The following is a 56,961-nucleotide window of genomic DNA, read 5'->3' on the forward strand; positions in this document are numbered from 1 at the left end:
CCCCCCCCCCCCCCCCCCCCCGCGGTCTGCGCGGGGCGCCCCCCCCCCCCCCCCGCCCGCCCCCCCCCCCCCCCCCCCCCAACGCCGGGTCGAAGATGGTGGTCAGCGCCGAACAGCTGTTCGACACCATCGGTGGCGGGCACCTGGAATACAAGGCCATGAAAATCGCCCGGCAAATGCTTGCCGAGCGCCGCGAGTCCCCGCACCTGGAACGCTTCAGCCTTGGCGCCAGCCTCGGTCAGTGCTGCGGCGGCGCCACGGTACTGCTGTTCGAGCCCATGGGTCAGGTTCAGGCGCAGATCGCCGTGTTCGGTGCAGGCCATGTCGGCCGCGCTCTGGTACCCTTGCTCGCCGCGCTACCCTGCAAGGTGCGCTGGATCGACTCGCGCGAACAGGAGTTCCCCGAAAGCATTCCCGCCGGGGTCAGCAAGATTGTCAGTGAAGAGCCGGTCGATGAAGTCGACGACCTGCCCGCCGGCAGCTATTGCATTGTCATGACCCACAACCATCAGCTGGACCTTGAGCTGACGGCCGCGATCCTCAAACGCAACGATTTCACCTGGTTCGGCCTGATCGGCTCGAAAACCAAACGCGTCAAGTTCGAGCATCGCCTGCGCGAACGCGGCTACAGCGACGAACGCCTGCAACGCATGCGTTGCCCGATGGGCCTGGCCGAGGTCAAGGGCAAGCTGCCGATCGAGATCGCCGTGTCCATCGCCGCGGAAATCATTGCCACCTACAACGCCAGCTTTGGCCAGCACGACAATGCTACCAACGCCGGCCCCATTGCCCAATTGCTGCCGCCTTCACGGCGCAGCCAAGCCATATGACGAGAGCCCTATGAGCGCAACCCGCAAAGCCTACCGTGCCGCCATCCTGCACAGCATCGCCGACCCTGCCGAAGTGGGCATCGAAGCGTCGTACCAGTATTTCGAAGACGGCCTGCTGGTGGTCGACAACGGCAAGATCAGCGCCCTGGGGCATGCCAGCGAACTGTTGCCGACCCTGCCCGCCGACATTGAAGTGCAGCACCATCAGGACGCACTGATCACCCCGGGCTTTATCGACACCCATATCCACTTTCCGCAGACCGGCATGATCGGTTCCTACGGCGAGCAACTGCTGGACTGGCTCAACACCTACACCTTCCCGTGCGAGAAGCAGTTTGCCGACAAGTCACACGCCGACAAGGTGGCGAAGATCTTCGTCGAAGAACTGCTGCGCAACGGCACCACCACTGCCCTGGTGTTTGGCAGCGTGCACCCCGAGTCGGTCAACGCCTTCTTCGAAGAGGCAGAGCGCCTGGACCTGCGCATGATCGCCGGCAAGGTGATGATGGACCGCAATGCCCCGGACTACCTGACCGACACCGCCGAGTCCGGCTACACCGAAAGCAAGGCGCTGATCGAGCGCTGGCACGGCAAAGGCCGTCTGCACTACGCAGTCACCCCGCGCTTTGCGCCGACCAGCACCCCGGAACAGCTGGCGCTGGCCGGTCAATTGCTGGGCGAATTCCCCGACCTGTACATGCACACGCACCTGAGCGAAAACCTCAAGGAAATCGGCTGGGTCAAAGAGCTGTTCCCGGAGCGCAAGGCCTACCTCGACGTCTACGACCACTTCAAGCTGCTCGGCGAGCGCTCGGTGTTCGCCCACGGCGTGCACCTGTGCGACGAGGAATGTCAGCGCCTGGCCGAAACCGGTTCGGCCGTGGCGTTCTGCCCGACCTCCAACCTGTTTCTGGGCAGCGGTTTGTTCAACCTGCCTCAGGCTGAGCGTTTCAAGGTCAAGGTCGGTCTGGGGACGGATGTCGGCGCAGGCACCAGCTTCTCGCTGCTCAACACCCTGAATGAGGCATACAAGGTAATGCAACTTCAGGGCGCACGCCTGAGTCCGTTCAAGTCACTGTACCTGGCGACACTGGGCGGTGCCCAGGCGCTGTACCTGGATGACCGAATCGGCAGCCTAAAACCGGGCAACGATGCCGACTTCGTGGTCCTCGACTACAAAGCGACACCGTTGATGGACTACCGCATCCAGCAATCGAACAGCATCGACGAGACACTGTTCGTGCTGATGACCCTGGGCGACGACCGTACCGTCAAACAGACGTTCGCCGCCGGGCGCTGCGTGCACCAGCGCTAAGGCTCACGAGCCAGGCCGCGGTACAGCGCGCCGCCGATCACTGCCCCGATCAGCGGCGCCACCCAGAACAGCCACAGCTGCTGCAGTGCCCAGCCACCGACGAACAGCGCCGGTCCGGTGCTGCGCGCCGGGTTGACCGAGGTGTTGGTCACCGGAATCGAGATCAAGTGGATCAGGGTCAGCGCCAGGCCAATGGCAATCGGCGCAAAGCCTGCCGGTGCACGGCTGTCGGTGGCGCCCATGATGATCAGGATGAACATCGCAGTCATCACCACCTCACTGGCAAAGCCTGCCGCCAATGAATAGCCCGCCGGCGAATGCTCGGCATAGCCGTTGGAGGCCAGCCCCGACGACAATTCGAAGCCCGCTTTGCCGCTGGCGATGAAGTAGATCACGCCCGCAGCAATGATGGCCCCGATCACCTGGGCAACGACGTAAGGAATGAGTTCTTTGGCCGGGAAACGCCCGCCGACTACCAGGCCCAGCGAGACGGCCGGGTTCAGGTGACACCCCGAGATATGGCCAATGGCAAAGGCCATTGTCAGCACAGTGAGGCCAAAGGCCAACGCCACCCCGACCAGCCCGATCCCCGCCGGCAGCGAGGCGGCCAACACCGCGCTGCCGCAACCACCCAACACCAACCAGAAGGTTCCGATCAGCTCCGCACCCATGCGTTTGCCTAGTGGCATCGACATATTCCATTCCTCACCGAGTTGAAGTTACACGCTTAACGCGCAAGCCCAACTGCTGGATGAAGGTTTGCGGTAGTGAACAGGTGAGAATCTAGCAGAGGATGGTCGAAGTGCCAGTTGGCCTGGAACGCAACGAAAAACAGCGTAGGAGCCAGGCTTGCCGGCGAAGCAGGCGCGGCAGTCTATCTGCTGCACCGCATCACCGTTCTTCGCGGGCAAGCCTCGCTCCTACCAGCGATTGGGCCTTAGCCCTTGAGGGGGGCAGCACCGCGTTTTTTGGTTTGCAGCAGGTGCGAGAACACCGCGTGCAGGTCATCCGAGGCGCTGTCTTCGTCGAGGTTGAGCTTGCTGTCGATATGGTCCATGTGGTGCATCATCAGGCTGACCGCCAGGTTGGCATCACGCGCTTCGATGGCATCGATCAACTGCATGTGCTCGTCGTAGGAGCAGTGCGAACGGTTGCCGCTTTCGTACTGGGCAATGATCAGCGAAGTTTGCGACACCAGGCTGCGCTGGAAGCTGATCAAGGGCGCGTTGCCTGCCGCTTCGGCCAGCTTGAGGTGGAATTCGCCGGACAGACGAATGCCTGCACCGCGGTCACCACGGGAGAAGCTGTCGCGCTCGTCGCGGACCATCTGGCGCAGTTCGTTGAGCTGCTCCGCGGTTGCGTGCTCGACTGCAAGCTCGGTGATCGCACGTTCAACCATGCGCCGCGAGAAGAACACCTGACGCGCCTCTTCGACCGTCGGGCTGGCCACCACGGCACCGCGATTGGGCCGCAACAGCACCACGCTTTCATGCGCCAGGCGCGACAGCGCTCGACGAATGATGGTGCGGCTGACACCAAAGATTTCCCCCAGCGCTTCCTCGCTCAATTTGGTACCCGGCGCCAGGCGCTGTTCGAGAATGGCCTCGAAAATGTGCGCGTAGACGATATCGTCCTGGGTTCCACTGCGTCCGGCCTTGCCGGTACGTACAGGTTTCTTGAGGGGTTGCAGCTGTTCGTTCATGGGCGCTCGTGCACGGAAATCCGCCAATCGGACCCTGACTTTAATAGCAGTCAGCGGGGCGAAGGCAAGTCCTGGTAAGAAAATTAAACGATTAAGGTATGGACGCATTGTACACAGCCGCAGCGATTTCTGCAGGGGATGATGGCCTTTATAGCTAGACGCAGAAATTATTTGAGCACAACACCAAAAACATTATTTGCATTCTTTGTATACAAACGCATAATCCATGCGTGCAACTTCCTGACTCAGAAGTCAACAAACGGTCCGGTCGCCTGCCATCCCATCCGCCTCACAGAGCTCCCCAGTGCGTGCGCAGGACTGGCTCTGAAAAACAAGAAAAGACTTGAGGAGTACACGCTGTGGAAAGCCGCAAATCCGAAGCCCCTACGCTGGATCTTGCCCCACCGCTCGAAACGAGCTGGCTGGAGCGGATTTTCAAACTCAAGCTACATGGCACCACCGTCAAAACCGAAATGATCGCCGGGTTGACCACCTTTATCACCATGGCGTACATCATTTTCGTCAACCCCAACATCATGGCCGACGCCGGTATCGATCACGGGGCGGCATTCGTCGCCACCTGTATTGCCGCCGCACTGGGCTGTCTGTTGATGGGCCTGTATGCCAACTGGCCGGTCGGCCTGGCACCCGGCATGGGGCTCAACGCCTTCTTCACCTACACCGTGGTCGGGACCATGGGCTACACCTGGGAAGCTGCGCTGGGCGCAGTGTTCGTCTCCGGGGTGCTGTTCATGCTGCTGACCCTGTCGCGCGTGCGTGAATGGCTGCTCAACAGCATTCCCGTGAGCTTGCGTCATGCAATGGGTGCCGGCGTCGGATTGTTTCTCGGACTGATCGGTCTTAAAACTGCCGGAATTGTCGTCGACAGCCCGGCCACCCTGATCAAGCTCGGATCCCTGCACGAACCTGGCCCGCTGCTGGCGGCGATCTGCTTCCTGATGATCGCGGTACTCAGCTATCACCGCGTGTTTGGTGCGATCCTGATCAGCATCATCAGCGTCACCCTCGCCGGCTGGGGCCTGGGCCTGGTCGAATATGGCGGTTTGTTCTCGCTGCCGCCGAGTCTGGCACCGACCTGGATGGCCATGGACGTCGCCGGCGTGTTCAACGTCAGCATGATCGCCGTGGTGTTTGCCTTCCTCTTCGTGCACATGTTCGACACTGCCGGCACCCTGATGGGCGTCGCCCAGCGGGCCAACCTGGTGAATGCTGACGGCCGTATCGAAAACCTTTCTCGGGCCTTGAAGGCTGACAGCGCATCCAGCGTATTCGGTGCCGTGGTCGGCGTACCGCCGGTCACCAGCTACGTGGAGAGTGCTGCCGGTGTGGCCGCGGGGGGGCGTACCGGCCTGACGGCTGTGGTGGTCGGCCTGTTCTTTATTGCCGCGATGTTCTTCGCACCACTGGCCGGGATGATTCCCGCCTACGCCACGGCAGGTGCGTTGATCTACGTCGCCATGCTGATGATGGGCAGCATGGCCCACATCAACTGGGATGAAGCCACCGACAGCATTCCGGCGATCGTCACCGCGATTATGATGCCGCTGACCTTCTCGGTTGCCGACGGCATTGCCCTGGGCTTTATCACCTATGTCGTGCTCAAGGCCGGTACCGGGCGTTTCAGCGAGATCTCCGCGAGCCTGTGGGTGCTGACCGCAATCTTCATTGCCAAGTTCGTATTCCTGTAACCACACCCCTGGGGTACACAAAGCCTCACCTTCGGGTGGGGCTTTTTTATTCATAGCGCACAGGTCTGCGGCGTACCCCAACCTGTAGGAGCGTGGCTTGCCCGCGAAAAGCGATGACGCGGTGCATCAGGGGCACCGTGGTGCCTGGTTCGCCGGCAAGCCTGGCTCCTACGTCGATGGCCTGCAGGTGGGATTGTTGTCCCGACACCAACCACTTGCGACTCCCTCAAAGGCAGTTGCGCCCACGAAAACCCGGGCAAAAAAAAGCCCGCCAGTGTGATAGCGGGCAAGGACCTACGAAGATTCTTCTAGCGACCAACTAGCTTCCACGATAGGTCGAGTAACTGTACGGCGAGATCAACAGAGGCACGTGGTAGTGATCCTGCTCGGCGCTGATGCCAAAACGCAGGACCACGACGTCCAGGAATGCATGCTCGGGCAACTGCACACCACGGGCACGGTAGTAATCGCCGGCATTGAACTGCAGCTGGTAAACGCCACTGCGATAGTCATCGCCCTGCAGCAGCGGCGCATCGCAACGGCCGTCGCTGTTGGTAAGCGCGGTGTTTACCAGTTCCAGCTGCTGGCCTTCGACCCGGTACAGCTCGACCTTGATCGAACTGCCAGGGCAGCCATGTGCGGCATCCAGTACATGCGTGGTCAATCGTCCCATTGCTTGCTCGCCTCTGTTCTGTCTGTGGGCAAAAAATCCCGCACGGCACCGGCAGGGGGCACGGCAACGTACGACTGTCGGATTATTAAGACATTTTTCTGTAAAATTGTACACAATAATTAGGTATTCTTTCCGGGCAACGCCTTACCCCCCTGTAAATACGCCATCAGTCGCAAAACCAGACGGCTGGCCATTGATCGCGTCATAAGCTGACCAATCAGGCAGATTTCTTGCAGAGGGTTTTCGGGGGCTGACTGCAAAGAAATACGAAAAAACAGGCTTACAAACCGCAAACAAAGTTGTATACAATCATCTCATCGACGTGGGCGATACCCTACCCGGGCGCCACGCCATCCGTTTACACGTATAAGAAGGAAGACTGCAGTGAGCGCTGATTATCCTCGCGACCTGATCGGTTACGGCAATACCCCACCCCATCCGCGCTGGCCGGGGAATGCCCGCATCGCTTTGTCTTTCGTGCTCAATTACGAAGAAGGTGGTGAACGCAACATTCTTCACGGAGACAAGGAATCAGAAGCCTTTCTCTCGGAAATGGTCGCCGCCCAGCCCCTGCAGGGCGCTCGTAACATGAGCATGGAATCGCTCTACGAGTACGGTAGCCGTGCCGGCGTCTGGCGCCTGCTCAAGCTGTTCAAGGACACCGGCGTGCCGATGACCATCTTCGCCGTCGCCATGGCCGCCCAGCGCCACCCGGACGTGATCCGCGCCATGGTCGAAGCCGGCCACGAAATCTGCAGCCACGGCTACCGCTGGATCGACTACCAGAACATGGATGAGGCGCAGGAGCGTGAGCACATGCTCGAAGCCATCCGCATCCTCACCGAGCTGACCGGCGAACGTCCGCTGGGCTGGTACACCGGCCGCACCGGGCCGAACACCCGCCGCCTGGTGATGGAGGAAGGTGGCTTCCTCTACGACAGCGACACCTATGACGATGACCTGCCCTACTGGGAACCGAACAACCCGACCGGCAAAGCGCACCTGGTGATCCCCTACACCCTGGACACCAACGACATGCGTTTCACCCAGGTCCAAGGTTTCAACTGTGGCGAGCAGTTCTTCCAGTACCTCAAAGACGCCTTCGACGTGCTCTACGAAGAAGGCGCCGAAGCGCCAAAAATGCTCTCCATCGGCCTGCACTGCCGCCTGGTCGGCCGTCCGGCACGCCTGGCCGCACTCAAGCGCTTCATCGAATACGCCAAGAGCCATGATCAAGTCTGGTTCACCCGGCGCGTGGACATCGCCCGTCACTGGCATGCCACCCACCCTTACAAAGCCGAGACTGTCTAATGACCGCGTTCAAAACCCTCACGCCTTCGACCCTGGAACGCCAGGCGTTCGTCGAAGCGTTTGCCGACATCTACGAACACTCGCCGTGGGTTGCCGAAAAAGCCTACGACCTGGGCCAACTGCAGGAAATCGACCAGATCGAAGCCCTGCACCAGCGCATGAGCGACATTCTCCTGAGTGCCGATCACGCCGCCCAGCTGGCACTGATCAACGCTCACCCGGACCTCGCCGGCAAGGCCGCGATCCAGGGCGAACTGACCGAATCGAGCACCAATGAACAGGCCGGCGCCGGCATTCACCAGTGCACCGCCGAAGAGTTCGAACGCTTCACCGAGCTTAACGACGCCTACAAGGCCAAGTTCCAGTTTCCGTTCATCATGGCGGTAAAAGGCAGCAATCGGCACCAGATCCTCGCCTCCTTCGAGAAGCGCATCCACAACTCGGTCGAAGCCGAGTTCAAGGAAGCGCTGGCGCAGATCAACCTGATTGCCCTGTTCCGCCTGCTGCAACTTTAAGGGCAAGGCCAGCCTTACCCTCCACAACACAGAATAAAGAGATACCGCATGCGCACTTTAGTGATTGAGCCCTTGACCAAAGAAGCCTTCGCCCCTTTCGGTGACGTGATCGAAACCGACGGCAGCGACCACTTCATGATCAACAACGGTTCGACCATGCGCTTCCACAAGCTGGCCACGGTACAAACCGCCCAGCCCGAGGACAACGCGATCATCAGCATCTTCCGTGCCGACGCACAGGACATGCCACTGACCGTACGCATGCTGGAGCGCCATCCGCTGGGCAGCCAGGCGTTTATTCCGCTGCTCGGCAATCCCTTTCTGATCGTGGTCGCGCCCGTTGGCGATGCACCTGTATCAGGTTTGGTCCGTGCTTTTGTCAGCAATGGCAAGCAGGGCATTAATTACCATCGCGGCGTCTGGCACCACCCGGTGCTGACGATCGAAAAGCGGGATGACTTCCTGGTGGTTGATCGCAGTGGCACTGGCAACAACTGCGATGAGCATTTTTTCAATGAGGATGAGCAACTGATCCTCGCCCCCCACCAATAAGAGAAGACCTGAGCACCCGGATACAGGGTGCCAGGGTAGAGGTAAAGACTGTGGAAGCACATCTGTTGGAATGGCTGAACCTGAGCGTGCGTTGGGTTCACATGATCACTGGCGTGGCATGGATTGGCGCGTCGTTCTACTTCGTCTGGCTGGAAAACAACCTCAACCGGGCCAACCCGCGCGACGGTCTGTCCGGCGATCTCTGGGCGATTCACGGTGGCGGGATCTACCACCTGGAGAAGTACAAGCTGGCTCCGCCAAAAATGCCGGAGAACCTGCACTGGTTCAAATGGGAAGCCTACTTCACCTGGATGTCGGGTATTGCCCTGCTGTGCCTGGTGTTCTACTGGAACCCGACGCTGTACCTGCTGGCACCTGGCAGCACCCTGAGCGGCGCTGAAGGTATCGCCATCGGTGTCGGCTCGCTGATCGCTGGCTGGTTCATCTACGACTTCCTTTGCGACTCGCCACTGGGCAAGCGCCCTGGCCTGCTCGGCCTGGTGCTGTTCGTGCTGGTCATTGCCGCCTGCTACGGTTTCAGCCAGGTGTTCAGCGGTCGTGGTGCGTACCTGCACACCGGCGCGATCATCGGCACCATCATGGTCGGTAACGTATTCCGCATCATCATGCCGGCCCAGCGTCAGCTGGTCGCTGCCATCGAAGCCAACCAGACCCCGGATCCGCTCCTGCCGGCCAAGGGCCTGCTGCGCTCGCGTCACAACAACTACTTCACCCTGCCGGTGCTGTTCATCATGATCAGCAACCACTTCCCGAGCACCTACGGCAGCCAGTACAACTGGTTGATCCTGGGCGGCATCGCGGTGGCTGCAGTGTTGGTACGTCATTACTTCAACACCCGTCACGACAGCAACAAATACGCCTGGACCCTGCCAGTCGGTGCCCTGTCGATGATCTGCCTGGCGTACGTCACCGGCCCTGCGCCGATGCCGACCGCACCTGAACAGGCCGCTGCCAAGATCGAGTACCAGCCGCTGCCGGAAACGGCGCTGGGCGGCAAGACTGCTGCCGAGAAAGCTGCAGAGAAAGCCGCCGAACCTGCCCAGGCAGCTGCCCCGGCTGAAGAACCGGCGGCACCTGTGGCGAAACTGGACGATGCCGGCTTCGACAAGATCCACAGCGTCATCCAGGAACGTTGCGCCGTGTGCCATTCGGCCAAGCCGACCAGCCCGCTGTTCAGCGCAGCCCCTGCCGGGGTCATGCTCGACACCCCGCAACAGATCCAGCAACAGGCCTCGCGCATTCAGGCGCAAGCCGTCACCAGCCAGATCATGCCCCTGGGCAACATCACTCAGATGACCCAGCAGGAACGTGAACTGATTGGCGCGTGGATCGCCAAAGGTGCTCCAACGAACTAAGCAACAGGCTTCAAGCGGCAAGCTACAAGCTGCAAGCCAAGCACCACCACCTGCTCTCCTTGAGGCGTGGTGCTTGAAGCTTGCAGCTCAAAGAATAAAAACAAAACCGAGGTGTTGCATGTCCGAGTCACGCAAGGCGTACATCCCCGTTGCGCCCCCACGACAGCCACTGCCAATGCTCCAACTGTTCCTGGTGGGTCTTCAACATGTCTTGCTGATGTACGGAGGCGCGATTGCCGTGCCACTGATCATCGGCCAGGCCGCCGGCCTTTCTCGTGAAGAAGTCGCTTTCCTGATCAATGCCGACCTGCTGGTCGCTGGTGTCGCCACCATCGTCCAGTCGTTCGGCATTGGCGCAGTCGGCATCCGTATGCCGGTGATGATGGGCGCAAGCTTTGCTGCTGTCGGCAGCATGGTGGCCATGGCCGGAATGCCCGGTGTCGGCCTGCAAGGCATCTTTGGTGCGACCATCGCCGCCGGTTTCTTCGGCATGCTGATCGCCCCGTTCATGTCCAAGGTGGTGCGTTTCTTCCCACCGCTGGTGACCGGCACGGTCATCACCTCGATTGGTCTTTCGCTGTTTCCGGTTGCGGTCAACTGGGCCGGCGGCGGTGCCAGCGCCGAAACCTTCGGCTCCCCCATCTACCTGATTGTTGCTGGCCTGGTGCTGGCGACCATCCTCCTGGTCAACCGCTTCATGCGCGGTTTCTGGGTCAATGTCTCGGTGCTCATCGGCATGGGCCTGGGCTATATCCTGGCCGGCTCGATCGGCATGGTCGACCTCTCCGGCCTCGACGAGGCACCCTGGGTGCAAGTGGTAACGCCGCTGCACTTCGGCATGCCGACCTTCAGCCTGGCGCCGATCCTGTCGATGTGCCTGGTGGTGGTAATCATCTTCGTCGAATCCACCGGGATGTTCCTGGCCCTGGGCAAGGTCACTGACCGCGAAGTCACCCCGGGCATGCTGCGCCGCGGGCTGATGTGCGACGCCGGTGCCTCCTTCGTTGCCGGCTTCTTCAACACCTTCACCCACTCCTCCTTCGCCCAGAATATCGGCCTGGTGCAGATGACCGGCGTACGTTGCCGATACGTCACAGTGGTTGCCGGTGGTTTCCTGATCCTGCTCAGCCTGCTGCCCAAGGCCGCCTTCCTGATCGCCTCGATTCCGCCAGCGGTACTGGGCGGCGCGTCCATCGCCATGTTCGGCATGGTCGCCGCCACCGGGATCAAGATCCTCCAGGAAGCCGATATCGCCGACCGCCGCAACCAGTTGCTGGTCGCCGTCAGCGTCGGCATGGGCCTGATTCCCGTGGTGCGCCCTGAGTTCTTCGCGCAAATGCCGCAATGGATGGAGCCCATCACCCACAGCGGTATTGCCATGGCCACGGTCAGCGCGCTGATCCTCAACCTGCTGTTCAACATTCTTGGCGGCGCCGAGCGCGCAGCGCACAACGAAGCAGCCCACCAGCACTGAGTCTGCGGGCGGCGCTTGCCGCCCGGTTCCACCCGAGCACTACGCAGGACCGTCGACCCGTGGGAGCGGGTCGGCCGGGGCGTCTCGCGCCGAATACCCAAACCAACAATAACAAAGCCGGGAATCACAACATGAAGGGCATCACCACCTCACTCCTGTTGGGTAGCAGTCTGCTGGCCGCATTGCCAGCCACCGCAGGAGACCTGCTGCTTTGGCAGACCAACAGCCTCTCCTACCTGTACGGCACCAAATTCGAGGTCAACCCTGCGATCCAGCAGACTGTGACCTTTGAGCACGCCGACAAATGGAAATACGGCGATAACTTCCTGTTTATCGACAAGATCTTTTACAACGGCGGCACAGACCGCAACAAAGGCAACAACACCTATTACGGTGAGTTCAGCCCACGCTTGTCGTTCGGCAAGATCTTCGACCGCAAATTCGAATTCGGCCCCATCAAAGACGTGTTGATCGCCATGACCTACGAGTCTGGCGAAGGTGACAACGAAGCCTACCTGATCGGTCCAGGCTTCGACCTGGCGATTCCCGGTTTCAACTACTTCACCCTCAACATCATGCAGCGCAACACCGAAGGCAGCCGCCCGGGTGATGGCGTCTGGCAGATCACACCAACATTCTCCTACACCATTCCTGCGGGCAAATCGGACATTCTCGTCGATGGCTACATGGACTGGGTCGTCGACAACGACGAGACCCGCCGCGGTACCTATCACGCCAACCTGCACTTCAACCCTCAGGTCAAATATGACCTGGGCAAGGCGCTGAACTACGGCGCCAAGCAGCTGTACGTAGGTTTTGAGTACAGCTACTGGAAGGACAAATACGGCATCGAAGACAGCGATCGGCTGGACACCCGGCAAAGCGTTGCCAGTGCCCTGGTCAAGTTTCACTTTTGATTCCTGACCATTCGCTCAGCTTTAGTTCCACCACTCCAGGACGGAGTACTTGAGGAGCAACGCGCAAGTCAGTAATCTGCGCGGCCCCTCGATCAGGGCAGGACGGATCCTGCCTGCGTTTGCTGACCGCTCAGTCAATGAATTCGGGCGGTTGGCAGGCGTAACGCCAACCTGAAAGACCCTTTTTCAGCTGTTCAGAGAGACGTCGAGCAGGATTGTTGTGCCGTACCCGGAAAGTTGGCGCAGCACTTGCCAATTAGCTGTGGCCAATCGAAAAAAACTGACTCGAAAGACAAGTATTACAACGTAACGGTGCCACCCAGAGTACCGACAACAGAATCAATCAAGGGAGCAACACAGCGATGCGCATGACCACTAGCCTGATTCTCGCCGGCAGCCTGCTGGCGGCCAGCACGGCCGCCACCGCCGACGACCTGCTGCAATGGCAGAACAACAGCCTGACCTACCTGTGGGGCAAGAACTTCGCCGTCAACCCGGAAATCCAGCAGACCGTGACCTTCGAGCACGCCGATGCCTGGAAGTACGGTGACAACTTCTTCTTCGTCGACAAGATCTTCTACAACGGCGATAAAGACTTCAACAACGGCGACAACACCTACTACGGTGAATTCAGCCCGCGCCTGTCGTTCGGCAAGATCTTTGACCAGAAGCTGGAGTTCGGCCCGGTCAAGGACGTGCTGCTGGCCATGACCTACGAGTTCGGCGAAGGCGACACCGAGTCCTACCTGATCGGCCCGGGCTTTGACCTGGCGATTCCGGGCTTCGACTACTTCCAGTTGAACTTCTACCAGCGCAACACCGAAGGCAGCCGCGCCGGTGACAACGTCTGGCAGATCACCCCGGTGTGGGCCTACACCATCCCTGTGGGTAACTCGGACATTCTCATCGACGGCTTCATGGACTGGGTTGTGGATAACGACGCCACCAGCCGCCGTGGTACTTACCACGCGAACCTGCACTTTAACCCGCAGGTCAAGTATGACCTGGGTAAAGCGCTGAACTGGGGCGAGAAGCAACTGTACGTCGGTTTCGAATACGACTACTGGAAGAACAAGTACGGGATCAAGGACAGCGACGCGTTTGATACCGACCAGAACACTGCCAGCTTCCTGGTCAAAGTGCACTTCTGATCACGTCCGCTTCGAAGACCGTGCCTGAACAGGCACGGTCTTAAATTCCAAATCGAGATTTACAGAGTTTTCCTAATAAAAATAAAGAAACTTCCTACAAAAAAGTTAGTAGGGATTTTTCTTTTGAACGCTCAAGCAAAAATAAAGAACACAGGCAGTCAAACTCGGGACGATGACACCGACCACGATCAGCCCGAACAAGACCACATGCCCCTCGACGAGCCTGAGCACGTCGGCAAGTAAAAGCCCAAGGCAGACCACCGCGCCAAGTACGCCGGCCCCCAGGCAGCTGGCATTCGACACACCGGGCATATGTCTGCGCGCGTTAAGCAGCACCAACACACACAAGGTCGTCCAGGCCAAAGCGGCGACCATGTACAAGCCAAGATGGAAGACATCATAAGTTAGCGCTTTAAAGGGCATAACGTTCTCCCTGGACAAACGACAAGAGCGGCCTGTGCGACTGGCTCTTATCCAACCCTCTACGTTTATGATCTGCCACTATAAACCGGTATAAATTCTCCGACTGCATTTCTTTAACAAATTTTTCTCATCCACTTCGCTAGTTTGCACGGCCTCCTGTTTCGCCCACATACCAAAACACCTACAAAAAAGGCAAACACTATGCTCGCAACACGCACAGCGCCGATGCGCTACTTACTGCTATTAACATCGCTATGGCTTATAACTTTTTTACTGACACGAGGCGTCCTGTACTTCACCCACCTGAGTGAAGCCGGCGAGCATTTTTTCTCGATCTTTTTTACCGGCCTGATCTACGACCTGAGCTTTTTGCTCTACGCCGCACTGCCTTTGGGCCTTTACCTGTTGATATGCCCTGCCCGGCTGTGGCGCTTACGCCTGCACCGTGGGTTGCTGCGCTTCGTACTCTTTGCCAGCCTGTTCATCATGCTGTTTGTCGCAGTGGCCGAATGGCTGTTCTGGGATGAATTCGGGGTGCGCTTCAACTTCATCGCCGTGGACTACCTGGTGTACTCGGACGAAGTGCTGAACAACATTCTCGAGTCTTACCCGATCGGCCTGATCCTGAGCGTGATAGCACTGGCGGCGCTGGTGCTGACCCTGGCCCTGAGTAAACCCCTGCGCCAGGCGCTGGATGCCCCGTTGCCCTCTGCACGCCAACGCCTGGGCAGCCTGGGTGCACTGGCGCTACTGGCAGTGGGCAGCGTGCTGGTGATCAACCAGGATATGCCCCGTGGAGAAGGCGGCAACGCCTATGCCCGCGAGCTGGCAAGCAATGGCCCCTATCAGTTCTTTGCCGCGTTTCGCAACAACGAACTGGATTACCCGCAGTTTTACGGCAGCCTCGACGAAAACGATTCCACCCGGTTGATCCGCGCCGAACTGCAAGAGCCCAATGCCCGCTTCACCGGCGAGGAGCCGATGAACATCCGCCGAACCATCACCAACCCGGGGACACCGCGCACGCCCAATATCGTCCTGGTAACCATCGAAAGCTTCAGCGCCAAGTACATGGGCAGCAACGGCGACACGCGCAACCTCACGCCCAACCTCGATGTGTTGCGCAAACAAAGCCTGTACTTCAACAACTTCTATGCCACCGGCACCCGCACTGACCGTGGCCTGGAGGCGATCACCCTGTCAATGCCGCCAACACCGGGCCGTTCGATCGTCAAACGCATCGGCCGTGAAAGTGGTTTCGCCAGCCTTGGCCAGCAGCTCTCGGACGTCGGTTACGACAGCGTGTACGTCTACGGTGGCCGCGGCTACTTCGACAACATGAACGCTTTTTTCAGCGGCAACGGTTACCGGATCGTCGACCAGAGCAGCGTGGCCGAAGCGGACATCAGCTTCAAAAATGCCTGGGGCATGTCTGATGAAGACCTGTACAAACAGGCAATCAAGCTCGCCGACGCCGACCACGCCAACCAGGTTCCGTTTTTCCTGCAGTTGATGACCACGTCCAACCATCGACCCTATACCTACCCCGACGGCCGTATCGACATCCCCTCGGGCAACGGTCGTGATGGTGCTGTGAAGTACACCGACCATGCCATCGGACAGTTTCTCGATCAGGCACGCAGCAAACCCTGGTTCGACAACACCCTGTTCATCTTTGTTGCCGATCACACCGCAGGCAGTGCCGGCAAGGAAGACCTGCCGGTCAGCAACTACCAGATACCCTTGTTCATCTATGCCCCCAAGCTGATCGAAGCACGAGAGGAGTCAAAACTGGCGAGCCAGATCGACCTCGCGCCGACTCTGCTCGGCCTGCTGAACATGAGCTATACCTCGACCTTCTTCGGCCGCGACCTGATGCAGCAAGACAACCTGCCGCCGCGGGTGCTGATCGGCAACTATCAGCACCTGGGCCTGTTTGATGGCCAGGACCTGGCGATCCTCAGCCCGCAAAACGGTCTGCGCCGACACGACCAGGCCCTGGGCGAAAGCCGGGAGAGGACCGTTGATAGGCGTGACCCATTGATCCAGCGGGCGATCGCCTACTATCAGGTGGCGAGTTACGGGTTTACCCACCACCTGCTCGACTGGCAACCAGAGCCGGCAGCACAGACTGCGCTGAAGAACTGACAGCGCAGCCCTTCGAACTCAAGCTCTGGCAGCGCGCCAGAGCTTGCCGACGAGGGTAACCACCGCCAGCACCGCCGCACCCGCCACAATACCGACCCCGCCGTTGAGCAAAGCCCCGGTCAACGCCCCGCCCCGCCCTTCGCTGAACGCTTCAATGGCGTGATGCAGCGGCGCCACGCCGTGCACCAGGATGCCGCCGCCGACCAGGAACATGGCCGCGGTGCCAATCACCGACAGGCTTTTCATCATGTACGGCGCCGCACGCAGGATGCCGTTGCCCAGCGCCTGTGCTGCCCGTGAGGTCTTCTGGGTCAACCACAACCCCAGGTCATCGAGTTTGACGATACCGGCAACCAGGCCGTACACACCGATGGTCATGACAATGGCAATGCCCGACAGCACGATGATTTGCTGGGTCAGCGGCGCATCGGCGACCGTGCCCAGGGTAATCGCAATGATTTCTGCCGAAAGAATGAAGTCGGTACGGATAGCGCCCTTGATCTTGGTTTGCTCATACGCCACCAGATCAACCGCAGGATCGGCCACCGCCTCGACGTGCGCCGTGTGCTCGGCCTGCTCTTCTTCCTTGTTGTGAAGAAACTTGTGCGCCAGCTTCTCGAAGCCCTCGAAACACAGAAACGCACCGCCCACCATCAACAGCGGGGTAACCGCCCAGGGGATGAAGGCACTGATCAACAACGCTGCCGGCACCAGGATCAGCTTGTTCAGGAACGAACCCTTGGCCACCGCCCAGACCACCGGGATCTCCCGCTCGGCACGTACGCCGGTGACCTGCTGCGCATTGAGCGCCAGGTCGTCGCCCAGCACACCGGCGGTCTTTTTTGCCGCGACTTTGGTCATCACCGACACATCGTCGAGTACGGTGGCGATATCGTCGATCAATACCAGAAGACTGCTTCCTGCCATGTTGACCTGATTCCAGCGGGTTGAGAGGTGCTCAGTCTAGCCCAAAGTCGCCACCTTGAGCCCCTTGCGAACGCGGTGCTACCATGCGCAACCGCCTGTCCAGGCCGGTGCCGCCTGCGGCCAGTCACGAGGAACAGCGTCAACCATGAGCAGCATTCGCGAGCGCAACAAAGAACTGATCCTGCGCGCGGCCAGTGAAGAATTCGCCGACAAGGGCTTCGCTGCCACCAAGACCAGCGACATCGCGGCCAAGGCCGGGCTGCCCAAGCCGAACGTCTACTACTATTTCAAGTCCAAGGAAAACCTCTACCGCGAGGTCCTGGAAAGCATCATCGAGCCGATCATGCAGGCATCCACCCCGTTCAATGCCGAGGGTGACCCCAAAGAAGTGCTCAGCGCCTATATCCGCTCGAAAGTGCGCATCTCCCGTGACCTGCCCTTTGCCTCCAAGGTGTTTGCCAGCGAGATCATGCACGGCGCCCCGCACCTGAGCCCGAACCAGGTCGAGCAACTCAACGACCAGGCCCGCCACAACATTGAATGCATCCAGGCCTGGATCGACCGCGGCCAGATCGCCAAGGTCGACCCGCACCACCTGATGTTCAGCATCTGGGCGGCGACGCAGACCTACGCCGACTTCGATTGGCAGATCTCGGTGGTTACCGGCAAAGCCAAGCTCGAAGACAGCGACTACGAAGCGGCGACGCAGACCATCATTCGCCTGGTGCTCAAAGGGTGTGAGCCAGACGCCTGACAGGTAGCGCCTGGATCCGTAGGAGCCAGGCTTGCCGGCGAAGGGCTGCGCAGCAGCCCCAAATGCGTCAGGCCGCTACACCAGCATCTGCAGTCAACCCTGCCTCTTCGATCGCACTGATCGCGCACTGCTCATCGATATCCGACGTATCACCACTGATACCGATCGCCCCCAGTACCACGCCCTGCTGATTGCGGATCAGCACGCCGCCAGGCGCCGGCACCACCGGGCTTTGCCCCAGACCATTGAGCGCGGCAAAAAATGCCGGGCGTTGCTGCGCATCCAGCGCCAGCAAGCGCGAACCCTTGCCCAGCGCAATTGCACCCCACGCCTTGCCCATCGCCACTTGCGGACGCAGCAGGCTGGCACCGTCCTCACGCTGTAGCGCCAGCAGGTGACCGCCGTTATCGAGCACCGCCACCGTCAAGGGTGCGGAGGAAATCTTGCGGCCTGCGGCCAGCGCGGCGTTCACCAGGCTGACAGCGACTTTCAGAGTCAAAGCGTTCATGGAAAGGTCCTCTTGTTGTTAGAAGCCCTGAGGGCAGGTGTGAAATCAATAGAACAAATAGAACACAATGGCGAATATTTTTGTATACAATATTTTCAGCGCGACAAACCAATTCTGACGAAACGCCTTTCTTAAGGCCTTCCCGACGAATGCCCCCATCGCCGATGAAAATGGATTGACCAGAGTCGCCTGGCGTGAATACACTCTGACGAAAAGCCATTTGTATACAATTACAAAATCAAAGAGGCACAAAACCATGAGCAAAATGAGAGCAATCGATGCAGCCGTTCTGGTGATGCGCCGCGAAGGTGTTGAAACCGCGTTTGGTATTCCGGGTGCTGCAATCAACCCGCTGTACTCGGCCCTGAAGAAAGTCGGCGGTATCGATCACGTCCTCGCTCGCCACGTTGAAGGCGCCTCGCACATGGCCGAGGGCTACACCCGCACCAAAGCCGGCAACATCGGCGTGTGCATCGGCACCTCCGGCCCTGCCGGTACCGACATGGTCACCGGTCTGTACAGTGCTTCCGCCGACTCCATCCCGATCCTGTGCATCACCGGCCAGGCGCCGCGCGCCCGTATGCACAAGGAAGATTTCCAGGCCGTCGACATCACCAGCATCGTCAAGCCGGTGACCAAGTGGGCGACCACCGTTCTGGAACCAGGCCAGGTGCCTTACGCGTTCCAGAAAGCCTTCTATGAAATGCGCTCCGGCCGTCCAGGCCCTGTGCTGATCGACCTGCCGTTCGACGTGCAGATGGCCGAGATCGAATTCGACATCGACGCCTACCAGCCGCTGCCGGTGCAAAAGCCAGCCGCCAACCGCATCCAGGTCGAAAAAGCCCTGGCCATGCTCGACAGCTCCGAGCGCCCGCTGCTGGTCGCCGGTGGTGGCATCATCAACGCCGATGCCTGCGACAAACTGGTCGAGTTCGCCGAACTGACCGGCATCCCGGTCATCCCGACCCTGATGGGCTGGGGCATCATCCCGGACGATCACCCGCTGATGGTCGGCATGGTCGGCCTGCAGACCTCGCACCGCTACGGCAACGCCACCATGCTCAAGTCGGACGTGGTGCTGGGTATCGGTAACCGTTGGGCCAACCGTCACACCGGTTCGGTCGACGTCTACACCGAAGGTCGTCGCTTCATTCACGTCGACATCGAACCGACCCAGATCGGTCGCGTATTCACCCCGGACCTGGGTATCGTTTCCGATGCTGGCGCTGCCCTGGACGTATTCCTCGAAGTGGCCCGCGAGTGGAAAGCCGCCGGCAAACTCAAGGACCGCAGCGCCTGGCTGGAAGACTGCCAGCAGCGCAAATCGAGCCTGCAGCGCAAAACCCACTTCGACAACGTGCCGGTCAAGCCACAGCGCGTGTACCAGGAAATGAACCAGGTGTTCGGCAAAGACACCTGCTACGTCAGCACCATCGGTCTGTCGCAGATCGCCGGCGCGCAGTTCCTGCACGTGTACAAGCCACGTCACTGGATCAACTGCGGCCAGGCCGGCCCTCTGGGCTGGACCATCCCTGCTGCCCTGGGTGTGGTCAAGGCAGACCCGACCCGCAAGGTCGTCGCGCTGTCGGGCGACTATGACTTCCAGTTCATGATCGAAGAACTGGCCGTGGGTGCGCAGTTCAACCTGCCGTACGTACACGTACTGGTGAACAACTCCTACCTGGGGCTGATTCGTCAGGCCCAACGCGGCTTCGAGATGGATTACTGTGTGCAGCTGGCGTTCGAAAACGTCAACGCACCGGAACTCAACGGCTACGGCGTCGATCACGTCGCCGTGGTCGAAGGCCTGGGCTGCAAGGCCTTGCGCGTGACCGAGCCTGGCGAAATCGCCCCGGCCCTGATCAAGGCGCAAAAGCTGGCTGAAGAGTTCAAGGTTCCGGTGGTGGTCGAGGTTATCCTCGAGCGCGTCACCAACATTTCCATGGGCACCGAAATCAACGCGGTCAACGAATTCGAAGACCTGGCACTGGTCGGCAACGACGCGCCAACCGCGATTTCCCTGCTCGACTGATCGCAGACCGGCCCCGGTGCGTGATGCCCGGGGCCCACCTTTGCAAGGAGACATCCATGCCACGTTTTGCCGCCAACCTGTCCATGCTGTTCACCGAGCAGGACTTTCTCGCCCGTTTCAAAGCTGCAGCCGACGCCGGCTTCAGCGGCGTCGAATACCTGTTCCCCTATGACTTCAGCTCGGCTGAAATCAAGCAGCAGCTCGATGCCCACGGCCTGACCCAGGTGCTGTTCAACCTGCCCGCCGGTGACTGGGCCAACGGTGATCGCGGCATCGCCTGCGACCCGGCCCGCGTCGAGCAGTTCCGCGCCGGTGTCGACCTGGCCATTGCCTACGCCAAGGTGCTGGGCAACACCCAGGTCAACTGCCTGGCCGGTATCCGTCCACAAGGTCCGGACTGCGCCACCGTGCGCAAGACCTTCGTCGACAACCTCAAGTACGCCGCCGACAAACTCGAGGCTGCCGGGATCAAGCTGGTCATGGAAATGATCAACACCCGCGACATTCCGGGCTTCTACCTGAACACCACCAAACAGGCGCTGGAAATCCAGGCCGAAGTCGGCAGCAGCAACCTGTTCCTGCAGTACGACATCTACCACATGCAGATCATGGAGGGCGACCTGGCCCGCACCATGGAAAGCAACCTGGCCAAGATCAACCACATCCAGCTGGCCGACAACCCGGGCCGCAACGAGCCGGGTACGGGCGAAATCAACTACCGCTTCCTCTTCGAACACCTGGACCGTATTGGCTACCAGGGCTGGGTGGGCTGTGAATACAAGCCGCTGACCACCACCGAAGCTGGCCTGGGCTGGTTGAAAACCCATAACGCGATCTGACCTGCAAACAATTACAAGAGGCATCTCTCATGGCTAAAATCGGATTTATCGGCACCGGCATCATGGGCCGCCCAATGGCGCAGAACCTGCAAAAAGCCGGTCACAGCCTGTTCCTCTCCACCCATCACGATGCCGCCCCGGCCGACCTGGTCGCCGCTGGCGCCGTCGCCCTGGCCAACCCGAAGGAAGTGGCCCAGGAAGCCGAGTTCATCATCGTCATGGTGCCGGATACCCCACAGGTCGAAGCGGTCCTGTTCGGTGACAACGGTGTCGCCCAGGGTGTAGGCCCGAACAAGGTAGTGATCGACATGAGCTCGATCTCCCCTACCGCCACCAAAGCCTTCGCCGAGAAAATCAAGGCCACTGGCGCTGCGTACCTCGACGCACCGGTTTCCGGCGGTGAAGTCGGCGCCAAAGCAGCGACCCTGAGCATCATGGTCGGTGGTTGCCCGAACGCGTTCGAACGCACCCTGCCGCTGTTCCAGGCCATGGGCAAGAACATCACCCGCGTCGGTGGCAACGGTGATGGCCAGACGGCCAAAGTTGCCAACCAGATCATCGTCGCCCTGAACATTCAGGCCGTCGCCGAAGCGCTGCTGTTTGCTGCCAAGAACGGTGCCGACCCGGCCAAGGTCCGTGAAGCACTGATGGGCGGCTTCGCTTCTTCGAAAATCCTCGAAGTACACGGCGAGCGCATGATCAAAGGCACCTTCGACCCAGGTTTCCGTATCAGCCTGCACCAGAAAGACCTGAACCTGGCCCTGCAAGGCGCCAAAGAGCTGAACATCAACCTGCCAAACACCTCCAACGCCCAGCAAGTGTTCAGCACTTGCGCGGCCATCGGTGGTGCCAACTGGGACCATTCAGCGCTGATCAAAGGCCTTGAGCACATGGCCAACTTCTCGATCCGCGGCGACGAGTAAGCAGCAAGCTTCACGCCGTAAGAAACGCCGGATCGCGCATCGATCCGCATGTTCTTGAGGCTTGCCGCTCAAAGAGCACCACCGCCCCTGGGTCGGCCTGCACGGAGGCAGATCCAGGGGCGTTTTCGATTCTGAAGAATAATAAGATTGGAGCCTGCCATGTCGCTCGATCCGCAACACTTTCTGCGCGACCTGTTCGCTACGGCCATCGATGCCGCGCACCCGCGTCAGGTTCTTGAAGCACACCTGCCCAGCGACCGCAGCGGTCGCGTTATTGTCATCGGCGCCGGCAAGGCTGCCGCCGCCATGGCCGAAGTCGTCGAACGCAACTGGCAAGGCCCGGTTTCCGGCCTGGTGGTGACCCGCTACGGTCACGGCGCCAGCTGCTCGAAAATCGAAGTGGTCGAAGCCGCCCACCCGGTTCCCGATGCCGCCGGTCTGGCCGTGGCCAAACGCGTGCTGGAGATGGTCAGCAACCTCAGCGAGAACGACCGGGTGATCTTCCTGCTTTCCGGCGGTGGCTCGGCGCTGCTGGCCTTGCCTGCCGAAGGCCTGACCCTGGCCGACAAGCAACAGATCAACAAGGCGCTGCTCAAGTCCGGCGCCTCCATCGGCGAGATGAACTGCGTACGCAAGCACCTCTCGGCGATCAAGGGCGGCCGCCTGGCCAAGGCCTGCTGGCCAGCCACCGTTTACACCTATGCAATTTCCGATGTACCGGGCGACCTGGCCACGGTCATCGCCTCCGGCCCGACCGTGGCAGACCCGAGTACCTCGGCTGAAGCCCTGGCGATCCTCAAGCGCTACAACATCGACGCTCCGGCGGCGGTGACGGCCTGGCTGAACAACCCGGCCTCCGAAACCGTCAAGGCTGGCGACCCGGCCCTGGCACGCAGTCACTTCCAGCTGATTGCCAAGCCCCAGCAGTCGCTGGAAGCGGCGGCAGTAAAAGCCCGTCAGGCCGGTTTCAGCCCGCTGATCCTGGGCGACCTGGAAGGTGAATCGCGGGAAGTGGCCAAGGTGCATGCCGGTATCGCCCGGCAGATCGTCCTGCACGGTCAGCCACTCTCGCCGCCCTGCGTGATCCTCTCCGGTGGCGAGACCACCGTGACCGTGCGCGGCAACGGCCGTGGCGGACGCAACGCCGAATTCCTCCTGAGCCTGACCGAAAGCCTCAAGGGCTTGCCCGGGGTCTACGCCCTGGCCGGTGACACCGACGGCATCGACGGCTCCGAAGACAACGCCGGCGCCCTGATGACCCCGGACAGCTACACCCGCGCAGCCGCCCTGGGCCTGTCGGCCAGCGACGAACTGGACAACAACAATGGCTATGGCTACTTCGCCGCTCTGGATGCCTTGATCGTCACCGAGCCGACGCGGACCAACGTCAACGATTTTCGCGCGATTCTGATTCTCGAGAGTGCCAAACCATGACGCCTGATAAAAAAGTCAAAATCCTCGCCACCCTGGGGCCTGCCATCAAGGGTATCGACGACATCCGCCAGCTGGTCGAAGCCGGGGTGAACATCTTTCGCCTCAACTTCAGCCACGGCGAACACGAAGACCACGCCCTGCGCTACCAGTGGATCCGTGAAGTAGAAAGCCAGCTCAATTATCCGCTGGGTATCCTCATGGACCTGCAGGGCCCCAAGCTGCGCGTCGGCCGCTTTGCCGAAGGCAAGGTCCAGCTGCAACGCGGCCAGGCTTTGCGCCTGGACCTGGACAGCACCCCGGGCACCGTCGAGCGGGTCAACCTGCCGCACCCGGAAATCATCGCTGCACTGGAGCCGGGCATGGACCTGCTGCTCGATGACGGCAAACTGCGCCTGCGGGTGACCGCCAAGCACAGCGACGCCATCGAGACCGAAGTGCTCAACGGTGGTGAGCTGTCCGACCGCAAAGGCGTCAACGTCCCGCAAGCGGTGCTGGACCTCAGCCCGCTGACCGCCAAGGACCGCCGCGACCTGACTTTCGGCCTGGAGCTGGGCGTGGACTGGGTGGCGCTGTCGTTCGTGCAGCGCCCTGAGGACATCGTCGAAGCCCGCCAGCTGATCGGTGACCGTGCCTACCTGATGGCCAAGATCGAGAAGCCCTCGGCCGTTACCCAACTGCGCGCCATCGCCGAACTCAGCGACGCGATCATGGTCGCCCGTGGTGACCTGGGTGTTGAGGTTCCCGCCGAGAGCGTGCCGCAAATCCAGAAGAGCATCATCAACACCTGCCGCGAACTGGGCAAACCGGTGGTGGTTGCCACCCAGATGCTGGAATCGATGCGTTTCTCCCCGGCACCGACCCGCGCAGAAGTCACCGACGTTGCCAATGCCGTGGCAGAAGGCGCCGATGCGGTGATGCTGTCGGCCGAAACCGCCTCCGGCGACTACCCGCTGGAAGCCGTGCAGATGATGAGCAAGATCATCCGCCAGGTGGAGAACGGCCCGGATTACCAGGTGCAACTGGACGTCGGCCGTCCGAAAGCCGAAGCGACGGTTTCCGACGCCATCAGCTGCGCGATCCGCCGCATCAGCGGCATTCTGCCGGTGGCGGTGCTGGTCAACTACAGCGAGTCGGGTGCCTCGACGCTGCGCGCTGCTCGCGAGCGGCCACGGGCACCGATCCTTAACCTGACCCCCAACCTGTCCACGGCTCGCCGTCTGAGCGTGGCCTGGGGTGTGCACTCGGTGGTCAATGATCGCCTGCGCCAGGTCGACGAGATCTGCTCCACCGCACTGGAAATCGCCCAGGCCCAAGGCATGGCCAGCCGTGGTGATACCCTGTTGATCACCGCCGGTGTGCCTTTTGGCAAGCCTGGGTCGACTAACACGCTGCGGATCGAGACATTGATCTGAGTTGATCCCCATCGCCGGCAAGCCGGCTCCTACCTTGTGGGAGCCGGCTTGCCGGCGATGGGGCCAGACCGGCAAACAGACATTCACGTGGGAAAACCCGGCCCAAAGAGGCTCCCCCACTCCACATCAACCCAGACTGCCCCCATGTACACCAAAAATTTCGTCAACCCGTGCCCCGACTGGGCCACGGCGCTACTCAATGGCTTCAGCCAGGTGCTGCTGCAGCGCAACCCGCTGTGCGGCCTGTTCTGCCTGCTGGCCATCACCCTGACCGCCCCCGACCTGGTAGGCGGCGCCCTGCTCGGCGCACTGGCCGGGCTGCTTACCGCGCAGCGCCGCGGCTACAACCGCACTGACCGCCAGGCCGGCCTGTACAGCTACAACGGCGTGCTGATCGGCCTGCTGCTCAGCTATGCCCTGCCGTGGTCGGCCATCCTGCCGCCGTTGATCATCGCCGCCGGCGGCCTGAGCAGCATGTTCGTGCACCAATGGCTGAAACGGGCCAGCTCCAACCTGCTGCTGCCGGCCTATACCGCGCCGTTTGTGCTGATCGGCTGGGCCGTGTTGCTGGCAAGCAGTCCAGGCGCCAGCGCCACCAGCCCGGTCGAGCACAATGCGCTTTTCGCCCTGGCCCGTGGCCTGGGTCAGATCTTCCTGCTGGACAATCCGCTTGCCGGCCTGCTGATCGCCATCGGCTTGCTCATTGCCAACCGCTACGCTGCCGCCTGGGCCCTGCTCGGCGCCGCGCTGGGCGGTAGTGTCGCGCTGCTCGGCGGCGACGCCAATGCGGCGTATGCCGGGCTTTACGGCTTCAATGCCGCGCTCGCTGCCCTGGCTTTCAGCCAGACCCGCAAGCAGCCCTGGCTGCCATTGCTGGCGATGCTCCTGGCGATCATTCTGCAACCGATAGTGGCGCACCTGCCGGTTCCCGGCCTGACTGCACCGTTCATCCTTGCCTGCTGGCTGGTGCTGATCGGCCAGCGCCTGATGCGTCAGCCCCTGGCTCGCCGTGCCGGTCGCTTGCATAGCTGAGAGGCTGCCCCTAGGCTCAGCTCCATTGTGCAATGGAGCTGAATATGGACACCCCTTCGAGCTGTCGCGAGCGGCTCTACGTCATCGTCTTCCAGACCGACACCGTCGCCGGCAGGCGCTTCGACAAAACCCTGCTGCTGATCATCCTCGCCAGCCTGGTGACAGTGATCCTCGACAGTATCGACGAGGTTCACCAGAACTACGCCAGGGTACTGGCGATTATCGAGTGGGTGTTCACCGCGATCTTTCTGGTCGAGTACCTGACGCGGCTGTATTGCTCACCCAAGCCGTTGCGCTATGCCTTCAGCTTTTACGGGCTGGTCGACTTGCTGGCGATCCTGCCGGGGATCATTGCCATCTACTACAGCGATGCCCAGTACCTGCTGATCATCCGGGTTATCCGGATGCTGCGGATCTTTCGCGTGCTCAAGCTCAGCCCCTACCTCAAGCAGGCGCATTACCTGCTCGAGGCGCTGCGCGGCAGCAAGCAGAAGATCATCGTGTTTCTGGTCAGTGTCTCGACCCTGGTCACGGTGTTCGGCACCCTGATGTATGTGGTCGAAGGGCCCGAACACGGCTTTACCAGCATTCCCAAAGGCATCTACTGGGCAATCGTCACCCTGACCACGGTCGGCTTCGGCGACATCGTGCCAAAGACACCGCTCGGCCAGGTGATCTCCTCAATGGTGATGATCACCGGCTACTCGATCATTGCCGTACCCACCGGGATCTTCACCGCCGAACTGGCCAATGCCATGCGCGGTGAACAGCTCAAGCACGACTGCCCGGTCTGCAACAAAAACCATCATGAACATGGCGCAGCCTTCTGTTCACGCTGTGGCAACGCACTATTCAAGAAAATGGAATAAGCAAAGTACTTTTTAATCTTTTAGCGCCTAAGCGCCACCCGCTATAGTCGCTGGCATAATGCCTTTAACGCTCATTCGAACAAGGAAAGCGCAGTGAAAAAACTCTTCAGTGCCTCGCTTCTGGCCGCAGGTCTGGCCTTCGGCTCCCTGGCCCAGGCCGCTCCGGCGCCGCTGCTGAACGTCTCGTATGACGTGATGCGCGACTTCTACAAAGACTACAACGCCGCGTTCCAGAAACACTGGGAAGCCGAGCACAAAGAGAAGATCACCGTGCAGATGTCCTTTGGTGGCTCGAGCAAGCAAGCGCGCTCGGTCATCGACGGCCTGCCTGCCGATGTCATCACCATGAACATGGCCACCGACATCAACGCCCTGGCCGACAACGGCAAGCTGGTCCCGGACAACTGGGTCACCCGCCTGCCGAACAACAGCGCGCCGTTCACCTCGGCCACTGTGTTCATCGTACGCAAGGGCAACCCCAAGGCCCTGAAAGACTGGCCGGACCTGCTCAAAGACGGCGTCCAGGTCATTGTCCCCAACCCAAAAACCTCGGGTAACGGCCGCTACACCTACCTCTCTGCCTGGGGCTATGTCCTGAAGAACGGCGGCGACGAAAACAAAGCCAAGGACTTCGTCGGCAAGCTGTTCAAGCAGGCGCCTGTGCTCGATACCGGCGGCCGTGCTGCCACCACTACGTTCATGACCAACCAGATTGGCGATGTACTGGTGACCTTCGAGAACGAAGCCGAAATGATCGCCCGCGAGTTTGGCCGTGATCAGTTCGAAGTCATTTACCCAAGCGTCTCTGCCGAAGCCGAGCCGCCAGTGAGCGTGGTCGACAAGGTCGTCGACAAGAAAGGCAGCCGTGCCACCGCCGAGGCCTACCTGAAGTACCTGTGGTCGCCTGAAGCGCAGGAAATCGCCGCCAACAACTACCTGCGTCCACGTGACCCGGCGGTACTGGCCAAGTACACCGACCGCTTCCCGAAAGTCGACTTCCTGTCGGTAGAGAAAACCTTCGGTGACTGGCGCACCGTGCAGAAAACCCACTTCAATGACGGTGGCGTGTTCGACCAGATCTACACCGGGCAGTAAATAGCCTGCGCCCACAGGACTGGTGCATTCCATGAGACCTGCACCACTCCTGTAGGAGCGAGGCTTGCCCGCGAACACGGGCCAGGCCCGTGCCATTCACCTCACTTCCTCCCCTGCCCCTCGCGTTCATTGACTACCCTTTCCGTCATCCACGGCTCAAGGAGTACCCAGTGATCCGATCCCTCATCGCCGCCCTGCTCGGTTGCCTGCTCAGCCTGCAGTTGGCGTACGCCGCAGCATTGCTGCCCACGGCAAAGCCGGCCGAACCTGCAGAGCCCGTGGTTCAAGGTGGCCTGCTCGGGGCGATTGCCGATGGCCTGGACGATGTCAGCCAGGAACTGGAGGTCGACAATCACCTGATCGACAACTGGCGCCTGCGCGCCGATCGCGCCGCCGATGAAGTCGACCAACTGGTCAGCCAGCCCGCGGGCTTCAGCTCTCTGGAGCTGTGGACCGACTTCGCCCTGTTGACGATCACCTGGCTACTCGCCTATGCCCTGCTCACCCACGGCGGCCGCCTGCTGGCGCGCAAGTCCAGCCAGTCCCGTGTGCTGCGCGAACGACCGCGCGCCAGCCATGTGCTCAAATACCTGCTGGTGTTCACCCTGCCGGCCGTGGCCAGCCTGATCATTACCCTCTACGTCAGTCATTTCCTCGTGTTTTCTGCCGGTCGTGCGCTGGGCATGAGCCTGGCCTATGCCACCAGTGCCGGTATTTTCTCGACCTCGATCATCCTCTGCCTGATCACCCTGTTCGACGCCGGGCACAAGCGCACCGCCGTGCGCATCATTCGCCGGGTAGCGCCGCGACCGCTGTTCCTGATCGGCTTTCTTGCCGCCTGGAGCGATGCCCTGACCAGCCCGCAGATCGCCCGCTACCTGGGCGGCAACATCACCAGCAGCGTCGCCGCCGTCACCGGTCTGCTGGCGACCCTGGCGTTTGCCGTACTGGTCCTCAAGCTGCGCCGCCCGGTTGCGCACCTGATCCGCAACCGGGCCTTGCCCGATCGCCTGCAGCACCGTGCCGTGCAGGAAACCTTGAGAATATTCTCGGCACTGTGGTTCCTGCCGATCCTGATGATGATTCTGGTGTCGGCCATCCACTTGATTGGCGCCGGCGAAGAGAGCCAGCGCGCCCTGCAAAAAGCCTTGCTGACCTCGATCCTGCTGATCGGCACGGTGTTTCTCAGCACCGTGTTCCAACACATGTTCAAACATCAGGAAGAAGTCGATGCCAGGCAGCGCCTGCGCCCCTACAAGGAACTGGTGCGCAACCTGGCCCGTGCCCTGCTGCGCATTTCCATCGCCGTGGCGTTTATCGTGTTGCTGGGGCGAATCTGGGGTTTCTCGGTGCTCGACTTCGCCATGCGCAACAGCCTGGGCCGCGCCATCAGCGACTCGCTGAGCAGCATCGGCCTGATCCTGCTGGTCACCTGGCTGCTCTGGGTAGTGATCGACACGGCGATCCAGGAAGCGATGAAGCCCACCGTCGGACGTCGCAACAGCCGCCAGCCCAGCACGCGGGTGCGGACCATCCTGCCGCTGCTGCGCAATGCGATCAAAATCATGCTGGTAGTAATCTGCACCATCACCACCATGGCCAACCTGGGCATCAACGTTGCACCGTTCCTGGCCGGTGCCGGGGTGATCGGCCTGGCCATCGGTTTTGGCTCGCAACAACTGGTTCAGGATGTGATCACCGGCCTGTTCATCATCATCGAAGACACCATCTCCATCGGCGACTGGGTGGTGCTCGACACCAACCACGCCGGTACGGTGGAAAGCCTGACCATTCGCACCCTGCGCCTGCGCGACAGCAAAGGCTTTGTGCACTCGGTACCGTTCGGCCAGATCAAGGCGGTCACCAACCAGTCCAGGCAGTTCGCCTATGCCTTCTTCTCGGTGCAGTTCAGCTACCAGACCAACGTCGACAGTGCCTTGGAACTGATCCGTGAAGTCGGCCATTCGATCAGCGAAGACCCCCTGCTGCGCCACAGCCTGCAGGGCCCGCTGCAGGTGTTCGGGGTCGACAGCATGAACCTCAACGGCATCACCCTCACCGCCCAGTTCCGCACCACCTCGGGCGGCCAGTACGCGGTCAATCGCGCCTTCAATGAACGCCTGAAAAAGCGCGTGGACGAGACCGACGATGTGAGCTTTGCCCAGTACAATCCACCCCCCGCGCGCCTGGGTGACGGCAAGGCCTGATTCGGCTTTCTCGCCCCTGGACAACGATGATAAAGTCGCGCCCATGACGCCATCCATAGCCAACCGCCCGCTGATTGCCTGGACCCTGTACTTTTGTGTCCTGTTCAATCTGCTCGCCTGCGGAATCGGCCATGGACAGATGATGGGCCTCAAGCTCAACGGCATCGGTGGCGCCTTCTGCTCGGCCATGGGCAGCGCCGGGCCGACGCTCAAAAGTGATTTTGGCGAACAGAACGTTGCCGGCTGGGACAGCCTGCAAACCTGTCCGGTCTGCGCCGCTGCCGTGGTCTGCCTGGCCCTGACCCTGGTTATCGGCTGGCTGCTGGCCGCCAGCCGCGTGCGTCGTTACCACCGCGAATTACGCAGCAAGGCGCCACCGCGCTACTGCTGGCCCTCCGCCAATCCCCGCGCGTCCCCATTTCTGGCTTGATCCCTCTGGCAGCTCACCGGGCTGCCTGTACCCGGCCCTACCGTGCTGCGCCTGCCTGACAGGTGCAGCGGGCCGCTGGCTCAATTTCCAGAGTGTGCTTCATGCCCTACACCTATCGCTTCTCCGGCTGCGCGGCCCTGCTCTGCGCGCTGTCGTTCAATGCCTCGGCCGAGGCGCCATTGACCCTGCCTGACCTGCGTATCGAAGGTCGCGCCGAATCCGAAGACGGCGTGCTCCTCGACACGCCGTCACAAACCGGTTCACGCCTGAGCCTGACCCCGCGGGAAACACCGGCGTCGGTGAACATCGTCAACCGCCAGCAAATCGAACAACGTGGTGCCAGAACCACCCAGGACGTGCTTGCCGGCGTTCCCGGCATGACTGCGGCCTCACCGCCCGGCTCGGCAGGTTCGGTGGCCTACCGGGGCTTTTCCGGGGCACAGATCACCCAGTTGTTCAACGGCATCAGCGTCCAGTACGACGCGGTTGCCGCACGGCCGGTGGACAGCTGGATCTACGACCGCGTCGAAGCCATTGGCGGGCCGTCGAGCTTTCTGTTCGGTGCCGGTGCAGTGGGCGGCTCGGTCAATTACATCACCAAGCTGGCCAGCCGTGACGAAGACTTCAACGAAGGACGCATCAGCTACGGCTCCTACGACAGCAGCGAAACCTCCTTCGGTTTCAATCACGCCCTGAACGACGGCGACGGCATCCGTAACTACGCACGCCTGGACTTCAGCCATACCCACAGCAACGGCTACGTCGACCGCGAAGAGCGCGATGCCTGGAGCGTGGCGTTCTCGCTGCTGACCGACATCAACGACCAGCTCTCGCATACCCTGGCCCTGGAATACCAGAACGAAACGCTCGACAGCCCCTACTGGGGCACACCGGTGCTCAACCCCCTGGGTGGCGAGATGAAGGTCGACGAGAGCCGGCGCTTCGAGAACTACAACGTCGAGGACGGTCGCTACGAACAGCGCGTGCGCTGGCTGCGCTCGATCACCGAGTACCGCTTCAACGATGCCACCTCCGTGCGCAACACCCTTTATCACTACAACACCGAGCGTAACTTCCGGAACCTCGAAACCTATGCCTACAACGCCGACAACAGCCAGGTAAGGCGCTCCAACGCGCTGCTGCAGCGCCATGACCAGGAGCTCAATGGCAACCGTTTCGAGCTACTGCATCAAGGTCAGTTGCTGGGCATGAACAGCCAGTGGTCGAGCGGCATCGACTATAGCCACAACGTGCAGATGAACTACCCACGTTCCATCACCGGGGTATTTGACAGCGTTGACCCGGAGCACTTCGACCCGGGCCATTTCTACGACCTCAAGGGCATGGTGCCGGGCTATCAGAAAAACCGCCAGAACACCGTCGACACCTGGGCGGCGTTCCTCGAAAACCGTCTGCAGCTGACCGATCGCCTGTCGCTGCTGACCGGCTTGCGCTATGACCACATCGACCTTCAGGTGCATAACTACCGTACGGTCGATGCTAACAATCCACGCGACTTCAAGCGCATCTACGAACCCACTACCGGGCGGATCGGCCTGGTCTACGAACTGACCCCGGCAGCCAACGTCTACGTCCAGTACAGCACCGCTGCCGATCCACCCGCCGGTATCCTCACCACCGCCAGTTTTGCCCAGGTGCGTGATTTCGACCTGAGCACCGGCAAGCAGGTGGAAGTCGGCAGCAAATTCAGCTTCCTTGATGGCCGTGGCGCGGCCACCCTCGCCGCTTACCACATCGAACGCAAAAACCTCGCTACCGCCGACCCGGCCAACCCCGGCACCACCCAGCCTGTGGGCAAGCAATCGTCACGCGGCATCGAACTGGCGGCATCGTTGCACGTCACGCCGAAACTGCTGGCCGAGGGTAACCTTGCCTACGTCGATGCCCAGTACGACGAGTTCAATGAAAACGTTTCCGGCACCAGCGTATCGCGCAAGGGCAACACCCCGACCAACATCCCCGAACGGGTGGCCAACCTGTGGCTGACCTACGACATCGACCCCACCTGGCAGGTCGGCGCCGACAGCCGCTACGTGTCGTCGGTGTATGCCGATGCGGCCAATACCCGCCATGCACCGGCCTACACGATCTTGGGTGCGTTTGCCGCCTACAAGGTCGATGCCGACACCCGCATCACCGCCCGGGTACGCAACCTGACCGACGAGGTGTATGCCCAGTGGACTTCATCCAGCATGCTTTATCTCGGTGCACCGCGCACCGTCGAGCTGGCCGTGCAGACGCGCTTCTAGGACGCCGCTGATGAAACGCTACCTGTACTTGTGGCACCGCTGGCTGGGTATCGGCCTGTGTCTGTTCATGGCCCTGTGGTTTTTCTCGGGCGTGGTCATGCTGTATGTCGGCTACCCCAAGCTGACACCCCGCGAGCACTTCGCGCACTTGCCGGTGCTGAACCTGCAGGACTGCTGCGTCGACCTCGCCGCTGCTGTGGACGCTGCCGATCCGCAACGGGCACCGGCCAGCATCCGCCTGAGTACGGTAGCGGGAGAGCCGCGCTACCTGTTCAGCTACCCGGGGCGCAGCAACGTAGCGGTTGATGCGCGCACCGGTCTGCGCGTGCCGTTGACCGGGCGCGAACAGGCCCTGGCCGCTGCGCACCAGTACGCCCCGTTGGCAACAGCCCGCTATCAGGGTGCGGTGCAGGAAGACCTGTGGAGCCATTCCCGCGCCCTCGATGCCGACAGACCCTTGCAACGGGTGCAGCTTGCCGACGCCGACGGCACGCTGTTGTATCTTTCGGGGCAAACGGGCGAGGTGGTCCGCGATGCCAGCGCCCTGGAGCGTGGCTGGAACCTGGTCGGCGCCTGGCTGCACTGGCTGTACCCGCTGCGCGGCATCGGCATGGATGGGCTGTGGAGCAACCTGGTGATCTACCTGTCGCTGACGGCCACGGTCATGGCCGTACTCGGGGCGGTGATCGGCGTGCTGCGCTGGCGCTTCAACCGCCCCTACCGCAGCGGCTCACGTTCGCCCTACCAGGGCTTCGCCCGTTGGCACCATGTCGGTGGCTTGCTGTTCGGCGTGCTGGCGATTACCTGGATCTTCAGTGGCTTGATGTCGATGAACCCCTGGCGGATTTTCAGCAGCTCAGCGCCATTGGATACCGCTGCGTATCAGGGTGGACCGCTGACGGCCAAAGCCTTTCCGGTATCTGCCGCGCACGCACTTTCACGCTTTGCCGATGACGGGCTGGTTGCGCGGCAGCTGGAATGGCGGCTGATCGGCGGCGAGGGGTATGTGATCGGCTACGACGGCGGCGGCCGTACGCGAGTGCTGTCGATGGCCGACGGGCAGGTGCTCAGACGCTTGCCGCGGGAAGCGCTGGAACGCGCTGCACAGGCGATTCAGCCGCAAGGGAAGATGCGCAGCGAGCAACTCGACGCCTACGACTTTTACTACTACGCACGGGCAGAGCAAAGCATGCTCGGGCACCTGGAAAAACGCCTGCCGGCATTGCGCGTGCGCTTTGACGATCCTCAGCAGACATGGCTGCATCTGGACCTGTACACGGGTGAAGTGTCGGGGGTGCTGGATCAGCCGAAACGGGTGTCGCGATGGTTGTTCGCGTTGTTGCATAGCTGGGACTGGTTGCCATTGCTACAGCGGCGACCGCTTTGGGATATCTGGATGATCGCATTCAGCATTGGCGGGCTGATACTCAGCGTCAGCGGTGTGGTGTTGGGATGGCGGCGACTGTCGCGCGGTAAAACTTCGCGGGTAAACCCGCGCCCACAGGGGAAGTGCACTGATTGAGGTCGGCACCGTACCTGCAGGAGCGGATTTATCCGCGATCCTAGCGGAACACCAGCGCTTTGAGACCACCCGCCGGATCGTTATCGGGAAACTCCGGCGGGTTGGCCAAACGCTCGACGAACGTCAGGTCCGGCGCCTCTTCGGCCATCCCCTCAATCAGGAACTCAGGCCCGATGGCCGGATCATTGACACACGCCAGCACCGTTCCGCCTTCGGTCAACAGCTCCGGCAAGCGGCGCAAAATCTTGCGGTAATCCTGCGTCAGCACAAAGCTGCCTTTCTGAAAGGTCGGCGGATCGATGATGATCAGGTCATAAGGTCCCGACTTGCGTACCTTGCCCCACGACTTGAACAGTTCATGGCCGAGAAAACTCACCCGCCCCAGGTCGTGGCCATTGAGCCGATGATTGTCCCGCCCGCGACTCAGCGCCGAACGGGCCATGTCCAGGTTGACCACCTGCTCGGCGCCGCCGGCAATCGCCGCCACGGAAAAGCCGCAGGTGTACGCGAACAGATTGAGCACGCGCTTGCCGGCTGCCTGCTCACGTACCCAGCGTCGACCGTAACGCATGTCGAGAAACAGCCCGGTGTTCTGCTTCAACCCCAGATCAAGCTGATAGCGCAGCCCGTCTTCATCGATCAGCCAGTGCTCGCTCGGCTCACCCAGCAGCCACTGCCCCGGGCTCTCGGGCAGGTAACGGTGCTGGATCAGCATCGCCTGCCCGCTCCAGCACGGCGCCTGCGCCAGGCCCAGCAACATCTGCTCAAGCGCGGCCCGCTGGCCGCCCGGTGGCTCGCGAAACAACGACACCAGCAGCACACCTTGCAACCAGTCCACGGTGATTTGCTCAAGCCCTGGCCAGCAGCGCCCACGCCCATGGAACAGCCGGCGGGTTTGCGTCGGGGCCGGGTCAAGGGCCGCAAGCAGGTGGTGCTGGAGGGTGTCGATCACAGAGGTCATGGGCAAATTCAACGGGCGTAAAGCGGCCTATTCTACCCTGACCACCGACAGACGACAGGCGTGCCCGCAGAAAACCTTGGCAGCCTCTACACTGACAATCCCCTCTCACTGGCTGGACAACCATCATGAGCGAAAAACCTGGCATCGTACTGGTCCACGGCTTCTGGGGCGGCGCCGCCCACTGGAGCAAGGTGATCCTCGAATTGTCGCGCCTGGGCTACCAGGACCTGCATGCCGTGGAGATGCCCCTGACATCGCTGGCCGATGACGCTGAACGCACGCGCAAAATGGTTGCTTCCCAGCCTGGCAAGGTGCTATTGGTCGGCCACTCTTATGGCGGCGCGGTGATTACGCAGATGGGCAACCAGGCCAATGTCGCCGGCCTGGTCTACATTGCCGCATTTGCCCCGGATGATGGCGAAAGCCCCGGTGGCATTACCGCACAAAATCCGCCCGAAGCTGCCGCCAACCTGCAACCCGATGCCGATGGCTATCTGTGGATCAAACCGGACAAACTCCACGAAAGTTTCTGCCAGGACTTGAGCAGGGACGAAGGCCTGATCATGAGCGTGACCCAGAAGGCCCCGCTGGCCAGCACCTTCGGCGACACCATCAGCGACCCGGCGTGGAAGCACAAGCCCACCTGGTATCAGCTGTCCACCCAAGACCGGATGATCGCCCCGGCCAATCAGGAGATGATGTCGCAACGCATGAACCCCAAGGAAGTGCTGCGCCTGGATGCCAGCCATGCCTCGCTGGCCTCGCGGGCTGCTGAAGTTGCAGCCCTGATCGATCGCGCTGCGCTCAGTCTGGCTTGACCGCTACAGACTTGGCCGCTGGCCTGAACCACCAGCCTTGCTGCATACCGGCCGCGGCCAGCAGGATCGCGGCCACGCCCAGCCATTGCAGCGGCGCCAGGCGGTGACCAAAGGCAAACCAGTCAACGAAGATCGCCGCAATCGGGTAAATGAACGACAAGGCCCCGGTCAACGCCGTCGGCAGCTTCTGGATCGCACCGTAGAGCAGCACATACATTACCCCGGTGTGAACAATCCCCAGCGTCACCAGCGAGGCCAGCGCACCGGCCTCGCCGGGCAGGCCCGAGGTATTGGCCCAGGGCGCCAGCAACAGAATCCCGGTGCACACCTGGATCAGCGCGATCAGGTGCGGTGGCGTGCCGCTCAGGCGCTTGATGATCAACGCCGCCAAGGCATAGAGAAACGCCGCACCCAGGGCCAGGCCAATACCCAACAGGTAGTCACTGCCACTGCCGCCCGTGCTGCCATGGGCACTGACAATCGCTAACATGCCGAGAAACGCCAGCGCCAGCCAGAACAGCTTCGGCACGGTGATTTTCTCACCGAGAAACACCGCGGCCAGGCCCACCAGCATGAACGGCTGGACGTTGTATACCGCCGTACCGATAGCAATCGAGGCGCGCGAATAGGAGGCAAACAACAGTACCCAGTTACCAACGATGGCCACGCCGCTGAGCACCGCGAGGGCGAAGGTGGCCAGGGTCAGGATGCCGGGCTTGAGAAAGCCCATGGCCAGGCAGATCAGCAGCAAGGTCGTGGCACCGAACACGCAGCGCCAGAACACCACATCCAGCACCGGTTGCCCGGACACCAGCACGAACCAGCCAATGGTTCCCGATATCAACATCGCGGCGACCATCTCCAACGAACCACGGCGTATTGAACTGTCCATCACTCACCTCCTGAACGATGGCTAAATTATGCGAGCGTGGCCCTGGCCACTCCAGTGGATAAAGCAGGCTAAACTGCCAATTCACCTTTACTATCAAGGCAGAATTTGCCAACTGCCTAACGAGGCCGCGATGACCGACGATATCGACCAGTTATTGATCAAGGCCCTGATGGACGACTCGCGACGCTCGCTCAAGGCGCTTGCCCAGCTCAGCGGGTTGTCGGCCCCGAGTGTCAGCGAGCGCCTGCGACGCCTCGAAGAGCGCGGTGTGCTCAAGGGCTACACCGTTGAAGTCGACCCGCGTTGCTTTGGCTACCAGTTGCAGGCCATTGTCCGCGTGCGCCCCCTGCCAGGCCAGTTGCAGGAAGTGGAACGGCAGATCATGGCGATCCCCGAGTTCACCGAATGTGACAAGGTGACCGGGGACGACTGCTTCATCGCCCGCCTGCATGTGCGTTCGATGGAACAGCTCGACACCGTGCTGGACAAGCTCAACAGCCATGCCGAAACCAACACCGCCATCGTCAAGAAAACCCCGGTCAAGCGACGCTTGCCGCCGATGGAATAAGCGCTGTTCAACCTGCGCTAGGGCTAAACCCGTGCAGGTCGATCGAAGGCGCACGCCCGGCAATCAGTTCGGCGAGGAGCTGGCCGCTGGCGCAGGCCAGGGTGAAGCCGAGCGCACCGTGACCCAGGTTGAGCCACAGGTTGCGATAACGGGTGGGGCCCAACAGCGGCACGCCATTGGGGGTCGCCGGACGCATCCCCGCCCACTCCCGGGCATGGGCGTAATCGGCTGCGTTGGGCAAGGTGCTTGCCGCCAGCCGACGCATGCTCGCCAGCCGTGCAGGGTCGAGCGACTCGTCAAAGCCGACGATGTCGACCATCGCCGCCACCCGCAATTGATCGTCCAGCCGGGCATAGACAATCTTGCGGTCGTAATCGGTGATGCTCACATAGGGCGCCTGGTGTCCGGCCCCGATTGGTGCGGTCAGGCTGTAGCCCTTGAGCGGATAGATCGGCAGGTGCAGGCCCGGCAAGCCCAGGCTGGCGCTGCGGTGCCCGGCGCACAGCACCAGGCGCTCCACCGGCAGGTGTTGATCGTTCAGTTCCACAGCCTGCACCACACCGTCGGCGTGCAGGATTCGCGTGACCGTCTGCCCCAGCAAGAACCGGCATTGCCCGGAGTTTTGCAAGCGCTGCGCCAGCGCCAGGCAAAAGCGCTGGCAGTCAGCAACCTCTTCATCCGCGGTGAACACGCCGCCAATGAAAGGCGCATCGGCCAAGGTCGGCTCCAGCGCCGCGATCTCGCGGGCGTCCAGCACCTGCTGACCGTTGGGGTCAAGCAGGTGTGCGCGGGCCTGGGCAAAGCTCGACGCGCTGCGAAAGGTCACCAGCTTGCCATTGCGCCGCCAGGCGAAATCTTCCAGGGCGTCGTCAGTGCGCCATTGCGCGAGGGTAGCCTGACTGTGCAACGCCAGACGCAGCAGGTGCGCCGCATTGGTCCGATTGACCGAGCTTCGGCACGCCGCCATGAATGCGCCAAGCCAGCGCCACTGCGCCAGGTCCAGGCGTAGTCGCAGCTTGAGCGGCGAATCGCTGCGCAGCAACCAGCCCAATGCCTGCAGCGGTACGCCGGCATCGGCCAACGGCGACACATAGCGATACGACAGTTGCCCGCCGTTGGCGAAGCTGGTACCGCCAGCAAAGCTGTCCCGCGCCTCGATCAAGTCGACCGCAAAGCCTTCACGCACCAGGGCATAGGCTGTCGCCAGGCCAATCACGCCACCACCGATCACCGCTACCCGCTGAGCCATGTGCAACCACCGATAAGTCCGAAGACCTTCAGACTAGGGCCGGTGACAGCGGCTGGATAATGAATAAGAATGGGTCATCCATAAACAAAGGTTATGGGCCAGACCATGCGTTTGCGTCACATCGAAGTGTTCCAGGCCATCCGTCAGACCGGCTCGATCAGCGCTGCCGCGCAATTGCTGCATGTCACTCAGCCGGCGGTGTCGAAGATTCTCCAGCACGCCGAAGCCCAGCTGGGTTTTCCGCTGTTCCTGCGCGTGCGAGGCAAGCTGCAGATCACCCCCGAGGCCCTGGCCTTGGAGCGTGAGGTCGACAAGGTCGCCGACAGCGTCGAAGGTGTGCGCCGCCTGGCTGCCAGCTTGCGGCGTCAACCCGGCCTGCAGCTGCGCATCGGCGCTACCCCGGCCTTGGCACTGTCGTTGCTGCCACCGGTCATCAGCCAATGGTCCGAACGTCACCCGCAGTCCGAATGCGAGCTCTCAAGCTTGCACAGCCGTGAGCTGGTGCAGCAACTGCTGATGCGTGAAATCGACGTCGCGCTAACCTTGCGCCACCCGGACCACCCTGGCCTTGACGTACACGCACTGGCCCATGGCGTGCTGGTGGCGATGGCACCCAAGGGTTACTGGAGCGAAAGCAGTCAGGGGCTACCGCTGGGCGTCGACGCCCTGGCCGGTGCACCGTTGATTGGCCTGAGCAGCAGCGATCCGTTGGCCGCGCAGGTGGGGAGTTACCTGAAAAACCTGGAACCGGCGCCGCAGATCGCCATTCGCGTGCAGACCTATTCGCTGGCGCGGGCCATGGTCGAATCCGGCGCCGGGCTGGCATTGATCGACCCCTTCACCGCCCTCGGCTCGCAGCACACGCTGGTGCGCCCGCTCGATCCGCCATTGCCGATTACCTTGTACGCCCTGACCCGGGCTAACGAGAGCCATCCGCACACGCTGGACGACCTGTTGCAGCTGTTTGGCAGGCATGCGCGCGATCAGATTGCCCGGGTACCCGCCCTGCCCGGCCAATGAACCCGGGCAGCAATCAACTCGGGCAGCTCTGCTCACCGTTGTTCAAGCCCTGCTTGTAGTTACGGCTGAGCAGGCTGGCCTTGCCGTCGTGCCAGGTCAGCGTCAGCACATACATTGAGTCGAAATCACCGCCATCCCAATCCTCGGTGATCACCTGTTTCTTGCCCAACGCCTTGCCGGCCACCGTGTTGATCAGCTCGGGCAGATAGCCGTGGGACCAGGCGGTGTAGACGGTGGCGTTGCGGTATTTGTTCTGCAGCAGCTCGTCTGCAAGGGCGGCGGTGTCATTCGCACCGAAGTCGATGTTCACCGGCAAGCCCAGCTTGATGGCGCTCGGGCTGATAGTCATCAGCGGGCGTATGTAACTGTAGGCGTCGTCCTTGCTGCCTTCTTCGACGTGGCGCGATGGGTTGGCGGCAAACACATAGTCGGCCTTGCCGAATTTTTCCGGCAGCAGCGTGGCGAGGTCCAGGGCGCGATTCAGGCCTTGGCAATTGAGTTGCCCCAACCCCTCTCCCGGCTTTTCGGCATGGCGCAGAAAAACCAGTGTCTGCACACCGTCCACTGGTGCGGCGCGGCTTTCGACAGCCTCGAGGGCTAGCAGGGTGACACCACCGAGCAGGGCCAGCGAACACAGGGCATGGCGGTGGCGTTTAAACAGGGTAGACAACGTCATGAAGCGGGCTCATTCGGCAAAAAGGGATACGGCTGACCCGCCTGTGACACGCCGCGGCCGAGGCCGCGGGTGATCCCTGTCTGTCGTTCCATCCGTGGAGCGGGGTTAACTGAGAGTGCGTCAAGCCCGTTTGGTTCGATCCCTGAGTGCTCAACCCTGAGCAGAGGTGAATGTATCAAGCGAATGTTGCTGAATTAATTCACCGACCGGTCATTCGTCGCGTGTGAGCACTTCCAGCAGTTCGATCTCGAACGTCAGGTTCGAATGCGGCGTGATTGCGCCCATGCTGCGCTCGCCATAGGCCAGGTGCGAGGGCACCACCAGCTTGCGCTTGCCGCCTACCTTCATGCCCATCAGGCCCTGATCCCAGCCCTTGATCACCCGGCCGGTGCCGATCACACACTGAAACGGTTTGCCACGATCGTGGGAGGAATCGAATTTGGTGCCGTCCTCCAGCCAGCCGGTGTACTGGGTGGTAATCAGCGCGCCCTTGACCGCCTCTTTGCCTTCACCCAGCTGGATATCGGTGATTTGCAGTTCGCTGCTCATGCTTGACCTCGTTGAAGCGTAAAAAGTGTTTCGTGGCAGCCTTTTCTCAGGAATGCAGAGGTTTGGCAAGCGTTGCCGGGGTGCCGTGCTGGCGCATCGACCAGCACACCCCGCCGATTACCAGGATGATCGCCGCAGCCTCCAGCACACTCGGCCCGCTCTGCCGCCAGATAAAGGCGTAGAGCAAGGCAAACAGCGTTTCAAAGACGATCAGTTGACCGCTCAGGGTCAGCGGCATGCGTTTGGACGCGGCATTCCACAGCAGCGCTGCCAGCCACGAACCAAAAATCGCGCAGCCCAGGCTGTACAGCCAGAACAACCGCCAACGCTCAGGCGCCGCCTCCACCTGCAGCTGCGCCGGTTGCCACAGCGCCAGCGCCGCAACCAGCAGCAGGCTGAACACACCCGTCATCACACCAACCAGCACCGACCACTGATGACTGTCGAAATGCCCGCACTGCTTGAGGTAATGGCTGTTGTTGACCGCATACCAGGTCCAGCAGGCCAATGCTGCCAGCGCATAGAGCACACCTGCGAGCTTATCGCCGACCGTGCCCGCTTCGACGGCAAAGGTCTGCACGTTGATGCAGAGCATGCCGGCGAGAATCAGCAGCAGCGGCGCGAACAACTGCTTGAGGGCCACGCCGCCACTGTCATGGCGACCGTAGAGGGTGATGGTCAGCGGCAAGACACCGACAATCAGTGAGGCGGGTGCCACGCCCAGGCGCTGGATGGCCGCCACCAGGAAGATGAAGTACAGCAGGTTGCCTACCAGCGCCAGGCGCCCCAGCATCCACAGGTCTGCCGCCGTCAGCCGTCCCAGCGCCTTGCGCATCGGCACCGCCAGGATCAGGGTCACAACACCGAACAACACGAATCGTGCACAGGCAAGCAACACCGGGCTGAACTCCGGTAACAGCTGCGGCACCATCAACACCAGCCCCCACATCGCACCGGCTACCCCGGCGTAGGCCACACCCTGCTTCACGTGCCTGCTCCTGCTCAAAGAAGTGCGCAGGCTACCGTCTGCCGGGCATCCGGACAAAAGATCATTCGGCATGCAGGCATTCCCCGCCAGAATACCTTTATGAGCCCAGCCTTCAATCTTATGATGCAGTCATTCCCCAACCGGACTCTCGACATGAGCCGCTTCAGTCGTCATCTGCCCCCGCTCGATACCCTGATTGCCTTTGAAGCAGTGATGCGCACCGGCAGCTTCACCCGCGCAGCCAGCGAGCTGTACCTGACCCAAAGCGCGGTGAGCAAGCAGATCAAGCTATTGGAGGACCACCTCGGCGCCGTGCTGTTTGAACGACGTGCCCGCGGCATCGCGCCGACCACCGCCGGCGCCGAGTTCAACGCCATTGTCGAGCCGATGCTCGAGCGCCTGCTGAGCAATGTCCTGCGTTTGAAGTCCGGTCATGGCAGTCGTAATGTCAGCGTCATCTGCACCCACGCGGTAGCCCAGTACTGGTTGTTCCCGCGTCTTTTGCGCTTTAACGAGCAACACCCGGAGCTGACCGTGAACATTCACGCCAGCAACGAAATCAGCGAAAGCGACATCAGCGACTATGACTTCGGCATCCTCTACGGGCACGGCCACTGGAGTTCGCTGAACGCCGACAAACTGTTCGATGAAACCATCTACCCCATCGCCAGCGTCAAGCGAGCCCTGCCCACAGTCGACTCCTTGAGCGAACTGCAGGCCCTGCCCCTGATTCAACTGGATGCCTCGGCGTGGAACTGCCTCGACTGGCAGGACTGGTTCAGTCATCAGGGCCATGCCTACAAGGCACCTGCCGAGGCGGTGACGTTCAACCAGGTCAACCTGGTGTTCGAGGCGGTGATGCAAGGGATGGGGGTGGGGCTGGGTTGGGAGTTCATGGCGCGCGAGCGAATCGACCAGGGGGCCATTCGCCAGGTATCGGACTTTGTCGTGCACACCGGGCAAGCCGACTATCTGGTGCACGACAAACAGGCCCCCTGCTCACCCGCAGCACAAGTCTTCGCTACGTGGCTGCTGGCGCTCAGTTGAACAGCGCTTCGACTTCAGCGCCGGTCATGGTTTTGGTCTGGTTGGCGAAGCAGTAGTACGCCGGTTTGCTGTCGACATACACCTGCAGGTCGAACACCCAGTCGGTGTCGCCTTCCAGCACGCCTACCGACACGGAATCGAACTTGCCGTTTTTCAGCCGGTACAAAAGGTGAGTGCCGCACTGGCCGCAGAAGCCCCGTTCGGCCCACTCGGAAGATTCATAGAACACCGGTTGCCCGGCCGTGAACCTTACCGGTTGCGAACACTGCACCGAAAACAGCGGCCCACCGCCCCACTTGCGGCACATGCTGCAATGGCAGGCGTCGACGCTGGCATGCTCCAGGCTGATGCTGAGTTTGACGGCGCCACACAGGCAGCTACCGTGCTTTTCCAGGGACATGGTCAAAGCTCCTTGCTTGGGATAAGGAGCGAATCAGTCTAGCAGTTGGTGCACCCGCCCTGAGATTACCCGCGTACCGGCGTCAGCACCGGCTCACCGGCAAAGAATGCCTGCAGGTTCTTCAACACCAGCGCCACCGTGTCGCGTGCCGCCTCCGGCGACTGCCCGGCCACATGGGGGGTGAGTACGACATTGCCCAAGGCTTTCAGGGCATCCGGCACCGTCGGTTCGTCATCGAACACATCCAGCCCTGCGCCTGCGATCGCCCCTGTGCGCAACGCCTCGACCATCTCTGCGGTGTTGACCACACTGGCCCGGGCGATATTGATCAGAAAGCCATTCGGTCCCAACGCATCGAGCACCGTTTTATCGATCAGTTGCCGGGTGTTGGCACCGCCGGGGGTGGCGACGATAAGAAAGTCCGACGCCTGAGCCAGTGCCAGCGGGCTGTCGCAGTAGGTATAGGGCACATCGCTGCGCGGATTGCGGTTGTGGTAGCTGACCGGCATGTCGAAGCCCTGTGCCGCGCGCTTGGCAATGGCCAGGCCGACCGCACCGAGCCCGAGAATACCCAGGCGCTTGCCACTGACCGACGGGCTGATGACACGGTTCCACTCGCCCCGCCGGGTCGAGGCATCGGCCCGGGGAATGTCGCGCACCACGGCCAGCAACAGCGCCATCGCATGGTCGGCAACCGCCGTGGCATTGGCGCCGGCGCCATTGGTAACGGTGATGCCACGGGCGGCAGCGGCGGCGAGGTCAACCTGCTCGTAGCCGGCGCCGATTACACAGATGATTTTCAGGTTGGCCAAGGCCGCGATTTCATCGGCGGTCAGGCCCAACGGGCCACGCGTCAGCACGGCATCGATGTGGCCGCCGTCACGGGCAATGGCTTCGGCGCGCAAGGCCGGGGTCTGGGCACGCACCAGGCGATAGCCCGCCTGCTCCAGCAGCGGCAGGTAATCGTCAACGGTTTCAACCAGTACCAGGACTGTTTTGCTCATGCCACCCTCCGGTTCAATACGAAGGGGCATTATGCGCAACTTGGGCTATTGCGCGAAAGCCCGGCCCAGACCGCCTGGCACGCCACTGCTGTCGGTTTCCTGCCAGGGGCCGTTAAGGTTGGTCGACCAGCTCCAGCCGTTGTTCCAGCGGTAATAGGTACGCTGGCGGTAAAAGGTGTTGGTCTGGCCTTCCAGCACGTAGACGCCCAGGCGCGGGTCCCAGTGGCTGGCTCCACCCGGCGGTGGCGCAAAGCTGGCCGAGGTACGCGGCATCGGCTTGGTCGCCGGGGTTACCGCAGGCTTGCTCGGCACCGTGCTTGGGCGTGGAGCCGGCTTGCTGGTCGGCTCCGAGGGCAGCCTTTCAATCGGCGGCGCGGTGGGTTCGCTGGGTTGCTGAACAGTACACGCACTCAAGCCTATGGCCAGGGAAAGTAACGTCAGGCGTGCGATGCTGTTCATAGTGATTCTCTTACTGGTCCGGGCTGTCGATGGTCAGGTGCTGAGCAGCGGTGGTGCTGCTGGCCAGCGGGCTGCTACGACCGATCCATTCACCCTGGGTCGGCTTGCCAGCCCGCGATACGCGTGCAACCAGTTGGACTTCAGGAAAGCTCGACAGTTTCATGCTCGGCATCATTGCATCGCTGTCGCTGAGCTCGACCTCGATGGGCAACTGCGCCACCGTCACCCGCTTGGCGGCCAACGGCATGGGCGGGCCGGAACTGGCGCGGGCAAAAATGAACACCGTATCGTCAGGCTTGACCTGATCCTTGAGCGCCGCAGCCAGCTCAACGCGCACCTTCATCCGCGGCCCGGCCGCCGTTGCCGGTGCCTCTGTCGGTGCTGAGGCAACCTTGCCCTCACCCGCCTTGAGCTTTTCCTGAGCGCGCTCGATGCCGCCTTGCAGGGCGCTGCGCGAGGCATCGCCTTCGGGCAACTGCACCAGCAGGCGATTCCAGTAGTCGACGGCCTGTTGATAATGCTCGCTCTCGAACGCGGCAATGCCGAGCAGGCCAAGGCTGGTGACTTCGTTGGGGTCGGCCTTGAGCGCTTCGTCGGTGAGCGCCTGGAGCTGTTCGGTCCACTGTTTGCCGTTGGCGAAGTACAGCGCCTGTGCCCACTGGCCGAGCAACTCCGGTTGGCGCTCCGCCAGTTTGGCGGCGCGTTCGAAAACCTTGGCGGCGTCGGCTGGACGCTCCTGGGCCATGTAGGCACGGCCAAGGAAGTACAAGCCTTCGGCCGAATCAGGTTGTGCTTCGACGGCGCGCTCAAGGCGGGCGGTCATGTCCTGCATCGAGTGCGGCGCCTCGGCGAACTCACGGGTCAATTCGACCTGCTCGCTGGCACCGAAATGCAGGTACAGGCCCAGGCCCATCAACGGCACCAGCACCGCAGCCAGCAACGGCAACGGTTTACCCAAGCGCCCCAAGCGTTGCGGCTCGGCATTTTCGGTGTCGTCCAGCAGCTCGCGAGCGGCCTCATCGCGGCCCTTGGCCAGTTGATCGGCATCGAGAACGCCCGCCGCCTGCTGAGCGGTCAGCTCGGCGACCCGTTCCTGATAAAGCGCAACGTTCAGCGCGGTACGGTCTTCTTCCAGTTGCGCACGACGGCCACGCAACACCGGGATCAGCAAAAAGCTCAGGGCCACCAGCAACAGCAGGCCTGCAGCAAGCCAGAATTCAGTCATGGGTCTGTTCTTTGTCCAGCAATTTGGCGAGGCGCTCGCGCTCCTCGGGAGAAAGGTCGACAGGGCCACCTGCGCTTTGCGCCCGGCGCTTGCGCACGATCAGCGCGAGCAGGCCAAAGCCACCCACCAGCAGCACGCCCGGGCCGAACCACAGCAACCAGGTACGGGCTGTCAGCTCAGGTTTGTAGCGCACGAAATCACCGTAGCGATCGACCATGAAGTCGATGATCTGCTGGTTGCTCTTGCCCTCGCCCAGCATGCGGAAGATTTCCCGGCGCAGGTCGGCGGCAATCGGCGCATTGGAGTCGGCGATGTCCTGGTTCTGGCACTTGGGGCAGCGCAACTCCTTGGTCAGCTCGTGGTAACGCTCGCGCTCGGCGTCATTGGCGAACTGATAGGTGTCGATCGCCGCCTGGGTCACCCCGGCCAGGCCCAAACCCATTACAACTGCGGCCAGCCAACGCTTCATGGCTTGGCCTCATCGACCAGGCCCTGATACTGCGCCGCCAGTTGCTCACGCCAGACGGTGGCGTCGACCACGCCGACGTGCTTGTAACGGATGATGCCCTTGGCATCGATCAGGAAAGTTTCCGGCGCGCCATACACGCCCAGGTTCAGGCCCAGCCCCCCCTGGTCGTCAGCGATATTGAGCTGATACGGGTTGTGGAACTCGGCCAGCCACTTGTTGGCGGCGGCGTTGTCATCCTTGTAGTTGACCCCGTGGATGACCACGCCCTGCTCGGCCAGCTTGTTCAGGTACGGGTGCTCAACCTTGCACGACGGGCACCAGGTGGCCCAGACGTTGACCAGCGCCGGTTTGCCGATCAGGTCCGCCTGGGTCAGGGTCTTGCCATCCTGCACCGATTTGAGCGTGAAGGCCGGGAACGGCTTGCCGATCATTGCCGACGGCAGTTCGGTGGGGTCGAGGAACAAACCGCGGTAAAGAAACACCGCCACCAGCAGAAATACCGCCAGCGGCAGCACCATGATCCAACGCTTCATGCAGTTGCTCCAGACATGCCCAGTACTTCACGCACACGGGCTTTGACCTTGACGCGATAACGCCCATCCATGGCCGCCAGCAGGCCGCCCAGGCCCGTCAGCAAACCGCCCAGCCAGATCCAGCGCACAAAGGGTTTGACGTGTACACGCACGGCCCAGGCACCGTTGTCCAGCGGCTCGCCGAGGGCAACGTAGAGGTCGCGGGTGAAACCGGCATCGATCCCGGCCTCGGTCATCATCGACTGCTGCACGGTATACAGGCGCTTTTCCGGGTGCAGCACGCTGATTTCACGGCCGTTTTCAACGACCCGCACTGTGCCCTTGTCCGACGTGAAGTTCGGCCCTTCAAAATGCTTGGCGCCTTCGAAGATGAACTGGTAACCGCCCAGCTCGACCGACTCGCCCGGGGCCAGACGCAAGTCGCGCTCGGCACTGTTGTTGCTCGACAGCACCACACCCAGGGCGCACACCGCCAGCCCAAGGTGCGCCACGTGCATGCCCCAGTAGCTGCGATTGAGGCCACGCAGACCTTTGAGCAGGCCCTTGTGCCGGGTTTTGTCGAAAATGTCGCGAACACCGGCCAGCACGATCCACGCGGCCAGGGCGAAGGTGGTCAGCACCTGCCAGTCGAAGTCGTCGACCAACAGCCCGCAGACCGGCGCCAGCACGGCACTGGCAATCAGTACCGGCGTGAGCATGCCGACCAGCCATTTGCTCGGGGTGTCTTTCCAGCGCACCAGCACGCCAATGGCCATGACCACCATCAGCAACGCCATCAACGGGATGAACAGCGCATCGAAGTACGGCGGCCCTACTGACAGCTTCGCTCCTGTCAGGGCGTCGAGGATCAACGGGTACAGGGTACCGAGCAGGATCATCGAGGCGGCGACCACCAGCACGATGTTGTTGGCCAGCAGCAGCGTTTCCCGCGACCACAGGGCGAAGCCGACCTGGCTTTTGACCACCGGCGCACGCAGGGCGAACAGGGTCAGCGAACCACCGACCACGAACAGCAGGAAGATCAGGATGAAGATGCCGCGTTCCGGGTCGGAGGCGAACGCATGCACAGAGGTCAATACGCCGGAACGGACCAGGAAGGTGCCCAGCAGGCTCAACGAGAACGCAGCAATGGCCAGCAGCACGGTCCAGCTCTTGAACACGCCACGCTTTTCGGTAACTGCCAGCGAGTGGATGAGCGCCGTGCCCACCAGCCACGGCATGAACGAGGCGTTTTCCACCGGGTCCCAGAACCACCAGCCGCCCCAGCCCAGCTCATAGTAGGCCCACCACGAGCCGAGGGTGATACCAATGCCGAGGAACGCCCAGGCCACCAGCGTCCAAGGCCGCGACCAGCGTGCCCAGGCCGCATCCAGGCGCCCGCCCAGCAAGGCGGCGATGGCAAAGGCGAACGCCACCGAGAAGCCTACATAGCCCATGTACAGCATCGGTGGATGCACGATCAGGCCGATGTCCTGCAGCAGCGGGTTAAGGTCGCGGCCATCGGTCGGTACTTGCGGCAACAAACGCGAAAACGGGTTGGAGGTGACAATCAGGAACGACAGGAAACCGACGCTGATCATGCCCATCACCGCCAGTACCCGCGCCAGCATCACTTGCGGCAGTTGCCGCGAGAAGATCGACACGGCGAAGGTCCAGCCGCCCAGAATCAGCGCCCAGAGCAGCAGCGAACCCTCGTGGGCACCCCACACGGCGCTGAACTTGAAGTACCAGGGCAAGGCACTGTTGGAGTTGTTGGCAACGTATTCGACCGAGAAGTTGTCGGTCATGAACGCATGGGTCAGGCAGGCAAACGCAAAGGCCAGGAACGCAAACTGGCCCCAGGCCGCTGGCCGCGCCAGGCTCATCCACAGGCTGTCGCCACGCCAGGCCCCCAGCAGCGGCACGCTGGCCTGCACACAGGCAAAACAGATGGCCAGAATCATCGACAGCTGGCCAAGTTCGGGAATGATCAGCGCCGCGTTCATGGCTTGGCTCCAGCGTCGGTAGCGGCCTGGCCGCTCTCTTTGAGGGCTTTGGTCACTTCCGGCGGCATGTACTTCTCGTCATGCTTGGCCAGCACTTCATCGGCTACCACCACGCCATCGGCATTGAGTTTGCCCAGCGCAACGATGCCCTGCCCTTCACGGAACAGGTCCGGGAGGATGCCACGGTAGGTGATCGGCACCGATTTGTTGAAGTCGGTGACCACAAAACGCACGTCGAGCGAATCGCCCGAGCGCTGCAACGAGCCCTTCTCGACCATGCCGCCGGCGCGAATGCGGGTATCGAGCGGGGCTTCGCCATTGGCGATCTGGGTCGGGGTATAGAACAGGTTGATATTCTGCTGCAGAGCACTCAGGGCCAGGCCTACGGCGATGCCAACCCCGGCCAGCAGGCCGAGGATGATGAACAGGCGCTTTTTGCGTTGCGGATTCACTGGTTGTTCTCCCGGCGCAGACGGCGCGCCTCTTCTTGCAGGTAACGGCGCCGGGCCAATACAGGCGAGGCAACGTTGACAGCCAGCACCAGCAGGCAGATGCCATAGGCCGACCAGACATACAGGCCGTGATGGCCCATGGCGAGGAAATCGCCGAACGAGGCAAAACTCATCGTGCCATCTCCCGCCCGAGGCTATTCAGGACTTCTTCACGCACCCAGCTGGCGCGGGCCTCGCGCTTGAGCACTTCAAGGCGCATGCGCAGCAACAGCACCGCGCCGAAGAAACAGTAGAAACCCAGCACGGTGAGCAGCAGCGGCAACCACATCTCGGCCGGCATGGCCGGCTTTTCGGTGAGGGTGAAGGTGGCGCCCTGGTGCAGGGTGTTCCACCACTCCACCGAGTACTTGATGATCGGAATATTGATGACCCCGACAATCGCCAGCACGGCGCAGGCCTTGGCCGCACTCTCGCGGTTGCTGATGGCCTGGCCCAGGGCAATGAGGCCAAAGTACAGGAACAGCAGAATGAGCATCGAGGTCAGGCGCGCATCCCAGACCCACCAGCTGCCCCAGGTCGGCTTGCCCCAGATGGCACCGGTGACCAGCGCCACGGCGGTCATCCAGGCGCCGATGGGCGCCGCACATTGGAGGGCAACGTCGGCGATCTTCATTTTCCACACCAGCCCGACCACACCGGCCACGGCCAGCATCACGTAGCAGGACTGCGCCAGCATGGCGGCCGGTACGTGAATGTAAATGATCCGGAAGCTGTTGCCCTGCTGGTAGTCCTGCGGCGCGAACGCCAGGCCCCAGATCACGCCGATGCCGATCAACAAGACGGCGGCAACCGCCAGCCACGGCAGCATGCGGCCACTGATGGCATAAAACCACTTGGGCGAACCCAGTTTATGAAACCACGTCCAGCTGATTGCGCTGCTTTTCATCACGGTACATCCAGGGTCTTTGCTGGGCACTGCCCAGACCTCATTATTCGCCGACGCTGATCTTCAGGCCAGCCGCTATTGCAAAAGGTGCCAGAGTTACTGCCAAGGCGGTCAGGCTGCCAAGCCAGAGCAGATAACCGGTCGCCGGCATAGCTTGCAGGGCCGCTTGCAGAGCGCCACTGCCCAGGATCAATACCGGGATGTATAACGGCAAAATCAGTAGCGCCAACAGCAGGCCGCCACGTTTCAAACCCACTGTCAGGGCCGCACCCACAGCACCCAGCAGGCTCAGTACCGGGGTACCGAGTAACAACGATGCCAGCAGTACCGGCAGGCACGCCGAAGGCAAACCTAGCATCAGTGCCAGCAAGGGCGCCAACAATACCAGCGCCAGACCGGAAAAGGCCCAGTGTGCCAGTACTTTTGCCAGCACCAGTAGTGGCAAGGGGTGCGACGAAAGGACCCACTGTTCCAGCGAGCCATCCTCGAAATCACTGCGGAAAAGCCCGTCCAGCGAGAGCAAAACCGACAAAAGGGCGGCCACCCACACCAGTCCCGGAGACAAGGTTTGCAACAATTGAGTTTCCGGCCCCACCGCCAGCGGGAACAACGCGATGACGATGGCAAAGAACACCAGCGGGTTGGCCAGTTCGGCTGGGCGTCGGCACAACAGACGCGCTTCGCGACGCAACAACAGGACAAACACACTCATGCGGCCCACTGCCCCAGATTCAGTTCACGGTAACCGGACGGCTTGCGCTCCAGCGTGTGGTGGGTGGTCAGCACAACCATCCCGCCCTGCTCGCAATGCGCGGCCAGGTGCGCTTCCAGTTGCGCCACGCCCTGCTTGTCCAGGGCGGTGAACGGCTCGTCGAGGATCCATAGTGGCGGGCTGTCCAGGTACAAGCGGGCCAGGGCCACACGGCGTTGCTGGCCGGCCGACAGGGTATGGCAGGGAACATCTTCGAAACCGCGCAGGCCGACCGCTTCCAGCGCTTTCCAGATCGCTTGAGGGTCTGCCGGGCGATGCAGGGCGCACAACCAGGCCAGGTTCTCTTCGGGGCTGAGCAGGTCTTTGATACCGGCGGCATGGCCGATCCACAGCAGAATTTTCGCCAGTTCATGGCGCTGTTCGGCCAATGGCTTGCCGTCGAGGCGAATCTGCCCGGCCGTCGGGCTCATAAGGCCGGCCAGCAAGCGCAGCAGGCTGGTTTTGCCGCTGCCATTGGGGCCGCTGACCTGCAGCATGTCGCCCGCCGCCAGGCGCAATTCGAGGTGTTCGAACAACATGCGCCAGTCGCGCTCGCAGGCCAGGCCCACAGCTTCGAGTTGAGGGGTCACAGTTTCGCCTTATGCTTGGGATGCCTGTCTCAAGTCGGTCCCGGCCTTGCCGTTATACTGGCAATGGAGATACAGCCCGGCCGCTCTGATCGCGAAAGATCGGGCGGCATTATACATGCGATGTCCTACTGCAAAGAGGGCTATTTCAACAGGTTGCTAGCGGATGACAGGCGAAATCAACAACCTCGGTACAGCGCTTCCGGCCACCGCACAGGTACGTGCGTCGACGACCGGTGAGCTGCTGCGTTTGTTGCAGCCACAGCAGCAGGCATTGCTCGCCCCCGGTGAGACGGCGAAGGCCGAAGTATTGGCACTGCGCCAGGTCGGCCAGGACTTTCAACTGCTGCTCAAACTGACCCAGGACAGTGGCAAGCAAACCAATGTCCAGGCCAGCAGCAGCCAGCCGTTGGCGCAGGGCAGCCTGCTGGCCGTCAGCCAGACCAGTACCTCGAACCTGGCCATCACCGTGCAACAGGCCATCGCCACCAGCGTCGCCAGCCTGACCCGTATCGACACCCGGGAGATGCCCGTCGGCTCTCTGTTGCAAGGCAAGGTACTGACCAGCCAGGCACTGCCGCAAGCTGCCGGTCAACTGGCACAATACCGCTCGTTGGTGACCCTGCTCGGCGGTGCTCAGGCCGGCACCACACTGACCATCGACAGCCCCCGGCCGCTGGCAGTGGGCAGCTTGCTCAGTGCCAGGGTACAGGGCGACCAATCGCTGAGTTTCGTCCCGCTCAGCGGGCGTCAGGAGCAATTGGCAATCGCCCAGCACCTGAGCAGCCAGCAAAACCGCCAGGCCTCCTTGCAAGGGTTGCTCAGCCAGTTGCAGCAGTTGCGTGACAGCAACGCCTCCAACGAAGTGCGCAGCAGCGTCGACAAGCTGCTGAACACCTTGCCGGATGTCCGCCAGCTCACTGACCCCAAAGGCCTGGCCCAGGCACTGAGCAACAGTGGCGTGTTTCTCGAGGCCAAATTGCTTGCCGGCCTGCCCGCCAGTCTCGCACCGGACCTGAAAGCGCAAGTGGTGCGCCTGGTGGCACAGTTGCTGCCAGGGCTGCCCGGCAATGCCCAGTTCAACCCGGGTGCTGCGGCCAGCACCCTGGCCCAGGTGATGCCCGGCATGGTCCGAAGTGCCCTGGGCATGCTCGGCCAGGTCAGCCCGCGCCCGCAACCCGGCGGCTTCCCCCTGCCCTCAAGGCAGCTGCAAAGCCAGCAAGGTGAAGGTGATCTCGAGCACCTGCTGCGCCTGGCCGCCGCAGCGATCTCCCGTTTTCAGAGCCATCAACTGGCAAGCCTGGAGCAGACCGGCACCACGGCCGACGGCAACCTGCAGACCACCTGGCAGCTGGAAATACCCGTACGCAGCGGCCAGGACTTCATGCCCGTGCAAATGAAGCTGCAACGCGAAGAAACACCCGAACAGCAAAGCGACCCGGAGCGCGAACGTCGCGATCCGCTGGAAATGCTCTGGCGCATCGAGTTGTCCTTCGACCTGGCGCCGCTTGGCCCTGTGCAGGTCCAGGCCCACATCAGCCAGGGTGCACTGTCCAGCCAGCTGTGGGCAGAACTCCCGAGTACCGCTCAACTGATCGACAGTCAGCTGGGCAACCTGCGTGAACGCTTGTTGGCACGTGGCCTCAACGTGACAGAGTTGCACTGTCATCACGGTACCCCGCCACAAGGGCCGCGTACCCGTCTGGAACAGCGCTGGGTGGATGAAACCGCATGATCGAGAAGAACCCGCGACAGGCCATTGCCCTGAGCTACGACGGGCAACAGGCGCCACTGCTCAGTGCCAAGGGTGACGACGAACTGGCTGAAGCGATCCTGGCTATTGCCCGCGAACACGAAGTGCCCATCTACGAGAACGCCGAGCTGGTACGCCTGCTCGCGCGCATGGAACTGGGCGACCGGATTCCGGAAGCGCTGTACCTGACCATTGCGGAAATCATCGCCTTTGCCTGGCAACTGCGCGGCAAGGTGCCCGTCGGATTCAATGAGCCCGCCAGCGCGCCGAGAGATGTCACACCAGAACAACTGCGCCTGCCATTGGGGTCAGGCACGCGATGACCTACGTGCGCACAAGGTGACATAACTAACTACCACGTCGCGTTGCACTTCATGGTCACGCTTGCACCTTTCATCCCCGCAAAGGTGCTCCACCATGCTCCAGACCTATGTAAATGCCGCTGGCGTACAGTTTGTGCGCGATCTCCTCAAGCACGTCCCCCGCCCCGACCGGGAAGCTGCCCGTTGCATCGGCGAATGGGCGGGCACTCAAGGTTTGCAGCTCGACCCGGAGCAAACCGACGTTGTCACCCTGCATTACCGTGGCCAAGAAGCGGTGATCGTCAACCGGATGTCGCTTACTCAGGCACTGGTGTCGAACTGGCAGGGCGAATCGAACAAAGACCTTATCGGTAGCCTGTTCCCCGGACACTGGGCAGGTTACTTTCCCAAAGACACGCTGAAAATTGTCAACGCGTTACCCGAGCACAGCGTACTGGACAACAGCGCAGCCTACTCGGTGTTCAATGGGCTGTTTCGCAGGTCTGACCCGGTACAGATCGATGCAACCACTCACTTGCCCGTCGACGTCGAGGCACTGCAGCGCTACATCTGGAATCTGGATTTTCATGCCCACTACAAGAAGCTGCTCGACCAGTACTGGGCGCAACACCTGCAGGACCATCGCCTGGCGGCAAAGATCAACTTCATCGCTGCCTGCAACAAACAATCCCTACAGAGATCGCTGAGCGATGGCGGGCGAAGCCTGTGCTGGCAGGCAGCAGGCCTTGAAAAACGGTCACCCGGCCTGCGGGTCCGGCCCCTGAACATCTATGGCTATGCCGCCAGCGACATCATCTGTATCGCCGACAGCGCCGGCCCGTCCGCCCTGCTCTATATCCCGGGCAACAGCGCGCCGCTGCACGAATTCTCCGACATGAATGCGATGAAGGACTGGATTGGCCTGCAGTGCCAGGACGCCGACAAGCGCCAGGCGCTGCGCCAGCATTTCCACCTGGCCGACACGCCCGACGGCCTCGACTTCAGCGGCCTGGATACGGCGCTCGATGGCCTGGGCGCCTACCCCGCCATCCACTGGCGCTCGCCGAACCGCGCCGGGTTTACCACCGATGGTCCCTGGTCGCCGCGCGACTATGTCAACTACCGTCCGACCACCTATAGCCGCTCGATCAAAGGCGACCTGTTCGAAGCGTTGAGCCAACGCCAACGCGAGCGCAGCTACGCCGATGCCGACTTCATCATCACCAGCGATAGCGAAGTGACCAAAGCCAAATGGCGCGGTTACCTCACCACCTCGATCAACCTGCTCGGCCCGCTGGCACTGGTAGTACCAGAGTTGGCTCCGCTCTTCGCCCTGGTCGGCATCAGCCAATTCAGTCTGGGTCTGGATCAGGCGATCAACGGCAAGTCACTGAATGCCAAGGCCGACGGGGTGACCACGCTTGAGTTCGGCCTGCTGAACGCCCTGCCGCTGGCACTGGAGGCGGGCGCCAAAGTCCCGGCACTGTTTGACATCAGAGGTGAAGGCTTCGTCCTGCCTACTCGAGTCAATGAACAATGGGGCTACCCGCTGAGTCCCGTGTCACCGCCTCACCTGCCCGAGATCGAAGCGGCCGAGTTCTTCGTCCTCGATGACTCGATAGCACCCCTGCCAGGTGGAGACCCGGCCGTCGCCGCGTCGGTTATCCGCCAGCCACTGTATACCGGCGAACCGGATCAACTGCAGACGACCGTGGGTGGCTATGGCATTAACGTGGTGTATGACCTGGAACGGGATGCCTTTGTCACTGAGGACGACTTGAACGAGGTCATGCCCACGTTCTACGTTGCAAGGGAGGGACGCAGGGAACTGGTCACGGTTAACGCCATGGAGCGCCCGGTCACAAATCAGATGCGTATGAACACGCTGCGTTCACTGGGTGTCGACTTGCCGCTGCCAGTGGAGATTCCGGTTCTCGACCCTGCAACTTTGCAAGCGATCCCGAAAAAAATCTCCTCGATCTGGGTCGGTGACAAAGTCATCAGCAGCAAATTGCTGGAGAACATCGCCGGCAATGCTCAGCGCCTGAGCAGCAGTGACTATGAGTTGCGTCTGTTTCTGTCGAATACCACGCCGACTGCTTTCGAGGCGAACACCCGCCTGTTGGCAGAGCATGCACCAGGCCTCACGGTTCTGACATTGGAAGAGCAGCCGTTCTACCAGGCGTTCAGCGAGAGTGACAATTTCAGCCAGTATCGCCATGCCATCGATGGCAACGGCGGCGTCGCCTGCAACTTCTCTTCGGCGTCCGATGTGCTGCGCTACCCCTTGCTTGAGCATGAAGGCGGCCTGTATATGGACATCGACGACACCTTGCTCGCCGCACATGAAGACCCATTACGCGACCCCTCGCAGGGTGCGCCTGCCGACGTGGCGGCCATCGATACCGTGCCCTTGCTCACTACGCCAGAGGGCCTGCTGCTGCATCAACCGATGAGCAACCAAAAGATGGGCATGAACTGGGAATACAATACCAGCTTGATCGGCAGCCACCCCGGCAATCCGACCCTGCGCCTGATTTCAGACGAAATGCGCGCCCGCTACCTGGCCGACACGAGCTTCTATGACAGCAAGCCGAGCCTGGCGGACAACCCGCAAGGCTTCTACCGCTATGCGGAACGCCTCAGCCGGCTGACCGGCCCACGCCTGCTAACCGACGTCGTCGAACAGCATTTGCCCGGCCTGCATAAATTGCGGCAGGTGTTCAATCTGTTGGCCATGAATCAGGTCAATATCTGGACGTTCATTCCCCGTGACGCCTTTAAGCTGGCCTGGCGCGAGCAATTGCCTTTGGTACGCATTGCCAATGTGGGCGGCAATCATTCGTGGACCACAACCTGACCACTACCGGGGTGGGCTTGCCCGCCCCGGCATCAGTGGGGCTCATTGCTCGGCGCGATGCACCTTACTCATCAGCTCCGCTTCGGCCTGGGTCAGGCCGCACGACTGGGTCAGCTC

General features: G+C 61.6%; 55 protein-coding genes and 1 pseudogene (1 of these 56 only partly in view). 31 read left to right on the top strand and 25 right to left on the bottom strand.

The window, feature by feature from the left end; genetic code table 11:
- Positions 1–74: 74 nt before the first annotated feature.
- Both xdhC and guaD read left to right on the top strand, forming a co-directional pair.
- Positions 75–830 (top strand): annotated as a pseudogene (gene xdhC / locus I5S59_RS07920) (xanthine dehydrogenase accessory protein XdhC); the annotation flags it as partial.
- Positions 831–840: 10 nt separating this feature from the next.
- Complete coding sequence (guaD, locus tag I5S59_RS07925) at positions 841–2,145, top strand: guanine deaminase (protein WP_197876137.1); 1,305 nt, start codon at positions 841–843, stop codon at positions 2,143–2,145.
- Here guaD and aqpZ read toward each other — a convergent pair.
- Both aqpZ and I5S59_RS07935 read right to left on the bottom strand, forming a co-directional pair.
- Positions 2,142–2,840, bottom strand: a complete 699-nt coding sequence (gene aqpZ, locus I5S59_RS07930) for an aquaporin Z (RefSeq protein ID WP_128324419.1) — start codon at positions 2,838–2,840, stop codon at positions 2,142–2,144. The genes guaD and aqpZ overlap by 4 nt on opposite strands.
- Before the next feature lie 242 nt (positions 2,841–3,082).
- Entirely contained in the window at positions 3,083–3,847 is a 765-nt protein-coding gene (locus I5S59_RS07935) for a GntR family transcriptional regulator (RefSeq protein ID WP_197876138.1), read from the bottom strand.
- Between the two features lie 359 nt (positions 3,848–4,206).
- Here I5S59_RS07935 and I5S59_RS07940 point away from each other — a divergent pair, with 359 nt between their 5' ends.
- Positions 4,207–5,556 (top strand): NCS2 family permease, encoded by a 1,350-nt coding sequence (locus I5S59_RS07940; RefSeq protein ID WP_038613228.1) that lies wholly within the window; start codon positions 4,207–4,209, stop codon positions 5,554–5,556.
- Between the two features lie 319 nt (positions 5,557–5,875).
- On the opposite strand, the gene uraH is transcribed toward I5S59_RS07940, so the two are convergent.
- Positions 5,876–6,229, bottom strand: coding sequence for a hydroxyisourate hydrolase (gene uraH, locus I5S59_RS07945; RefSeq protein WP_197876139.1), 354 nt, complete (start codon positions 6,227–6,229; stop codon positions 5,876–5,878).
- A 384-nt stretch (positions 6,230–6,613) separates the two neighbouring features.
- Here uraH and puuE point away from each other — a divergent pair, with 384 nt between their 5' ends.
- The 7 genes from puuE to I5S59_RS07980 all read left to right on the top strand — a co-directional run bounded on the left by puuE (position 6,614) and on the right by I5S59_RS07980 (position 13,525).
- Positions 6,614–7,540 carry an allantoinase PuuE gene (puuE, locus tag I5S59_RS07950; RefSeq protein ID WP_197876140.1) on the top strand — a complete coding sequence of 309 codons (927 nt, stop codon included), beginning with the start codon at positions 6,614–6,616 and terminating at the stop codon, positions 7,538–7,540.
- A complete protein-coding gene (gene uraD / locus I5S59_RS07955; protein WP_128324415.1) occupies positions 7,540–8,055 on the top strand; it encodes a 2-oxo-4-hydroxy-4-carboxy-5-ureidoimidazoline decarboxylase in 516 nt (171 codons plus the stop codon). Before puuE ends, uraD begins: the two co-directional genes overlap by 1 nt.
- A 48-nt stretch (positions 8,056–8,103) precedes the next feature.
- On the top strand, positions 8,104–8,607 hold the full coding sequence (locus tag I5S59_RS07960; RefSeq protein WP_128324414.1) for an ureidoglycolate lyase: 504 nt from the start codon (positions 8,104–8,106) through the stop codon (positions 8,605–8,607).
- A gap of 50 nt (positions 8,608–8,657) precedes the next feature.
- Positions 8,658–9,983 (top strand): urate hydroxylase PuuD, encoded by a 1,326-nt coding sequence (locus I5S59_RS07965; RefSeq protein ID WP_197876141.1) that lies wholly within the window; start codon positions 8,658–8,660, stop codon positions 9,981–9,983.
- Between the two features lie 118 nt (positions 9,984–10,101).
- Positions 10,102–11,457, top strand: a complete 1,356-nt coding sequence (locus I5S59_RS07970) for a nucleobase:cation symporter-2 family protein (protein ID WP_128324412.1) — start codon at positions 10,102–10,104, stop codon at positions 11,455–11,457.
- Between the two features lie 131 nt (positions 11,458–11,588).
- Positions 11,589–12,374 (top strand): outer membrane protein OmpK, encoded by a 786-nt coding sequence (locus I5S59_RS07975; protein ID WP_197876142.1) that lies wholly within the window; start codon positions 11,589–11,591, stop codon positions 12,372–12,374.
- A 362-nt stretch (positions 12,375–12,736) separates the two neighbouring features.
- Entirely contained in the window at positions 12,737–13,525 is a 789-nt protein-coding gene (locus I5S59_RS07980) for an outer membrane protein OmpK (RefSeq protein WP_197876143.1), read from the top strand.
- Between the two features lie 105 nt (positions 13,526–13,630).
- Here the strand turns inward: I5S59_RS07980 and I5S59_RS07985 are convergent, their stop codons facing one another.
- The gene (locus tag I5S59_RS07985) at positions 13,631–13,948 is read right to left on the bottom strand and encodes a hypothetical protein (protein ID WP_197876144.1); all 318 of its coding nucleotides are present in this window, start codon (positions 13,946–13,948) and stop codon (positions 13,631–13,633) included.
- A 201-nt stretch (positions 13,949–14,149) separates the two neighbouring features.
- Between I5S59_RS07985 and I5S59_RS07990 the strand changes: the two genes are divergently transcribed.
- Positions 14,150–16,096 (top strand): LTA synthase family protein, encoded by a 1,947-nt coding sequence (locus I5S59_RS07990; RefSeq protein ID WP_197876145.1) that lies wholly within the window; start codon positions 14,150–14,152, stop codon positions 16,094–16,096.
- 18 nt (positions 16,097–16,114) lie between these two features.
- Here I5S59_RS07990 and I5S59_RS07995 read toward each other — a convergent pair whose 3' ends face one another.
- Complete coding sequence (locus I5S59_RS07995; protein WP_197876146.1) at positions 16,115–17,023, bottom strand: DUF808 domain-containing protein; 909 nt, start codon at positions 17,021–17,023, stop codon at positions 16,115–16,117.
- A gap of 145 nt (positions 17,024–17,168) precedes the next feature.
- On the opposite strand from I5S59_RS07995, the gene I5S59_RS08000 reads away from it, so the two are divergent.
- A complete protein-coding gene (locus I5S59_RS08000) occupies positions 17,169–17,777 on the top strand; it encodes a TetR/AcrR family transcriptional regulator (RefSeq protein ID WP_197876147.1) in 609 nt (202 codons plus the stop codon).
- Between the two features lie 67 nt (positions 17,778–17,844).
- On the opposite strand, the gene I5S59_RS08005 is transcribed toward I5S59_RS08000, so the two are convergent.
- Complete coding sequence (locus I5S59_RS08005) at positions 17,845–18,285, bottom strand: GlcG/HbpS family heme-binding protein (RefSeq protein ID WP_128324406.1); 441 nt, start codon at positions 18,283–18,285, stop codon at positions 17,845–17,847.
- A gap of 256 nt (positions 18,286–18,541) precedes the next feature.
- Here I5S59_RS08005 and gcl point away from each other — a divergent pair, with 256 nt between their 5' ends.
- From gcl to I5S59_RS08065, 12 genes are all read left to right on the top strand, one after another.
- Positions 18,542–20,317: a glyoxylate carboligase gene (gene gcl, locus I5S59_RS08010; protein WP_197876148.1), complete on the top strand. Its 1,776-nt coding sequence runs from the start codon at positions 18,542–18,544 to the stop codon at positions 20,315–20,317.
- 56 nt (positions 20,318–20,373) lie between these two features.
- A complete protein-coding gene (hyi, locus tag I5S59_RS08015) occupies positions 20,374–21,156 on the top strand; it encodes a hydroxypyruvate isomerase (protein WP_197876149.1) in 783 nt (260 codons plus the stop codon).
- A gap of 29 nt (positions 21,157–21,185) precedes the next feature.
- Positions 21,186–22,079, top strand: coding sequence for a 2-hydroxy-3-oxopropionate reductase (locus I5S59_RS08020; protein ID WP_197876150.1), 894 nt, complete (start codon positions 21,186–21,188; stop codon positions 22,077–22,079).
- A gap of 159 nt (positions 22,080–22,238) precedes the next feature.
- A complete protein-coding gene (locus I5S59_RS08025) occupies positions 22,239–23,513 on the top strand; it encodes a glycerate kinase type-2 family protein (RefSeq protein WP_197876151.1) in 1,275 nt (424 codons plus the stop codon).
- On the top strand, positions 23,510–24,925 hold the full coding sequence (gene pyk / locus I5S59_RS08030) for a pyruvate kinase (protein ID WP_128324401.1): 1,416 nt from the start codon (positions 23,510–23,512) through the stop codon (positions 24,923–24,925). The genes I5S59_RS08025 and pyk overlap by 4 nt, the downstream gene beginning before the upstream one ends.
- A 144-nt stretch (positions 24,926–25,069) precedes the next feature.
- On the top strand, positions 25,070–25,957 hold the full coding sequence (locus I5S59_RS08035) for an urea transporter (RefSeq protein ID WP_197876152.1): 888 nt from the start codon (positions 25,070–25,072) through the stop codon (positions 25,955–25,957).
- A 44-nt stretch (positions 25,958–26,001) separates the two neighbouring features.
- Complete coding sequence (locus I5S59_RS08040) at positions 26,002–26,826, top strand: ion transporter (protein ID WP_197876153.1); 825 nt, start codon at positions 26,002–26,004, stop codon at positions 26,824–26,826.
- Between the two features lie 93 nt (positions 26,827–26,919).
- Complete coding sequence (locus I5S59_RS08045) at positions 26,920–27,921, top strand: sulfate ABC transporter substrate-binding protein (protein ID WP_197876154.1); 1,002 nt, start codon at positions 26,920–26,922, stop codon at positions 27,919–27,921.
- A 170-nt stretch (positions 27,922–28,091) separates the two neighbouring features.
- The gene (locus I5S59_RS08050) at positions 28,092–30,128 is read left to right on the top strand and encodes a mechanosensitive ion channel family protein (RefSeq protein ID WP_197876155.1); all 2,037 of its coding nucleotides are present in this window, start codon (positions 28,092–28,094) and stop codon (positions 30,126–30,128) included.
- Positions 30,129–30,171: 43 nt separating this feature from the next.
- Positions 30,172–30,558, top strand: coding sequence for a DUF2946 domain-containing protein (locus tag I5S59_RS08055; RefSeq protein ID WP_197876156.1), 387 nt, complete (start codon positions 30,172–30,174; stop codon positions 30,556–30,558).
- A gap of 101 nt (positions 30,559–30,659) precedes the next feature.
- Positions 30,660–32,828, top strand: coding sequence for a TonB-dependent receptor (locus tag I5S59_RS08060; protein WP_197876157.1), 2,169 nt, complete (start codon positions 30,660–30,662; stop codon positions 32,826–32,828).
- A 10-nt stretch (positions 32,829–32,838) separates the two neighbouring features.
- Complete coding sequence (locus I5S59_RS08065; RefSeq protein ID WP_197876158.1) at positions 32,839–34,350, top strand: PepSY domain-containing protein; 1,512 nt, start codon at positions 32,839–32,841, stop codon at positions 34,348–34,350.
- A 40-nt stretch (positions 34,351–34,390) separates the two neighbouring features.
- Here the strand turns inward: I5S59_RS08065 and I5S59_RS08070 are convergent, their stop codons facing one another.
- The gene (locus I5S59_RS08070) at positions 34,391–35,311 is read right to left on the bottom strand and encodes a class I SAM-dependent methyltransferase (protein WP_197876159.1); all 921 of its coding nucleotides are present in this window, start codon (positions 35,309–35,311) and stop codon (positions 34,391–34,393) included.
- 125 nt (positions 35,312–35,436) lie between these two features.
- Between I5S59_RS08070 and I5S59_RS08075 the strand changes: the two genes are divergently transcribed.
- Positions 35,437–36,129, top strand: coding sequence for an alpha/beta hydrolase (locus I5S59_RS08075; protein ID WP_197876160.1), 693 nt, complete (start codon positions 35,437–35,439; stop codon positions 36,127–36,129).
- On the opposite strand, the gene I5S59_RS08080 is transcribed toward I5S59_RS08075, so the two are convergent.
- Complete coding sequence (locus I5S59_RS08080) at positions 36,116–37,021, bottom strand: DMT family transporter (protein WP_197876161.1); 906 nt, start codon at positions 37,019–37,021, stop codon at positions 36,116–36,118. The two genes, I5S59_RS08075 and I5S59_RS08080, sit on opposite strands and share 14 nt — an antisense overlap.
- A gap of 130 nt (positions 37,022–37,151) precedes the next feature.
- Here I5S59_RS08080 and I5S59_RS08085 point away from each other — a divergent pair, with 130 nt between their 5' ends.
- On the top strand, positions 37,152–37,589 hold the full coding sequence (locus I5S59_RS08085; protein WP_197876162.1) for an Lrp/AsnC family transcriptional regulator: 438 nt from the start codon (positions 37,152–37,154) through the stop codon (positions 37,587–37,589).
- A gap of 7 nt (positions 37,590–37,596) precedes the next feature.
- On the opposite strand, the gene I5S59_RS08090 is transcribed toward I5S59_RS08085, so the two are convergent.
- Positions 37,597–38,838 (bottom strand): D-amino acid dehydrogenase, encoded by a 1,242-nt coding sequence (locus I5S59_RS08090; protein WP_197876163.1) that lies wholly within the window; start codon positions 38,836–38,838, stop codon positions 37,597–37,599.
- Between the two features lie 105 nt (positions 38,839–38,943).
- Between I5S59_RS08090 and I5S59_RS08095 the strand changes: the two genes are divergently transcribed.
- The gene (locus I5S59_RS08095; RefSeq protein WP_197876164.1) at positions 38,944–39,858 is read left to right on the top strand and encodes a LysR family transcriptional regulator; all 915 of its coding nucleotides are present in this window, start codon (positions 38,944–38,946) and stop codon (positions 39,856–39,858) included.
- A gap of 13 nt (positions 39,859–39,871) precedes the next feature.
- Here the strand turns inward: I5S59_RS08095 and I5S59_RS08100 are convergent, their stop codons facing one another.
- From I5S59_RS08100 to I5S59_RS08110, 3 genes are all read right to left on the bottom strand, one after another.
- On the bottom strand, positions 39,872–40,534 hold the full coding sequence (locus tag I5S59_RS08100; RefSeq protein WP_197876165.1) for a histidine phosphatase family protein: 663 nt from the start codon (positions 40,532–40,534) through the stop codon (positions 39,872–39,874).
- A 210-nt stretch (positions 40,535–40,744) separates the two neighbouring features.
- Complete coding sequence (locus tag I5S59_RS08105) at positions 40,745–41,083, bottom strand: FKBP-type peptidyl-prolyl cis-trans isomerase (RefSeq protein WP_197876166.1); 339 nt, start codon at positions 41,081–41,083, stop codon at positions 40,745–40,747.
- Positions 41,084–41,129: 46 nt separating this feature from the next.
- A complete protein-coding gene (locus I5S59_RS08110; RefSeq protein WP_197876167.1) occupies positions 41,130–42,071 on the bottom strand; it encodes a DMT family transporter in 942 nt (313 codons plus the stop codon).
- A 153-nt stretch (positions 42,072–42,224) separates the two neighbouring features.
- Here I5S59_RS08110 and I5S59_RS08115 point away from each other — a divergent pair, with 153 nt between their 5' ends.
- Positions 42,225–43,118: a LysR substrate-binding domain-containing protein gene (locus tag I5S59_RS08115; protein WP_197876168.1), complete on the top strand. Its 894-nt coding sequence runs from the start codon at positions 42,225–42,227 to the stop codon at positions 43,116–43,118.
- Here I5S59_RS08115 and I5S59_RS08120 read toward each other — a convergent pair.
- The 12 genes from I5S59_RS08120 to ccmA form a co-directional block, all read right to left on the bottom strand.
- Positions 43,111–43,518: a GFA family protein gene (locus I5S59_RS08120; RefSeq protein WP_197876169.1), complete on the bottom strand. Its 408-nt coding sequence runs from the start codon at positions 43,516–43,518 to the stop codon at positions 43,111–43,113. The genes I5S59_RS08115 and I5S59_RS08120 overlap by 8 nt on opposite strands.
- Positions 43,519–43,583: 65 nt before the next feature.
- On the bottom strand, positions 43,584–44,522 hold the full coding sequence (locus I5S59_RS08125) for a 2-hydroxyacid dehydrogenase (protein ID WP_197876170.1): 939 nt from the start codon (positions 44,520–44,522) through the stop codon (positions 43,584–43,586).
- A 45-nt stretch (positions 44,523–44,567) separates the two neighbouring features.
- Positions 44,568–44,981 (bottom strand): hypothetical protein, encoded by a 414-nt coding sequence (locus tag I5S59_RS08130; protein WP_197876171.1) that lies wholly within the window; start codon positions 44,979–44,981, stop codon positions 44,568–44,570.
- Between the two features lie 10 nt (positions 44,982–44,991).
- Positions 44,992–46,206 (bottom strand): c-type cytochrome biogenesis protein CcmI, encoded by a 1,215-nt coding sequence (gene ccmI / locus I5S59_RS08135; RefSeq protein WP_197876172.1) that lies wholly within the window; start codon positions 46,204–46,206, stop codon positions 44,992–44,994.
- Entirely contained in the window at positions 46,199–46,675 is a 477-nt protein-coding gene (locus tag I5S59_RS08140; RefSeq protein ID WP_197876173.1) for a cytochrome c-type biogenesis protein, read from the bottom strand. Before I5S59_RS08140 ends, ccmI begins: the two co-directional genes overlap by 8 nt.
- The gene (locus I5S59_RS08145; protein WP_197876174.1) at positions 46,672–47,208 is read right to left on the bottom strand and encodes a DsbE family thiol:disulfide interchange protein; all 537 of its coding nucleotides are present in this window, start codon (positions 47,206–47,208) and stop codon (positions 46,672–46,674) included. Before I5S59_RS08145 ends, I5S59_RS08140 begins: the two co-directional genes overlap by 4 nt.
- Positions 47,205–49,178, bottom strand: a complete 1,974-nt coding sequence (locus I5S59_RS08150) for a heme lyase CcmF/NrfE family subunit (protein WP_197876266.1) — start codon at positions 49,176–49,178, stop codon at positions 47,205–47,207. The genes I5S59_RS08145 and I5S59_RS08150 overlap by 4 nt, the downstream gene beginning before the upstream one ends.
- Before the next feature lie 11 nt (positions 49,179–49,189).
- Positions 49,190–49,645: a cytochrome c maturation protein CcmE gene (ccmE, locus tag I5S59_RS08155; protein ID WP_128324376.1), complete on the bottom strand. Its 456-nt coding sequence runs from the start codon at positions 49,643–49,645 to the stop codon at positions 49,190–49,192.
- Positions 49,642–49,818, bottom strand: a complete 177-nt coding sequence (ccmD, locus tag I5S59_RS08160; RefSeq protein WP_128324375.1) for a heme exporter protein CcmD — start codon at positions 49,816–49,818, stop codon at positions 49,642–49,644. The genes ccmE and ccmD overlap by 4 nt, the downstream gene beginning before the upstream one ends.
- Entirely contained in the window at positions 49,815–50,591 is a 777-nt protein-coding gene (locus I5S59_RS08165) for a heme ABC transporter permease (RefSeq protein ID WP_128324374.1), read from the bottom strand. Before I5S59_RS08165 ends, ccmD begins: the two co-directional genes overlap by 4 nt.
- A gap of 43 nt (positions 50,592–50,634) precedes the next feature.
- Positions 50,635–51,303: a heme exporter protein CcmB gene (gene ccmB, locus I5S59_RS08170; protein WP_038616869.1), complete on the bottom strand. Its 669-nt coding sequence runs from the start codon at positions 51,301–51,303 to the stop codon at positions 50,635–50,637.
- Positions 51,300–51,932, bottom strand: a complete 633-nt coding sequence (ccmA, locus tag I5S59_RS08175; RefSeq protein ID WP_197876175.1) for a cytochrome c biogenesis heme-transporting ATPase CcmA — start codon at positions 51,930–51,932, stop codon at positions 51,300–51,302. Before ccmA ends, ccmB begins: the two co-directional genes overlap by 4 nt.
- 163 nt (positions 51,933–52,095) lie before the next feature.
- Here ccmA and I5S59_RS08180 point away from each other — a divergent pair, with 163 nt between their 5' ends.
- The 3 genes from I5S59_RS08180 (at position 52,096) to I5S59_RS08190 (ending at position 56,844) form a co-directional block, all read left to right on the top strand.
- Entirely contained in the window at positions 52,096–53,664 is a 1,569-nt protein-coding gene (locus I5S59_RS08180; protein WP_197876176.1) for a flagellar hook-length control protein FliK, read from the top strand.
- A complete protein-coding gene (locus tag I5S59_RS08185) occupies positions 53,661–54,005 on the top strand; it encodes an EscU/YscU/HrcU family type III secretion system export apparatus switch protein (RefSeq protein ID WP_197876177.1) in 345 nt (114 codons plus the stop codon). Before I5S59_RS08180 ends, I5S59_RS08185 begins: the two co-directional genes overlap by 4 nt.
- A 94-nt stretch (positions 54,006–54,099) precedes the next feature.
- Complete coding sequence (locus I5S59_RS08190; protein ID WP_197876178.1) at positions 54,100–56,844, top strand: dermonecrotic toxin domain-containing protein; 2,745 nt, start codon at positions 54,100–54,102, stop codon at positions 56,842–56,844.
- 42 nt (positions 56,845–56,886) lie between these two features.
- Here I5S59_RS08190 and I5S59_RS08195 read toward each other — a convergent pair whose 3' ends face one another.
- On the bottom strand, positions 56,887–56,961 hold the end of the coding sequence (locus I5S59_RS08195; RefSeq protein ID WP_197876179.1) for a DUF2802 domain-containing protein. The gene runs 324 nt beyond the window's last position; the window shows 75 of its 399 coding nt (coding positions 325–399); the start codon falls outside the window, past its right edge; it ends in the stop codon at positions 56,887–56,889.

Source organism: Pseudomonas alkylphenolica, from assembly GCF_016009175.1.
Classification (GTDB): Bacteria; Pseudomonadota; Gammaproteobacteria; order Pseudomonadales; family Pseudomonadaceae; genus Aquipseudomonas; species Aquipseudomonas alkylphenolica_B.

Coding starts and splice junctions, on each gene's coding strand:
- ccmD (WP_128324375.1), bottom strand. CDS start 49,818: ATGAGTTTTGCCTCGTTCGGCGATTTCCTCGCCATGGGCCATCACGGC.
- I5S59_RS07985 (WP_197876144.1), bottom strand. CDS start 13,948: ATGCCCTTTAAAGCGCTAACTTATGATGTCTTCCATCTTGGCTTGTAC.
- I5S59_RS08115 (WP_197876168.1), top strand. CDS start 42,225: ATGAGCCGCTTCAGTCGTCATCTGCCCCCGCTCGATACCCTGATTGCC.
- uraD (WP_128324415.1), top strand. CDS start 7,540: ATGACCGCGTTCAAAACCCTCACGCCTTCGACCCTGGAACGCCAGGCG.
- I5S59_RS08145 (WP_197876174.1), bottom strand. CDS start 47,208: ATGAAGCGTTGGATCATGGTGCTGCCGCTGGCGGTATTTCTGCTGGTG.
- uraH (WP_197876139.1), bottom strand. CDS start 6,229: ATGGGACGATTGACCACGCATGTACTGGATGCCGCACATGGCTGCCCT.
- I5S59_RS08040 (WP_197876153.1), top strand. CDS start 26,002: ATGGACACCCCTTCGAGCTGTCGCGAGCGGCTCTACGTCATCGTCTTC.
- I5S59_RS08100 (WP_197876165.1), bottom strand. CDS start 40,534: ATGACGTTGTCTACCCTGTTTAAACGCCACCGCCATGCCCTGTGTTCG.
- I5S59_RS08055 (WP_197876156.1), top strand. CDS start 30,172: ATGACGCCATCCATAGCCAACCGCCCGCTGATTGCCTGGACCCTGTAC.
- I5S59_RS08095 (WP_197876164.1), top strand. CDS start 38,944: ATGCGTTTGCGTCACATCGAAGTGTTCCAGGCCATCCGTCAGACCGGC.
- gcl (WP_197876148.1), top strand. CDS start 18,542: ATGAGCAAAATGAGAGCAATCGATGCAGCCGTTCTGGTGATGCGCCGC.
- ccmI (WP_197876172.1), bottom strand. CDS start 46,206: ATGACTGAATTCTGGCTTGCTGCAGGCCTGCTGTTGCTGGTGGCCCTG.
- I5S59_RS08070 (WP_197876159.1), bottom strand. CDS start 35,311: ATGACCTCTGTGATCGACACCCTCCAGCACCACCTGCTTGCGGCCCTT.
- I5S59_RS08180 (WP_197876176.1), top strand. CDS start 52,096: ATGACAGGCGAAATCAACAACCTCGGTACAGCGCTTCCGGCCACCGCA.
- ccmB (WP_038616869.1), bottom strand. CDS start 51,303: ATGAGTGTGTTTGTCCTGTTGTTGCGTCGCGAAGCGCGTCTGTTGTGC.
- I5S59_RS08185 (WP_197876177.1), top strand. CDS start 53,661: ATGATCGAGAAGAACCCGCGACAGGCCATTGCCCTGAGCTACGACGGG.
- I5S59_RS08125 (WP_197876170.1), bottom strand. CDS start 44,522: ATGAGCAAAACAGTCCTGGTACTGGTTGAAACCGTTGACGATTACCTG.
- I5S59_RS08020 (WP_197876150.1), top strand. CDS start 21,186: ATGGCTAAAATCGGATTTATCGGCACCGGCATCATGGGCCGCCCAATG.
- I5S59_RS08080 (WP_197876161.1), bottom strand. CDS start 37,021: ATGGACAGTTCAATACGCCGTGGTTCGTTGGAGATGGTCGCCGCGATG.
- I5S59_RS08190 (WP_197876178.1), top strand. CDS start 54,100: ATGCTCCAGACCTATGTAAATGCCGCTGGCGTACAGTTTGTGCGCGAT.
- I5S59_RS08120 (WP_197876169.1), bottom strand. CDS start 43,518: ATGTCCCTGGAAAAGCACGGTAGCTGCCTGTGTGGCGCCGTCAAACTC.
- I5S59_RS08075 (WP_197876160.1), top strand. CDS start 35,437: ATGAGCGAAAAACCTGGCATCGTACTGGTCCACGGCTTCTGGGGCGGC.
- I5S59_RS08090 (WP_197876163.1), bottom strand. CDS start 38,838: ATGGCTCAGCGGGTAGCGGTGATCGGTGGTGGCGTGATTGGCCTGGCG.
- I5S59_RS07935 (WP_197876138.1), bottom strand. CDS start 3,847: ATGAACGAACAGCTGCAACCCCTCAAGAAACCTGTACGTACCGGCAAG.
- I5S59_RS08025 (WP_197876151.1), top strand. CDS start 22,239: ATGTCGCTCGATCCGCAACACTTTCTGCGCGACCTGTTCGCTACGGCC.
- hyi (WP_197876149.1), top strand. CDS start 20,374: ATGCCACGTTTTGCCGCCAACCTGTCCATGCTGTTCACCGAGCAGGAC.
- I5S59_RS08005 (WP_128324406.1), bottom strand. CDS start 18,285: ATGAACGCTTTGACTCTGAAAGTCGCTGTCAGCCTGGTGAACGCCGCG.
- I5S59_RS08105 (WP_197876166.1), bottom strand. CDS start 41,083: ATGAGCAGCGAACTGCAAATCACCGATATCCAGCTGGGTGAAGGCAAA.
- I5S59_RS08130 (WP_197876171.1), bottom strand. CDS start 44,981: ATGAACAGCATCGCACGCCTGACGTTACTTTCCCTGGCCATAGGCTTG.
- pyk (WP_128324401.1), top strand. CDS start 23,510: ATGACGCCTGATAAAAAAGTCAAAATCCTCGCCACCCTGGGGCCTGCC.
- I5S59_RS07980 (WP_197876143.1), top strand. CDS start 12,737: ATGCGCATGACCACTAGCCTGATTCTCGCCGGCAGCCTGCTGGCGGCC.
- I5S59_RS08065 (WP_197876158.1), top strand. CDS start 32,839: ATGAAACGCTACCTGTACTTGTGGCACCGCTGGCTGGGTATCGGCCTG.
- I5S59_RS07960 (WP_128324414.1), top strand. CDS start 8,104: ATGCGCACTTTAGTGATTGAGCCCTTGACCAAAGAAGCCTTCGCCCCT.
- guaD (WP_197876137.1), top strand. CDS start 841: ATGAGCGCAACCCGCAAAGCCTACCGTGCCGCCATCCTGCACAGCATC.
- I5S59_RS07970 (WP_128324412.1), top strand. CDS start 10,102: ATGTCCGAGTCACGCAAGGCGTACATCCCCGTTGCGCCCCCACGACAG.
- I5S59_RS07990 (WP_197876145.1), top strand. CDS start 14,150: ATGCTCGCAACACGCACAGCGCCGATGCGCTACTTACTGCTATTAACA.
- I5S59_RS07975 (WP_197876142.1), top strand. CDS start 11,589: ATGAAGGGCATCACCACCTCACTCCTGTTGGGTAGCAGTCTGCTGGCC.
- I5S59_RS08060 (WP_197876157.1), top strand. CDS start 30,660: ATGCCCTACACCTATCGCTTCTCCGGCTGCGCGGCCCTGCTCTGCGCG.
- aqpZ (WP_128324419.1), bottom strand. CDS start 2,840: ATGTCGATGCCACTAGGCAAACGCATGGGTGCGGAGCTGATCGGAACC.
- I5S59_RS08000 (WP_197876147.1), top strand. CDS start 17,169: ATGAGCAGCATTCGCGAGCGCAACAAAGAACTGATCCTGCGCGCGGCC.
- I5S59_RS07995 (WP_197876146.1), bottom strand. CDS start 17,023: ATGGCAGGAAGCAGTCTTCTGGTATTGATCGACGATATCGCCACCGTA.
- I5S59_RS08085 (WP_197876162.1), top strand. CDS start 37,152: ATGACCGACGATATCGACCAGTTATTGATCAAGGCCCTGATGGACGAC.
- I5S59_RS08165 (WP_128324374.1), bottom strand. CDS start 50,591: ATGAAAAGCAGCGCAATCAGCTGGACGTGGTTTCATAAACTGGGTTCG.
- I5S59_RS08140 (WP_197876173.1), bottom strand. CDS start 46,675: ATGAAGCGTTGGCTGGCCGCAGTTGTAATGGGTTTGGGCCTGGCCGGG.
- I5S59_RS08035 (WP_197876152.1), top strand. CDS start 25,070: ATGTACACCAAAAATTTCGTCAACCCGTGCCCCGACTGGGCCACGGCG.